The organism is Streptomyces sp. NPDC055013, from assembly GCF_053608645.1.
In genome coordinates, this window is the sequence record NZ_JBSGVW010000006.1 from 228552 (window position 1) to 284792 (window position 56241).

At 71.0% G+C, this 56241-nt stretch carries 50 protein-coding genes and 1 pseudogene (2 of these 51 running past the window's edge); 21 read left to right on the forward strand and 30 right to left on the reverse strand.

Features of this window, described 5'->3' with window-relative positions:
* From ACWGDB_RS10740 to ACWGDB_RS10750, 3 genes are all read right to left on the reverse strand, one after another.
* Positions 1–588 carry the 5' portion of a class I SAM-dependent methyltransferase gene (locus ACWGDB_RS10740; RefSeq protein WP_453822181.1) on the reverse strand. It extends 231 nt beyond the left edge of the window, so the window shows 588 of its 819 coding nt (coding positions 1–588); it begins with the start codon at positions 586–588; the stop codon falls past the left edge of the window.
* Between the two features lie 28 nt (positions 589–616).
* Positions 617–1825: a glycosyltransferase family 4 protein gene (locus ACWGDB_RS10745; RefSeq protein WP_453822109.1), complete on the reverse strand. Its 1209-nt coding sequence runs from the start codon at positions 1823–1825 to the stop codon at positions 617–619.
* Between the two features lie 217 nt (positions 1826–2042).
* Positions 2043–3029, reverse strand: a complete 987-nt coding sequence (locus ACWGDB_RS10750) for a DUF3068 domain-containing protein (RefSeq protein ID WP_453822110.1) — start codon at positions 3027–3029, stop codon at positions 2043–2045.
* A 201-nt stretch (positions 3030–3230) separates the two neighbouring features.
* On the opposite strand from ACWGDB_RS10750, the gene ACWGDB_RS10755 reads away from it, so the two are divergent.
* Entirely contained in the window at positions 3231–3383 is a 153-nt protein-coding gene (locus tag ACWGDB_RS10755) for a hypothetical protein (RefSeq protein WP_167348315.1), read from the forward strand.
* A gap of 11 nt (positions 3384–3394) precedes the next feature.
* Positions 3395–4669, forward strand: coding sequence for a PucR family transcriptional regulator (locus ACWGDB_RS10760; protein WP_453822182.1), 1275 nt, complete (start codon positions 3395–3397; stop codon positions 4667–4669).
* 27 nt (positions 4670–4696) lie between these two features.
* On the opposite strand, the gene ACWGDB_RS10765 is transcribed toward ACWGDB_RS10760, so the two are convergent.
* Complete coding sequence (locus tag ACWGDB_RS10765) at positions 4697–5257, reverse strand: DUF2269 domain-containing protein (RefSeq protein ID WP_453822111.1); 561 nt, start codon at positions 5255–5257, stop codon at positions 4697–4699.
* A 201-nt stretch (positions 5258–5458) separates the two neighbouring features.
* On the opposite strand from ACWGDB_RS10765, the gene ACWGDB_RS10770 reads away from it, so the two are divergent.
* A complete protein-coding gene (locus ACWGDB_RS10770; RefSeq protein ID WP_453822112.1) occupies positions 5459–5935 on the forward strand; it encodes a hypothetical protein in 477 nt (158 codons plus the stop codon).
* 48 nt (positions 5936–5983) lie between these two features.
* Here the strand turns inward: ACWGDB_RS10770 and ACWGDB_RS10775 are convergent, their stop codons facing one another.
* Positions 5984–8086, reverse strand: a complete 2103-nt coding sequence (locus tag ACWGDB_RS10775; protein ID WP_453822183.1) for a TerD family protein — start codon at positions 8084–8086, stop codon at positions 5984–5986.
* Between the two features lie 258 nt (positions 8087–8344).
* Between ACWGDB_RS10775 and ACWGDB_RS10780 the strand changes: the two genes are divergently transcribed.
* On the forward strand, positions 8345–9118 hold the full coding sequence (locus ACWGDB_RS10780) for an IclR family transcriptional regulator (RefSeq protein WP_383595618.1): 774 nt from the start codon (positions 8345–8347) through the stop codon (positions 9116–9118).
* On the forward strand, positions 9115–9963 hold the full coding sequence (locus tag ACWGDB_RS10785) for an SMP-30/gluconolactonase/LRE family protein (protein ID WP_453822113.1): 849 nt from the start codon (positions 9115–9117) through the stop codon (positions 9961–9963). Before ACWGDB_RS10780 ends, ACWGDB_RS10785 begins: the two co-directional genes overlap by 4 nt.
* 194 nt (positions 9964–10157) lie before the next feature.
* On the opposite strand, the gene ACWGDB_RS10790 is transcribed toward ACWGDB_RS10785, so the two are convergent.
* Genes ACWGDB_RS10790 through ACWGDB_RS10800 form a run of 3 tightly spaced genes read right to left on the reverse strand, consistent with a single transcriptional unit; the run spans position 10158 to position 13410 of the window.
* Positions 10158–11564, reverse strand: coding sequence for an NAD(P)/FAD-dependent oxidoreductase (locus ACWGDB_RS10790; RefSeq protein ID WP_453822114.1), 1407 nt, complete (start codon positions 11562–11564; stop codon positions 10158–10160).
* Positions 11561–12784, reverse strand: coding sequence for an MAB_1171c family putative transporter (locus ACWGDB_RS10795; protein ID WP_453822184.1), 1224 nt, complete (start codon positions 12782–12784; stop codon positions 11561–11563). Before ACWGDB_RS10795 ends, ACWGDB_RS10790 begins: the two co-directional genes overlap by 4 nt.
* A gap of 2 nt (positions 12785–12786) precedes the next feature.
* The gene (locus ACWGDB_RS10800) at positions 12787–13410 is read right to left on the reverse strand and encodes a toxin-antitoxin system, toxin component family protein (protein WP_453822115.1); all 624 of its coding nucleotides are present in this window, start codon (positions 13408–13410) and stop codon (positions 12787–12789) included.
* A gap of 991 nt (positions 13411–14401) precedes the next feature.
* On the opposite strand from ACWGDB_RS10800, the gene arfA reads away from it, so the two are divergent.
* The 3 genes from arfA to ACWGDB_RS10815 all read left to right on the forward strand — a co-directional run bounded on the left by arfA (position 14402) and on the right by ACWGDB_RS10815 (position 17736).
* Positions 14402–15910 carry an arabinosylfuranosidase ArfA gene (arfA, locus tag ACWGDB_RS10805; RefSeq protein ID WP_453822116.1) on the forward strand — a complete coding sequence of 503 codons (1509 nt, stop codon included), beginning with the start codon at positions 14402–14404 and terminating at the stop codon, positions 15908–15910.
* Between the two features lie 86 nt (positions 15911–15996).
* Positions 15997–16881, forward strand: a complete 885-nt coding sequence (locus ACWGDB_RS10810; protein ID WP_453822117.1) for a sulfite exporter TauE/SafE family protein — start codon at positions 15997–15999, stop codon at positions 16879–16881.
* Between the two features lie 195 nt (positions 16882–17076).
* Positions 17077–17736, forward strand: a complete 660-nt coding sequence (locus ACWGDB_RS10815) for a DUF4360 domain-containing protein (RefSeq protein WP_453822118.1) — start codon at positions 17077–17079, stop codon at positions 17734–17736.
* Between the two features lie 75 nt (positions 17737–17811).
* Here the strand turns inward: ACWGDB_RS10815 and ACWGDB_RS10820 are convergent.
* From ACWGDB_RS10820 to ACWGDB_RS10830, 3 genes and pseudogenes are all read right to left on the reverse strand, one after another.
* Positions 17812–18574 (reverse strand): annotated as a pseudogene (locus ACWGDB_RS10820) (intradiol ring-cleavage dioxygenase).
* Positions 18575–18728: 154 nt separating this feature from the next.
* Positions 18729–19403: an HAD family hydrolase gene (locus tag ACWGDB_RS10825; protein ID WP_453822119.1), complete on the reverse strand. Its 675-nt coding sequence runs from the start codon at positions 19401–19403 to the stop codon at positions 18729–18731.
* Positions 19404–19486: 83 nt separating this feature from the next.
* Entirely contained in the window at positions 19487–20146 is a 660-nt protein-coding gene (locus ACWGDB_RS10830) for a LysE family translocator (RefSeq protein WP_453822120.1), read from the reverse strand.
* Between the two features lie 182 nt (positions 20147–20328).
* On the opposite strand from ACWGDB_RS10830, the gene ACWGDB_RS10835 reads away from it, so the two are divergent.
* Together ACWGDB_RS10835 and ACWGDB_RS10840 are read left to right on the forward strand one after the other, a co-directional pair.
* The gene (locus ACWGDB_RS10835; RefSeq protein WP_453822121.1) at positions 20329–20706 is read left to right on the forward strand and encodes a peptidase inhibitor family I36 protein; all 378 of its coding nucleotides are present in this window, start codon (positions 20329–20331) and stop codon (positions 20704–20706) included.
* A 143-nt stretch (positions 20707–20849) separates the two neighbouring features.
* Positions 20850–21827: a winged helix-turn-helix domain-containing protein gene (locus tag ACWGDB_RS10840; protein WP_453822122.1), complete on the forward strand. Its 978-nt coding sequence runs from the start codon at positions 20850–20852 to the stop codon at positions 21825–21827.
* On the opposite strand, the gene ACWGDB_RS10845 is transcribed toward ACWGDB_RS10840, so the two are convergent.
* Both ACWGDB_RS10845 and ACWGDB_RS10850 read right to left on the reverse strand, forming a co-directional pair.
* A complete protein-coding gene (locus ACWGDB_RS10845; protein WP_453822123.1) occupies positions 21784–21987 on the reverse strand; it encodes a DUF397 domain-containing protein in 204 nt (67 codons plus the stop codon). The two genes, ACWGDB_RS10840 and ACWGDB_RS10845, sit on opposite strands and share 44 nt — an antisense overlap.
* Positions 21984–22820, reverse strand: coding sequence for a helix-turn-helix domain-containing protein (locus ACWGDB_RS10850; RefSeq protein ID WP_453822124.1), 837 nt, complete (start codon positions 22818–22820; stop codon positions 21984–21986). The genes ACWGDB_RS10845 and ACWGDB_RS10850 overlap by 4 nt, the downstream gene beginning before the upstream one ends.
* A 130-nt stretch (positions 22821–22950) precedes the next feature.
* On the opposite strand from ACWGDB_RS10850, the gene ACWGDB_RS10855 reads away from it, so the two are divergent.
* On the forward strand, positions 22951–23451 hold the full coding sequence (locus ACWGDB_RS10855; RefSeq protein ID WP_453822125.1) for an ATP-binding protein: 501 nt from the start codon (positions 22951–22953) through the stop codon (positions 23449–23451).
* 101 nt (positions 23452–23552) lie between these two features.
* Here ACWGDB_RS10855 and ACWGDB_RS10860 read toward each other — a convergent pair whose 3' ends face one another.
* From ACWGDB_RS10860 to ACWGDB_RS10895, 8 genes are all read right to left on the reverse strand, one after another.
* Positions 23553–25226, reverse strand: a complete 1674-nt coding sequence (locus tag ACWGDB_RS10860) for a pyridoxal phosphate-dependent aminotransferase (RefSeq protein ID WP_453822126.1) — start codon at positions 25224–25226, stop codon at positions 23553–23555.
* A 195-nt stretch (positions 25227–25421) separates the two neighbouring features.
* The gene (locus ACWGDB_RS10865; RefSeq protein WP_453822127.1) at positions 25422–26567 is read right to left on the reverse strand and encodes an aldose epimerase family protein; all 1146 of its coding nucleotides are present in this window, start codon (positions 26565–26567) and stop codon (positions 25422–25424) included.
* A gap of 69 nt (positions 26568–26636) precedes the next feature.
* Complete coding sequence (gene mmsB / locus ACWGDB_RS10870; protein ID WP_427841241.1) at positions 26637–27881, reverse strand: multiple monosaccharide ABC transporter permease; 1245 nt, start codon at positions 27879–27881, stop codon at positions 26637–26639.
* Positions 27878–29428, reverse strand: coding sequence for a multiple monosaccharide ABC transporter ATP-binding protein (gene mmsA / locus ACWGDB_RS10875; protein ID WP_453822128.1), 1551 nt, complete (start codon positions 29426–29428; stop codon positions 27878–27880). Before mmsA ends, mmsB begins: the two co-directional genes overlap by 4 nt.
* Positions 29429–29460: 32 nt before the next feature.
* On the reverse strand, positions 29461–30573 hold the full coding sequence (gene chvE / locus ACWGDB_RS10880; RefSeq protein ID WP_383595680.1) for a multiple monosaccharide ABC transporter substrate-binding protein: 1113 nt from the start codon (positions 30571–30573) through the stop codon (positions 29461–29463).
* Positions 30574–30712: 139 nt separating this feature from the next.
* Positions 30713–31675 carry a glycosyltransferase family protein gene (locus ACWGDB_RS10885; RefSeq protein WP_383595683.1) on the reverse strand — a complete coding sequence of 321 codons (963 nt, stop codon included), beginning with the start codon at positions 31673–31675 and terminating at the stop codon, positions 30713–30715.
* A gap of 121 nt (positions 31676–31796) precedes the next feature.
* Positions 31797–32801 carry a zinc-dependent alcohol dehydrogenase gene (locus tag ACWGDB_RS10890; RefSeq protein WP_453822129.1) on the reverse strand — a complete coding sequence of 335 codons (1005 nt, stop codon included), beginning with the start codon at positions 32799–32801 and terminating at the stop codon, positions 31797–31799.
* Positions 32798–33961: a mandelate racemase/muconate lactonizing enzyme family protein gene (locus tag ACWGDB_RS10895; protein WP_389443512.1), complete on the reverse strand. Its 1164-nt coding sequence runs from the start codon at positions 33959–33961 to the stop codon at positions 32798–32800. Before ACWGDB_RS10895 ends, ACWGDB_RS10890 begins: the two co-directional genes overlap by 4 nt.
* A gap of 313 nt (positions 33962–34274) precedes the next feature.
* Here ACWGDB_RS10895 and ACWGDB_RS10900 point away from each other — a divergent pair, with 313 nt between their 5' ends.
* Positions 34275–35315, forward strand: coding sequence for an SCO2400 family protein (locus ACWGDB_RS10900; RefSeq protein ID WP_453822130.1), 1041 nt, complete (start codon positions 34275–34277; stop codon positions 35313–35315).
* A gap of 26 nt (positions 35316–35341) precedes the next feature.
* On the opposite strand, the gene ACWGDB_RS10905 is transcribed toward ACWGDB_RS10900, so the two are convergent.
* Entirely contained in the window at positions 35342–36724 is a 1383-nt protein-coding gene (locus ACWGDB_RS10905) for a diacylglycerol/lipid kinase family protein (protein WP_453822131.1), read from the reverse strand.
* A 145-nt stretch (positions 36725–36869) separates the two neighbouring features.
* Here ACWGDB_RS10905 and ACWGDB_RS10910 point away from each other — a divergent pair, with 145 nt between their 5' ends.
* The 4 genes from ACWGDB_RS10910 to ACWGDB_RS10925 all read left to right on the forward strand — a co-directional run bounded on the left by ACWGDB_RS10910 (position 36870) and on the right by ACWGDB_RS10925 (position 40788).
* Positions 36870–38306: a DUF2252 domain-containing protein gene (locus ACWGDB_RS10910; RefSeq protein WP_453822132.1), complete on the forward strand. Its 1437-nt coding sequence runs from the start codon at positions 36870–36872 to the stop codon at positions 38304–38306.
* A 176-nt stretch (positions 38307–38482) separates the two neighbouring features.
* Complete coding sequence (locus tag ACWGDB_RS10915; RefSeq protein WP_362377780.1) at positions 38483–38899, forward strand: DUF7144 family membrane protein; 417 nt, start codon at positions 38483–38485, stop codon at positions 38897–38899.
* Between the two features lie 102 nt (positions 38900–39001).
* Positions 39002–40264 (forward strand): hypothetical protein, encoded by a 1263-nt coding sequence (locus ACWGDB_RS10920; protein ID WP_453822133.1) that lies wholly within the window; start codon positions 39002–39004, stop codon positions 40262–40264.
* A gap of 122 nt (positions 40265–40386) precedes the next feature.
* Positions 40387–40788 carry an SHOCT domain-containing protein gene (locus ACWGDB_RS10925; RefSeq protein WP_453822134.1) on the forward strand — a complete coding sequence of 134 codons (402 nt, stop codon included), beginning with the start codon at positions 40387–40389 and terminating at the stop codon, positions 40786–40788.
* Here ACWGDB_RS10925 and ACWGDB_RS10930 read toward each other — a convergent pair.
* On the reverse strand, positions 40778–42172 hold the full coding sequence (locus ACWGDB_RS10930; protein ID WP_453822135.1) for an MFS transporter: 1395 nt from the start codon (positions 42170–42172) through the stop codon (positions 40778–40780). The two genes, ACWGDB_RS10925 and ACWGDB_RS10930, sit on opposite strands and share 11 nt — an antisense overlap.
* Positions 42165–44087 carry a glycoside hydrolase family 15 protein gene (locus ACWGDB_RS10935; RefSeq protein WP_453822136.1) on the reverse strand — a complete coding sequence of 641 codons (1923 nt, stop codon included), beginning with the start codon at positions 44085–44087 and terminating at the stop codon, positions 42165–42167. Before ACWGDB_RS10935 ends, ACWGDB_RS10930 begins: the two co-directional genes overlap by 8 nt.
* Before the next feature lie 318 nt (positions 44088–44405).
* On the opposite strand from ACWGDB_RS10935, the gene ACWGDB_RS10940 reads away from it, so the two are divergent.
* Positions 44406–44819, forward strand: a complete 414-nt coding sequence (locus ACWGDB_RS10940; protein WP_453822185.1) for an SHOCT domain-containing protein — start codon at positions 44406–44408, stop codon at positions 44817–44819.
* A gap of 9 nt (positions 44820–44828) precedes the next feature.
* Here the strand turns inward: ACWGDB_RS10940 and ACWGDB_RS10945 are convergent, their stop codons facing one another.
* The 3 genes from ACWGDB_RS10945 to ACWGDB_RS10955 form a co-directional block, all read right to left on the reverse strand.
* Complete coding sequence (locus ACWGDB_RS10945; protein WP_328881926.1) at positions 44829–45026, reverse strand: hypothetical protein; 198 nt, start codon at positions 45024–45026, stop codon at positions 44829–44831.
* 56 nt (positions 45027–45082) lie between these two features.
* Entirely contained in the window at positions 45083–47725 is a 2643-nt protein-coding gene (locus ACWGDB_RS10950; RefSeq protein ID WP_453822137.1) for a LuxR C-terminal-related transcriptional regulator, read from the reverse strand.
* A gap of 299 nt (positions 47726–48024) precedes the next feature.
* On the reverse strand, positions 48025–48465 hold the full coding sequence (locus ACWGDB_RS10955; protein WP_453822138.1) for a MarR family winged helix-turn-helix transcriptional regulator: 441 nt from the start codon (positions 48463–48465) through the stop codon (positions 48025–48027).
* A 102-nt stretch (positions 48466–48567) separates the two neighbouring features.
* Between ACWGDB_RS10955 and ACWGDB_RS10960 the strand changes: the two genes are divergently transcribed.
* The gene (locus ACWGDB_RS10960) at positions 48568–49566 is read left to right on the forward strand and encodes an NADP-dependent oxidoreductase (RefSeq protein ID WP_453822139.1); all 999 of its coding nucleotides are present in this window, start codon (positions 48568–48570) and stop codon (positions 49564–49566) included.
* 106 nt (positions 49567–49672) lie between these two features.
* Positions 49673–50092: an organic hydroperoxide resistance protein gene (locus ACWGDB_RS10965; protein ID WP_383595717.1), complete on the forward strand. Its 420-nt coding sequence runs from the start codon at positions 49673–49675 to the stop codon at positions 50090–50092.
* 70 nt (positions 50093–50162) lie between these two features.
* Here ACWGDB_RS10965 and ACWGDB_RS10970 read toward each other — a convergent pair whose 3' ends face one another.
* Positions 50163–51314 carry a serine hydrolase domain-containing protein gene (locus tag ACWGDB_RS10970; RefSeq protein WP_453822140.1) on the reverse strand — a complete coding sequence of 384 codons (1152 nt, stop codon included), beginning with the start codon at positions 51312–51314 and terminating at the stop codon, positions 50163–50165.
* 9 nt (positions 51315–51323) lie between these two features.
* A complete protein-coding gene (locus ACWGDB_RS10975; protein WP_453822141.1) occupies positions 51324–53930 on the reverse strand; it encodes a M14 family zinc carboxypeptidase in 2607 nt (868 codons plus the stop codon).
* 168 nt (positions 53931–54098) lie between these two features.
* Here ACWGDB_RS10975 and ACWGDB_RS10980 point away from each other — a divergent pair, with 168 nt between their 5' ends.
* A complete protein-coding gene (locus ACWGDB_RS10980; RefSeq protein WP_451167058.1) occupies positions 54099–54962 on the forward strand; it encodes a hypothetical protein in 864 nt (287 codons plus the stop codon).
* Between the two features lie 93 nt (positions 54963–55055).
* The gene (locus ACWGDB_RS10985) at positions 55056–55865 is read left to right on the forward strand and encodes an EI24 domain-containing protein (protein WP_453822142.1); all 810 of its coding nucleotides are present in this window, start codon (positions 55056–55058) and stop codon (positions 55863–55865) included.
* 78 nt (positions 55866–55943) lie between these two features.
* Here ACWGDB_RS10985 and ACWGDB_RS10990 read toward each other — a convergent pair whose 3' ends face one another.
* Positions 55944–56241: the final stretch of a pyroglutamyl peptidase gene (locus tag ACWGDB_RS10990; RefSeq protein ID WP_453822143.1), read on the reverse strand. It continues 971 nt past the right edge of the window; only the last 298 of its 1269 coding nucleotides appear in the window; its start codon lies off the right edge, out of view; the stop codon is at positions 55944–55946.

The window sequence follows — 56241 nt, forward strand, 5'->3', positions numbered from 1 at the left end:
GGCGCGGGCCCGCTCGGCACCGAGGTAGTGCCAGGGGGCCCACTCATGACCGCCCCACGGGGACAGCCAGTTCGTGAACGACACGTAGATCAGCCCACCGGGCCGGGTCACCCGGGCCAGCTCACTGAGGAACGTCTGCGGATCGGCCACATGCTCCAGCACATTGGAGGAGAAGGTGACGTCGGCGACGCCGTCGCGCAGGGGGAGCAAGTACCCGTCGGCGACGACGGCCCCTTCCGGCGGCTTCGCACCGAGTTCCGCCACGTCCGGCTCGAAGAGATAGGCGTACGCACCTCGCCGCCGGAACTCGTCGGTGAAGTACCCGCCACCACCACCGACGTCCACGACGGTACGCCCGGCGACGGGTCCGTCGTAGGCCTCGACCTGGTCGACGGCGTCACGGGCGAGCAGCGAATAGCAGGCTTCCGGGTCGTCCTGTTCATGGAGGAACGCCCGGAAGAGAGCAAGGGACCGCCGAAAGGAGGGGTCCTTCGCAACCGGGGGTGGTGAAGCGCCCCGATAGGGGCGCGGGGCTGTGACATTTGCGGCTCCGCCGCGCGGGCGCGACCAGCCACGACGCACCGTCACCCGCGAGACGGCCTCACCGAATCGGCGTCTAGGCGTCACGACACCCCGCCCCGTCGCCCCGCCGCACGGCCTCCGAGGCAACCGCCAGGAACTGCCGCACAGTCCGGTCCCAGCGATACCGCGCGGCGCGATCCCGCGCGGCCTTGCCCATCAACTCCCGCCGATGCCCGGACAACGCGAGCGTGCACCAGGCGGCGGCGAAGGACGATTCCCCGGCGGCCAGCACACCCGTCTCCCCGTCCACGACGGAATCCCGCAGCCCAGGCACATCAAAGGCAATGGTCGGCGTCTCCCGGGTCGCGGCCTCGGTGACGACGAGCCCCCACCCCTCCACGGCCGAGGGATGAAGCAGCAGCCACGCCGCACACAGCAGCCGGTGCTTCTCCGCCTCCGACACATGACCGACGAACTCGACACCGGGCCCGGCGAGTTGCTCGAGCGACGCTCGCTCCGGACCGTCCCCGACGATGACGAGCCGCCCCCCGGTCACGGGCCGCACCCGCTCCCACAACCGCAGCAGCAGATCGATCCGCTTGTACTCGACGAGTCGTCCGACGGCCACGAACAGCGGCTCCGGCGAGCGGTCACCCAGGGGGCCGGGCTCCTCCACCCCGTTGTGCACGACACGGATACGTTCCCGGTCGACGCCGATCCCGCGGAGCGCCTGCGCGGTCGACGGAGACACGGCAACCATCAGACTCCGCTGCTGCGCACCGGTCAGCGCCCAGTGCTCCAGTCTTCGCCCGAGGCGCGCGGCAGGCGCCAGCGCCCCGCCGAACCGCATCTTCCAAAGATCGGTGTGGACATGGTTGACCAGGCACACCGTCGGCCCGCGATGCCAGAGGGGGGCGAAGTACGGCATCCCGTTGCAGACCTCGACCAGCAGGTCGCAGTCACCGACCTGACGGGCGAAGGCGGACCGGGCACGCAGGTAGTGGCCGTAGGAACCGCCGGCGGACACGACCCGGTAGTCGCGGTAGGCCGCGGGGCCCCCGCACAGGAGGGTGACCTGGTGGCCGAGGTGGGTCAGGCCGTCGGCGAGGCGGTCGACCAGCAGCTCGGAGCCGCCGGCGGACCGGTTGCCCAGGTCACGGTGGGCGAGAAAAACGATTCGGCGCGGATGTGGGGGAAGCGCCGGAGGGTGCTGCTGCGACGCCCAGGGGAGAGTGGCGCGATGGGGGTCCCCCCGCTCGAGCGAATTCGAGAACGGGGGAGGGGAGGGCACGTGCTGGGGCATGCGTGCTCCAACTCGTCTCAGGGTGCGGAACTCAGCGTGGGGGAGGGAGGGTTTGGGTTCCTGTGGGGAGTATCAAAGGTCCTGGACTGCTTACGGTCGTTGTGCGTGGGGTGTGGACAGGCTGTGTCCGGGTGGGGTTGGACAGTTTTCGCCCAGCAGTTCGCCACGGCTACTCACCGACGTGACAATTTCCGGCTTTGTTAGAGCTGACGTCACGTCACATTGTGAGCGACGGCTGGGGCATCTCGGCCGTACCGGGGGATTCAGGGCGCTTCCTGCCTCGTACCACCAAAACGCCACCCACCACCGCAAGTGCGAATCCCGCCCCAGCAGTCCCGATCGGCAGCGTCTCGCCCACCGTGCGCAGCAGACCGCTGTCCCGCTTCGCCTGCCGTACGGCCTCCTTCTGCGTGGCCGTGGTGAACGCGATCTTCTCGCTGTCCAGCAGCACCGCCGCGTCCTTCTCGCCGCCGGGCGCCCGCAGGGTGCGGCGCGGGCCGGTCTGCGCGTAGATCACACGGCCGGTGGCCTGATCCACGACCAGCCTGAACCCGTGGTTGGAGTACCACTCCTCGGCCAGCACCTGCGGCCGGTCCGGCTCGTCGACGAGGGTGCCGGGGACGAGCCGGGTGCCGACCTTGCGGGGTGCGACCGTCCCGGTGAACCGGTATCCCGTGTAGCCCTGGATCTTCTCGGTGCCGTCGTAGCGCAGGGTGATCGTGGTCCCGCCGGTGTTGTCCCACCACTGGTAGGAGCGTTTCTCCACGTCGAACGGGAACTTCAGATACGCCTCGCCCTCGATGTACGGCGTCTCCTCGCAGCAGTGCACCGGTTTCGTCGTCGTGCGGTCCGTCACCCAGCGGTGCGGGGTGAAGTCCAGTGCGTCGTGCGGGTCGTCGGCCGGCAGCGACTTGTCGGTGTCGACGGTGGTGATCACGTCCCAGACGGCGTTGCCGCTGCGCTCACTTTCCGCCACATTGCCGCGCACGCGCTGGGTGACGGTGATGTTCTGGTCCGGCACGGTCTCGACCTTGTCGGTGTCGAAGACGCTGCCGGTGCCTTTGTAGACGGCGGTGGTGTCGATGTCGATGGGGTTCACGGCGGCACGCGGGGCCACGTACCAGGCGAGCATGGGCGCCAGTACCAGCAGAAACGTGCCGAGGCCCAGCAGGATCAACGAGAGAGGTGAGGCTGTACGGCGCATCCGGCACTCCTGTGGGGTTGACGCGGGGTCGATGCCTGGCCGTTCTTGGGCCGGGAACCGTAGGGGTTACCTTGACGAAGTGTCAATGTCTTGACGGGATGTCCCGGCTTGTCGAGACTGAAGCCGACAGGCAGGGGTCGGGTACAGGCTGGCACCACCGGGGTGGGGACGACCTCCGGATGCAGAGAGGCTGACCCTGCTATGTCCAGACTGCTCGCCGCCGCACTGACCGTCGCGCTCGCCGCCGTACTCGCGGTGGGTGCCGCGCTCGGTGTCGTCGCCCTGCTGGAAGCGACACCCGACCAGCCGAACACACCCTTGATCACGTACGAGCAAGCGGGCCAGGGGAGTTGACCGTGGCCGCGATCCGCACCCCGGCAGCCACGGCATCCTCTGCCACCCCGGCTTCCCCCGACACTCCGGCGGCCCCCACCCGCTCGGCCTGGCGTGACGTACCCCGCTTCCAGGTCCGCCGGTTCGCGGAGCTGGTCATGGCGGACGCCCCGGCCCTCGCCGAGCAGATCCTGCGCGAGATCCAGCGCGAGTACCCCCAACTGCCCGTCGTTCTCGATGAGTCGGGCGAGCCGATGGCCCTGGTCGGCATCCGCCGCGCCATAGAGGTTTTCGTCGAGCACCTGGAGAAGTCGGAGGGCCGCCCGACCGTACCGCCGGGCGTCTTCCAGGACTTCGGCCGCGGCGAGGGCTACAACGGCCGCTCCCTGGACTCGCTCCAGGCGATCTACCGGTTGGGCGTACGGCTGGCCTGGCGCCGTTTCGCCGAGATCGGCCAGATCGTCGACATTCCGCCGCCCGCGATGTACGAGCTGGTGGACGCGGGTTACGAGTACCTGGACGGCCTGGTCGACCAGTCGGTGCGCGGCTACGCCGAGGCGGCGGCACGGCAGGCGGGCGAGCGGCTGCGTCTGCAACGCCGCCTGATGGAGCTGCTGTTGGCCGAGCACCACCGGGGCGATCCGGCGGACGCCCTGACGGAGCGGGCGGCCCGGATCGGCTGGCCGCTGCCCGAGAAGGTCGCCGTGGGGGTGTTACTGCGCCCGGCACGGGAGGCCGTGGCGCCGGCCGTGGGGCAGGGGGTGCTGCTCGACATGGAGTACGAGCAGCCGCGCATGGTCGTCCCCGAGCCGGACGCCGGCGGCCGCCCCGAACTGCTGCACCGGGCCCTGACCGGCTGGGCGGGCGCGATCGGCCCCCCGGTGCCCCTCGCCGACGCGGCGAAGTCGCTGCGCTGGGCCGAGGCGGCCGTACGCCTGATGGAACGGGGGCTGCTGCCGGCCGGCGACGTCCTGTACTGCACCGAGCACACGGAAGCTCTCGTGCTGTTGCAGCCCGAGGAGCTGATCGACGACCTCGCGGTGCGGTGCCTGGCACCGCTGCAGCACTGCGGGCCCACGCACGGGCGGCGGCTGGCGGAGACGTTACTGGCGTGGCTGGAAACCAGGGGCGGGGCGCCGGAGGTGGCGGCCCGTCTGGGGGTCCACCCCCAGACGGTTCGGTACCGCCTCCGTCAGATCCGGGAGCTGTGGGGCGACGAGATGGACGACCCGGATCGACGGTTCGAGCTGGAGTTGGTGTTGCGGGCCCAGCGGTTGAGGGGGGTGCTGGGGGAGGCGCCGAGGTAGCAGGTGCGGGGTGCTCGGTACCTGCTGTCACGTGGTCTGGCGGGCGGGCTCCGTGCGGCGGGACGGGGTGCGGGCGGACGCGGCGCGCAGGCGTCGGCCTCGGCGCGTGAGCCCCCAGGGCTTGAGGATCGAGATCACCGTCATGAAGACGTACGCCGACAGCGACACGATCGGCCCGAACAGCACGTCCCCGGCGTCGGGCAGCGGCCCGCCCGCGGCGACGGCCTCGACGGCGGAGGTCACGCCGGGGCGCAGGGCGAAGACGGTGGCGGTGGTCGTGCCGAGGGTCACCCAGAACTTGACGTGGACCCATCGGTGCCGCGCCAGCCCCCAGTGCGTGCCCAGCGACAGCATGAGCCCGCTGACCAGGGTGAGAAGGGCGACCGGCAGCAGGAGCCAGTCGGCGAACAGCTTCATGGCCCGCACGGACGCCTCCACGGTCACCGCGGACCCGGTGGTGGCCGCGGTGATCCCGAGCGCGAGCAGCCCGAGCGTGAGCCCGAGCCAGCCGGCGGAGGCGATGACATGGACGACGAGGGCGGCCCGGCGGGCGGGCCGGCTCAGTTTCCCGGACGACGTGGAAGACATGGACACCACCGTGCCGGGCCAGGTCGCCGAGGACGTCTGACGGCGGGAGTAACCCCGCGTACTGACGTCGGCGTACCCGGCGCCGCCCGCCCTGCTCCGTTCGCCACGCGGTGCCGATGATTCCGGCCGCCGGGCCATGTCATCACCGGAGCAGCGGGGATACGAGGAGAAGCGCCCCGCTTCCGAGCAGAGGAGACCCTGATGCGCCAACCGTCACCCCACCCCGCCCTGCGTCAGCTCGACGCCTTCGTGGGCGAGTGGGACCTGTGGGCCCTCGGCCGCAGTGTCGGCCCGCTCAGGACGGAGTTCGCCTGGCTGGAGGGCGGCGCCTTCCTGGTCCAGCGTTCGGACGTCGTCCCGGAGACCTCTCTCCCGGGCGAGTGGGGCCCGAACGCCCCGTTCCCCACCGTCTCCCTGATCGGCTACGACGACACGGCCGACGAGTTCACCGCCCTCTACGCCGACGGCCGCGCCGTCGCCCGCACCTACCGAGCCACCATGACCGCCCGCACCTGGCACCAGTGGCGCTCGGCCCCCGACTTCCACCAACGCCTCACCGCCACCATCAGCCCCGACGGCGACATGATCGAGGGCCGGTGGGAGCAGTCCCCTGACGGTGAGCGGTGGACGACGGACTTCGACGTGACGTACACCCGCGCCGGGAAGCCTCGTGGCTGATGGACGGACCTGGCGAGGGGGGCCGTACCAGGACGCCCCCGCCCGCTGCTACGTACGCGCCGGCTCCTTCGGCGCGGCTCGTCGCGGCGCGGGCTGGTCCAGGTGGACCACGACCGTCGTGTAGAAGCGGTGCACCGCTTCGTCCACGCTGCGGATGAACCCCGACTCGGTGTTGCCTCGGCTGCTCCCCATGCCCTTGAAGAGGGACAGCCGGAAGCCACTGATCGGGGTTGCCGTGTTCTTGGGAAGCAGGTCCGCCGGTTCGGGGCGAAGGCGTTCCAGGGTGCCGCGCGGGCCGCCCGTCTCGCCCTCCAGCAGGGTCTCGACGTGCAGGTCCGCCGGTGCCTCGGCGAGACGGCGGATCAGACGCTTGGCCCAGGTCAGCGGATAGCCCTGCTCGGGAGCGGGGATCTCGACGGACGTACGCAGCTTGCCGGTGCGCAGATCGGCGCCGATCGTGAGCACGCCCGGGGCCTGCTCGACACGGAGCTCCGCCTGGAGCCGCCCCTCCAGACACAGGTGGTCGGCCAGCTGAATCCGGCGGGTTCCGTGATCGGTGCCACGCCTGGCGCGCTGGACGGGCAGCACCTTCTGCCCGAGTTCGCCGCCGAGCCTGAGACACACCTGGCGGATCAGCCGTTCCCAGCTCTCGATCACTTCCAGGGAGCGTGGGTCACCCTGGCACAGGGTCTCGTCGTTGATGCCGTTGCGTACCGGCACCCAGGCCGAGCCCATGTTCTGGAAACCGTGGCAGCCGGAGTTCTCGTGCTGGAGGTACTGCAGCAACTCCTCGAGCAGCCAGGTGCGCGCCGCGTTGCCGACTCCTTCGTGCCGGATCAGCAGCTGTGCCTGGTAGGCCACTTCGGCCCACGACAGGTGCCAGAGCGCCACCTTGTGCTTGCGCCGTCGGTCGATCTTGACGTCGACCAGCGGACTGCCCTCCAGCGCGACGTCGTTCGACACCGTGATCACGGCCTCGTAGCCGCGCCGGGCGGCGATGTCCATGTAGGCCTGCACCTGGTCGGCCTTGAGGGGGTTGCCGTTGGTCTTGGTCTCGACGAGGGCCGTCCACAGCTTGCCGGCCCGCTCGATGCGGATCACTCCGTCCGGGCGCCGGGGCGTGTCGCCGTGCGGCAGGGACACCTCGGTGAACGTCTCCATCCGGCCCGAGGGCGCCCCGAACGCGGCGGTGAGGCGCCTGCCGAACCGTGGCACCTGCGCCATCACCGACAACAGCACCGAGGTGGCACGCGTCTCCCGTTCCCGGTCGTTCTTGAGCGCCGACACGGGAAAGAGCCTGGCAGGCCTCCAGGAGTCGTTCTCCGCCAGCGACGTCCTGGTCACCTTGGGCAGGGCCACCTTCTTCTTCGCCGTACGCGGCCGCGAGGCCCGCACTGCGGGCTGCCTCGTCGGCCCGGTCTCGGCGGTGTCCGGGCGGCGGGGCGCCGGGACCGCCTCCAGCGTGGCCGGTACGGCGGCCGGGACCGTGGGATCCGGCCGGCCGCTGCTGCTCGCCCCGGCCGGCGCCTCCGCCGTGGACCTCGCCTCCTGCTCGCCCGGAGACCCGAACTCGGACCCGAACTCGGACTCGGGCTCGGGTTCCGGCTCGGCCGCGTCGTCGTCGATGTCGACCCCGAAGTCCGTCGCCAGGCCGGCCAGACCGGTGTCGTAGCCCTGGCCCACGGCCCGGAACTTCCACTCCTCCCCGCGCCGGTACACCTCGCCGAAGATGATCGCGCTCACCTCGCCGGCGTCGTCGATGGCGAAGCGGAGGAGGCTCTCACCGGCCGCGTCTGCCAGCCTCACCTGCAGGGCGTCCAATTCCCCGAAGCGGGCTTCGCCGTACCGGCTCGCGGCCACGACGATCCGGTCGACTTCCGGCGGGACCGCTGTCAGATCGAAGGAGATCCGGTCCTCGTTGCCGTCCTCCGTCGGCGTCTTCCCCAGGAGCTGCACGCTGCCGTCGGCAGCCACCGGGTTGTTGTAGAAGTAGAAGTCGGCGTCGCTGCGGACCTTTCCGTTCGTGTCCAGCAGGAGGACGGACACATCGGCGTCGCCCTCACCGGTCGGGCTGACCCAGCCCAGGCTCACGATCACCGAGCCGACGTCTTCACTCAGGGCAGTCAGGGCCACGTTCGAGCCCTTGGTCATTTCGCGCACACAAACCCCCCATATCGCTCGCCTGGGGGCATGCGTATGCGGCCACCCCCGGCGCCTCCCCATGCGGCACAGTGTGACGTGCCGCACACGGGCAACGGTACTGGCCGTACATCGCGTCTGCGGAGCTTTCCAGCCGGTCCGCGCAAGGCCATTGCCCGCGGAAACGCACTTTGAGTAGCCTGTGTTCGTTATTCCGATCGGCTGTTGAAATCTCGAACGCAGCCTCGCATGCAAGGGAGGGGGCCGCACGTGGGACGCCTCGTACCAGCCGTGACCCGGGCTCTCGACATTCTCGAGCTCTTCCTCGACGGGGACGGGACGCTCTCCGCCCCCGACATCGTGCGCAAGCTCCAGTTGCCGAGGACCACCGTGCACGAGCTGGTGACCACTCTGGCGGCTCGGTCGTACATCGTCCAGGTCCCGGGGCAGCCGGGACGGTACCGCCTGGGTGTACGGCCGTACCAGCTCGGCAGTCGTTATGCGGAGCAGCTCGACCTCGCGGCCGAGGGGCAGCAGGTCGCCCGGTCCGTCGCGGAGACGTGCGACGAGACCGTGCACGTGGCGATCCTCGAGGGCACGGACGTCATCTACATCGCGAAGGTCGACTCGACGCACGCGGTACGGATGGTGTCCGCGGCGGGGCGTCGGCTGCCCGCCCACTGCACGTCCGTCGGCAAGATGCTGCTGGCCTCCCTTCCCGACTCGGAGCTGTCGTCCCGTATCCCCGACGGGGCCGAGCTCGTCGCCATGACGCCCAACAGCATCACCGACCCCGGCGCGCTGCGCGAGGCCCTCGCCGAGATCCGGCAGCGGGGGATCGCCGTCGAGAGCCGGGAGTCCAACCCGGACGTGTCGTGCGTGGCCGCGCCCGTGCGGGACCGGACCGGGCAGGTCGTCGCCGCGCTCTCCATCTCCGTGCCGATGATCCGCTGGAGCGACGAGCGGCGTGCCGAGCTGGAGCAGCTCTCCGCCAAGGGGGCCGCCGAACTGTCGGAGCGCCTGGGGTACCGGAGCGTTGCGTGACGGCGCCGTACGAGGTGGCCGTGCGCGCGCAGGCGCAGCTCGGTGAGGGGCCGACCTGGGATCCGGGGAGTGGTCGGCTGGTCTGGATCGACATCCTCGGTGCGCGGATACACACCTACGACCCCGTCTCCGGGCGTCGCACGGTCCGTACGACCCACCAGCACATCGGCGCCGTCAAGCCGCGCGTCGGCGGCGGGCTCGTCCTCAACCTCCGGGACGGCGTGGCGCTCCTCGACCCGGACCACCGCTTCCGCTGGCTGCATCACGAACCCGTCCCCGGCCGCCGCGCCAACGACGCCGCCGTCGCGCCCGACGGGTCCCTGTGGGCGGGCACCATGCGCTACGACGAGGCGCCGGGCGGCGGCACCCTGTCCCGGATCACCGGTGAGGCCTCGGTCGAGGTGGTCCTCGACGACGTGGCCGTGAGCAACGGCACGGGCTGGAGTCCGGACGGGCAGCTCATGTACTACGTCGACTCCCCGACGCGCCGTGTCGACGTCTTCGACTTCGCCGACGGGCGGCCCCTGAACCGGCGCCCGCTGGTCCAGATCGAGGACGGCGCCGGCTTCCCGGACGGGCTCACCGTCGACGCCGAGGGCTGCGTGTGGGTGGCCCTGTGGGACGGTGCGGCGGTACGGCGCTACACGCCGGCCGGCGAGCTGGACCGCGTGATCCCACTCCCCGTCCCCCGAGTGACGGCCTGCACCTTCGCCGGCCCCGACCTGACGGACCTGTACATCACCACGGCCCGCGTCGGCCTCGCCTCACCGCCCGCGCTGGCGGGATCCGTGTTCGTGGTGCCGGGCGCGGGGAAAGGGCTGGCACAGCCGGCGTTCAGGGGCTGAGGCGGGCCGGGGGTGGGGTCCGAGGGCTCGGTTGCCCGTTGCCACCCCCGCGCCGACGGGCACCGCGCTACGGCGTTCGCCCGCCCAACGAGGTTTGCGGGGACCGGTGTTGCGGGCCCCTGCCCGTCGGCACATGGCGGCCCGCGTAACGGCACTGCAGCGGCTCGGCCCACCCCGCCCACGCAGCCACCCTTCTACGCCAACCCCGCAGCCTTCCGCTCCTCCGCAGTCAACGGCGGTCCGTTAAGTGCCGGCTTGAGTGGGCCGATTGCCGCGGCCAGGAGGACGGACGGGAACAGCAGTACCTCGGCGGTGCGCTCCAGGGAGGTCACGTCCGTGACTCGGCGGGCGATGCGGCCGTTGCCCGTGGCGGTGTGCATGAGGCGGTCCACGTAGGCGGCGACGAGCCGTTCGCGGAGGGTGGGGCCCGCTTCGGTTGCGCCCGGGTAGAAGACGTCCTGCCCGATGGCGAGGTCCCAGGCCGCGCCGACCGGGCGGGCCACCGCCTTCTGGACGCGGCGTGACAGACCCGGTGCTGCCCAGCCCTGACGGCGTATCACGTCCCGCAGGATCAGGGTGCTTTGGGCGGCGACCGCCAGGCCGTGTCCGTAGACCGGGTTGAACGCGGCGAGGGCGTCGCCGAGGACGACGAAGTTCTCCGGCCACACCGGCATCCGCTCGTAGAAGTAGCGGCGGTTGACGGTGGCACGGGTGACCGACACGTCGGACAGCGGCTCGGCGTTCTCGAGCAGTTCGCCGATCAGCGGGTGCCGCAGCTTCTCGCGGGCCCACGGGACGAAGTCCTCGGCCACGTCGGTGGGTTCGCCGCCCCGGGTACCGGACAGGGTGACGATCCACCGGCCGTTCTCGATCGGCAGCAGGAAGCCCGCCCGGCCCGGCCCTCCAGCGCGCGGGTCGGGCTGCACGTTGACGACCGGGAAGCCGTCCCTGGCGTCCTCGGGGGCGAGATAGAGCCGACTGGAGTACGCCAGCCCGGGGTCGACCTCGCGCCGCTGAGGTGCGGGAATACCGAGGGCCCCGAGCCACCGGGGCGCCCCGGAGCCGCGGCCGGTGGCGTCGACGACCAGGCCTGCCCGGAGAATGCGCTCGGCGCCGTCGTGCGCCCGGATCCGTACGCCCGTCACGGCGGCGTCCGTACCGGCCAGCCCCACCGCCTCCGTGCGCTCGACCAGCTCGATCCGCTCGTCGGCGAGGACCTGCGCCCGGATCGTCGCGTCCAGCAGATCCCGGCCGGCCAGGATCACATGGTGGGACTCGGGCCAGCGCCGGAACCAGCCCCGCGCCGACATGGCGACCACGTCCGTCGTGACCGGCAGCCGGCGAGCCCCGGCGTCCCCGAGCACCTCGGTGACCCCCGGCAGCAGCTCCTCCATGGCCCGGACCCCGCCCGACCACAGCATGTGCGCGTGCCGCGCCTGCGGCAGCCCCTTGCGGGGGCCCGGGTCGCCGGGCAGGGTGTCGCGGTCCACGACGAGCACACGGTCGACGAATCCGGCGAGCGCGCGGGCCGCGAGCATGCCGGTGTGGGATCCCCCCAGGACGACGGCGGTTCTGACGTCTGGGGCGGGGCGTTCATTCATGCGGGGGCACTCTCTGCCGGGGCGGTCGCTCGGGCGCGTACCGCCTCGATGTCGTTGGGATGGCGGAGGGCTCGGGACACGGCCTGGATCTCCCGCAGCAGATACGCGGTGTCCGGGCCGGACGGGGAGGCGTCGGCGTCTGCCTTCGGGGACCGCTGCCTGACGTCGACGGCGTCCAGGATCGTCACGGCCGCGGCGAGGGCCTCCGCCCGGGTGGCCTCGAAGCCGAGGGCGCGGGCCGCGTCGTACGACCGTCCGCGCAGGTCCTCGTCGAGGTGCCGGGACACCTGCAGCAGCCCGTCGCGGACGAATGTCTCACGGCGGATCAGGCGCAGTTCCGGGGTGCCGCGCAGGGTGAAGGGCTCGCGGGCGCCGTTGACGGACCGCATCAGCACGGAGAGGGGACGCAGGTGCCGGTGGCGGCGCCGGATGCGCCAGCGCTCGTGCAGGTACTGGCCGGCGTGCGGGATGATGAAGCCCACCGCGACCAGGGAGGCGGAGACGCAGGCGGCCGACGGCGCCAGGTCGGTGCTCAGCCAGTCCAGGTCGTGGCCCGTCCACCGGGCGACGACGGCGGTGAGCTTGGACGCGTCGAAGAGCAGGTTCGTCGCGTAGCCGACGCCCAGGAACCGCAGGCCCCAGCGCAGCCAGGCGTCGAGGCCCTCGGTGCGGATCCAGTTCCAGATCAGCCTTGCCGTGATCGTGCAGGCCACGGTGTGCGCGAGCAGATAGAGCAGGATCTGCTCGCGCATGAAGGGCGTTGTGGCGTAGTACGTGTCCAGGTCCCGCAGCCGCTCCACGGGGGCGTCCGCGAGCGCGAAGAGCGCCCACAGGGTGATGACCACGCCGGCGTAGACGGAGACGACCCAGCGGGTCGCCCGGCGGGTGGCGGCCGAGCGGTTGGACAGGCCGTTGCGCCAGGCGATGATCATCAGCAGCCAGGACGCGCACAGCGCGGTGATCAGCGAATACACCCACGGGGCCGAGATGTTCGGTACCCCGGTGACGCGGTTGGTCCAGGCGATGGTGCCCGGCGCGGCGAAGACGAACACCGCGCAGGCGAACAGCAGCAGACCGCCGACGGCGCGCAGCAGGGGGTCCCGCCACATCCTGAGGATGCTGGGCAGCTTGATCGCCAGTGCGGCGGCCAGGGCTACGGTGGGGATCCAGAAGGAGATGTGGACATCGCCGAAGAGCCTTGAGGAGGTCGAGGCCAGCACGGTCACCGCGCCGTCCTCCCGCTCCCGCTCCCGCTCCCGCGGTAGCCCATCGAACGCTGCACCGGCCCGAGCGCCACATCCTCTCCCCGCCCCGACAACAGCGGCCGGAACGCGGCCGCCAGCCGGTGCCCGAAGTCGTCCGCCTCGGCCTCGTCCCGCTCGCGGGAGCCGTTGCGGGCGGCGACCGCGAGGGCGATGCCCTTCCAGCCGGGGGTGCCGGCGAGCGCGTGCGCGGCCGCCGTACCGTCGGTGTGGTGATGGCCGTGACCGGCGTGCATGTGCCACAACTCATGGCCGAGGATGACCAGTTGCTGCATCGCCTCGGCCCGCTCCTCGACGATGACCAGGTCGAAGTCCTGGAACTCCACCCACAGCCCGGTCACTTCGATCTCGTCGGGAAACCGCTCGAACCGCAGCTCGACGGGCCGTCCGCCGCGCCGCGCGCTCATCTCCGCGCACAGGGCGTGGCACAACTCGCGTACGTCGGCCGGGGGGTGGGGTCCGGCCCGCAGGGCGGCACTCAGATCGGAGGCCAGGTCACGCATCCCGGAACCGGAACGGGAGCGCCGCGGCCGCAGCACCGCAGCGACCCGGGCCGCCCTCGTGCGCGCGCCCGCGATGTCCATCGCACCCCCAGTTCCTCCGCCCGTCTGCGGGCTGTTCGAGCCTACGCGTCCGGAAGTGTCCCCGTCATGTGGTCCGGCGACCGTAGTTCAACGGGGAACGACCGGTTCCGCCCGAAACGGGAGCGCTGCCGCGGGCTCACGGCCGGACAGCACCCGGCCCCGCCGGTCACGTGCCCGGACACCCGCTCCGGCCCGCTCGCCACCTGTTCGGCCGCCCCGTTGTGGTTCTGCGCCCTTTCCCGTGGGCGCGGATCTGTCACGCCAGGGCCCAGTTGGCATCCAGCGCGGCGCCACTGGGCTTCCACCGACGCCCGCCCGGCCCCGCTCCACTCCCGCTCGGCCACCTAGGGCCGGCTCCGCCCCCTCCACCTCCTCGTCCCGCGCCGATTCCTCATCCCGCCCCGGCTGTTGGTCCGCTCCGGCCCTTCGGTCCGCCTGGCTCGCCCGGCCCCCGGGTCCCTCGGCTGCCCTGCCACCTTCGGCCTCCGGGCGCGGGCGCCGTTTCGGCGACCCTGGTCACCGCGAGCGCCCTCCAGAGCCAGGGCCATGGCTCCCTGGTGGCCCTCTCTTCAGTCGCCGGCGAACGGGCCCGGCTCCGCTGCCCACGCCCGCCCGCCTCCTCCACCCGGTCACCCCTCCACCCCCCAACCCACCCACCTCCAATTTCATGCACAAGCCATTGACTGGCAAGCGCTTGCAGCCTACGGTCCCGTTCGAAGTTGCGGGCAGGAGCCGATATGTCGAACACCTCGAGCGTCTCGAAACGTGCCGTCCACGCACTCGACCAGTAAGGGCAGGGAAGGGGACGACCTGGCCTCAATCGCAGGCAACTTCTGGCCACCGCAGGCGGATTGGCGGTGGCCCACACGGGCCTGGCAGGCCAGTGGACGCCCCGATCGGCAACGCCCCCGAGGGGCGCGGGGACTGCGCGACCAGCCCCCAAATCCCGCAGCCGCGAACGGAACAGCACCGCCCACCCCGAAAGGCGCCCATGCACACCGCCCGCTTCACCCTCGACCCCGCCTTCAAGGTCGGTGACGTCAACCCCCGTCTCTTCGGATCCTTCGTCGAACACCTCGGCCGCTGCGTCTACACCGGCATCTTCGAACCGGACCACCCCACAGCCGACGAAACGGGCCTGCGCCAGGACGTCCTGGACCTCGTCCGCGAACTCGGCGTCACCACCATCCGCTACCCCGGCGGCAACTTCGTCTCCGGCTACAAGTGGGAGGACTCGGTCGGCCCCGCCGAGGACCGCCCCCGCCGTCTCGACCTCGCCTGGCACTCCACGGAGACCAACCGCTTCGGCCTGTCCGAGTACATCGACTTCCTCCGCAAGATCGGTCCCCGGGCCGAGCCCATGATGGCCCTCAACCTCGGTACCCGCGGCGTCGCGGAAGCCCTGGAGCTCCAGGAGTACGCCAACCACCCGGCCGGCACCGCCCTGTCCGACCTCCGTGTCACGCACGGCGACAAGGGCCCCTTCGGCATCAGGCTGTGGTGCCTCGGCAACGAGATGGACGGCCCCTGGCAGACGGGCCACAAGACGGCCGAGGAGTACGGCCGTGTCGCCGCTGAGACCGCCCGCGCCATGCGCCAGGTCGACCCGGACGTCGAACTCGTCGTCTGCGGCTCCTCCAGCCAGTCCATGCCGACCTTCGCCGAATGGGAGGCGACGGTCCTCAAGGAGACGTACGACCTCGTCGACCACATCTCGCTGCACGCCTACTACTGGCCCGAGAACGGTGACATCGACTCCTTCCTGGCGTCCGCCGTCGACATGGAGTCCTTCATCGAGAATGTCGTCGCGACCGCCGACCACGTGGGCGCGCGGCTCAAGTCGAAGAAGCGGATCAACCTCTCCTTCGACGAGTGGAACGTCTGGTACCTGCCCGAGTGGGAGGAACACGCCAAGACGCTGACGGACTGGCCACAGGCCCCTCGCCTTCTGGAGGACAACTACAGCGTCATGGACGCGGTCGTCTTCGGCTCGCTCCTCATCGCGCTGCTGCGGCACGCCGACCGCGTCACCGTCGCCTGCCTCGCCCAGCTGGTCAACGTCATCGCGCCGATCATGACCGAGCCGGGCGGCCCGGCGTGGCGGCAGACGACGTTCTTCCCGTTCGCGCAGGCCGCCAAGTACGGCCGCGGCCAGGTGCTCGACGTCCGGGTGGACTCCCCGACGTACGAGACGAAGAAGTACGGCGAGGCCGACCTGCTGCATGCCACCGCCGTGCGCGCCGAGGACAGCACCGTCACCGTCTTCGCGGTCAACCGCAGCCGCACCGACGCCCTGCCCCTCGACGTCGCCCTGAACGGCCTCGACCTGACGGCGGTCGTGGAGCACAGCGCCCTCGCGGACGCCGACCCGGACGCCCGCAACACCCTCGACGAGCCGGAGCGGGTCACCCCGCACGCCGTCGAGGGCACGGTACTCAAGGACGGCCGCCTCACCGCCGTACTGGAACCGCTGTCCTGGAACGTGATCCGCCTGAGCTGACCGGACGCACGATCTTCACAGGGCCCCAAGACCGCGCTCAGCTTCCCTAAGGGTTTGCTCAGCTTGGGGCCCTACCGTCGCCGCCCATGCGCACGTTGATCCTGCTCGCCCTCGCGGGCCTCGGGGCCCAGCTCGTGGACGGCAGCCTCGGCATGGCCTACGGGGTCACCTCGACCACGCTGCTGCTCGCCCTGGGCACCAACCCCGCCGCCGCCTCCGCGACCGTCCATCTCGCCGAGATCGGTACGACGCTGATGTCGGGGGCGGCGCACTGGCGTTTCGGGAACGTCGACTGGCGGGTGGTCGCGCGGATCGGCGTGCCGGGCGCGGTGGGGGCGTTCCTCGGGGCGACGGTGCTGTCGCGGCTGTCGACCGAGGTCGCGAAGCCGGTGATGTCCGCGATCCTGCTGGGGCTGGGTGGGTACGTCCTGGTCCGGTTCACCTTCCGAGGGCTGCCGAAGGGCCGGCTGGGCAGGCCGCTACGGCGCCGGTTCCTGGCCCCGCTGGGACTGGTCGCCGGCTTCCTCGACGCCACCGGGGGAGGGGGCTGGGGTCCGGTCGGTACGCCCGCCCTGCTCGCCTCCGGGCGGATGGAGCCGCGCAGGGTCATCGGCTCCATCGACACCAGCGAGTTCCTCGTCGCCGTGGCCGCCAGCCTCGGCTTCCTGTCCTCCCTGGGCTCCCAGGGCATCGACGCCATGTGGGTCGCCGCCTTCCTGCTGGGCGGTCTGGTCGCCGCGCCCCTCGCCGCCTGGCTGGTGCGGCTGCTGCCGCCGAGGGTGCTGGGGTCGGCGGTCGGCGGAGTGATCGTCGTGACCAACGCCCGCACCCTGCTGCCCGGTGGCGTGCTCCACGTCGCCCCGTACGCCCTGTGGGCCGCCGCCCTGGCGTACTCGATACGCGCCCACCGCAAGGAGCGGAACGCGGCCGCGGCCGAGCCAGCCGAGGAGCGTCAGCCGGTCGGCACCTGACCGACCGGACGGACGTACCGGCATCGCTCAACTCGCCTGTGAATGGCTGGAGTTCGTCGTGGCCATGCCATGCGCGGCCCCCTACGATGCGAACGCCTTCGACCTTCACAGAAAAGTCATTGTTTCTTCAAAGATTCAACCGGCTTGAAAACGGGGTCGGAGGCGCAGCCACCCCCCATCCCCAAGGAGAGCTCCATGGCACGTGGACTCCTGCGGCTCCTGCTGAGCGGCGGCGCGCTGGCCGCTCTGCTCACGGCGACGCTGCCCGCTCAGGCCGCCCCGGCGTTCGAAGACCCGCCGCCGGACAAGATCGTCATCAAGGTCGCCACGGTGAACGGCTCCGGCTGCCCCCAGGGCACCACCGCCGTCGCCGTCTCCGAGGACAACACCGCGTTCACGGTGACGTACAGCGACTACCTCGCCCAGGTCGGCGGCAACTCCGACCCCACGGCGTTCCGTAAGAACTGCCAGCTCAGCCTGGTCGTGCACGTCCCCGGTGGCTTCACCTACGCCATCGCCAGCGCCGACTACCGCGGCTTCGCCTCTCTCCAGTCCGGCGCGAACGCCATGCAGAGAGCCTCGTACTACTTCCAGGGCTCACCGAACACGCAGTTCCGCAGCCACCCGTTCAGCGGCCCCCTCAACGACAACTGGCAGGCCACCGACGAGACCGACTGGGCCCAGCTGGTCTGGGCGCCCTGTGGAAAGCAGCGCAACTTCAACATCAACACCGAGCTGCGCGTCAACGCCGGCTCGTCGTCCCCGAGCAAGGTCAGCTTCATGACCATGGACTCGACCGACGGTGACATCAGCACGATCTACCACCTGGCGTGGAAGGAGTGCCCCGGCAAGTAGCAGCGCCCCTGCGCAGGCCGAGCCGCGCCCGGTGATGGCAACCGGGCGCGGCTTGGCGTCGGCGTGGGTGTCGGGTCAGCTCTCCACGCCCGGGGTCAGCGTTCCCGCATAGCCGGCGGAGGGTGAACTGCCCAGTGCGGTCAGGGTGAGCAGCCCAGGCGCGGCGCCTCCGTCGTCGTAGATGCCGTCCTGGGCGAGGGTGGTGCGCGGGACGGTGTTGGCGGCGTAGACGGCGAGCGCGGCGAGGCGGGTCGTGATCGTCTCGTCGAAGAAGAGCTGGCCGGTGTGGAGTTCCTGGCCGCCGGTGAACGAGCCGTCGGTGAGCGTGACGTCGGTGTGCACCTTGACGTGGATGTGGACGCACCTGCCGCGGTACCAGCCGGGGTACACGGACTTGATGCGCGCGACTCCGTCCGACCCGGTGAGCACGCCGCCCCGCAGGAACGTGCCGTTGTCGGGCTCGTCGTGGCCGTTGTTGCCGACGAAGCCTGAGTACTCACCGAGGGCGTCGCAGTGCCAGATCTCCACCAGGGCGCTGTTAAGCGGCGCGCAGGTGCTGTCGTCGACGACGGTGAGCGTGAGCTCCAGCGGGCCCGGTCCTGTCCTCGCTGATGTCGGCGCGGAGGAGCTGTCCGTCCAGGTAGTAGGGGCCTTCGGTCATTTCCTTCGTGAGTGTGCAGACGGCCGCGGCGGCGGCGGGGGCCGGGTCGGCCGCCTCGGCTGTGGGGGCTTCAGGCGCGGTGGCGACGACGGCCGGCGATGCGGCTGTGGCGCCGGTGGCGATGAGCACGGTGCGGCGCTCGATCACGGTGGGGGTTGTCCCTGAAGTGTCTGTCATGAGCGCGGCACCGTAGGGAGGCAATCTGTTGATGGGCTGTCAGTTGAGTAAAGTGAGCATCCGTCAAGTTTCTTGTCGGACACGTCACTTGAGGTCACCCAGAGAAAGGCGGTGGCGGGGCCTCGGCGGCAAGGCAGGCGCAGGTCGGGCCGGCTCAGCGGACCGTGCCTGCTCTCAGTTGCCTGGCCCAGTCCAGCAGTTCATGGTCGGCCAGCGTGGTGCCCAGCCAGTCGTGGTCGAGGTCGGCTCCTGGAAGGGAGGGTACGACCGCGACGTAGAGTCCGGCAGCGCGCGCAGCGGCAGTGCCCGTGGCCGAGTCCTCGAACGCGACGGAGTGCTCGGGGGGCGTGCCGAGTGCCTCGCATGCTGTGAGGTAGAGCTCTGGTGCGGGCTTGGGGGAGCGCACTTCGTCGGCGGCGAACGAGTGCGTGAAGCAGTCGGCGAGACCGGCCGACCACAGTGCCGTGTCCAGCAATTCCCGGGGGCTGTTGCTGGCTACGGCGATCGGCACGGCTGCCCGGCAGGCGCGCACCAGTTCCGCCGCCCCGGGGAGGGCTGCGGCGCCCCGAGCCAGCTCCTTGCGGACCCCTTCGAGGAGTTCGGCGGCGATCTCGGCGCCGGCGCCGGGGCGCCCTAGGTGCTCGGCCATGGCTTCTCCAGCGGCGTCCACGGTGCGGCCGATGACCAGGGCTTTCTGTTCGGGGCCGAAGGGATGGCCATGCGCCGCGAAGATGGCCGTTTCCGCAACGGTCCAGCAGGCTTCGGTGTCGACCAACAGGCCGTCGCAGTCGAAGACCACAGCCTCGGCGCTGGTGGGGAGCGTGCCCATGTACCTGTCCTTTCACTTCGGTTGGTGTGCAGGGTGCCCGTTCGGTGGCTGTCGGGTCGTCTGCGGTTGCGTCGACCAGTGCCCTACGGTCCGAGTGCGAGCCGGATGCCGAACGCGGCTATGACCGTGCCCGCGATGCGGTCGAGGTGGCGGCGGGCCGAGGGGCGTTGCAGTCGGTCGCGGAGCGCGTGCGCGAAGGCGATCAGCGCGCAGGCCCAGATGACGGCCAGGAGGATGTGCACACCGGCCAGCAGTACCCCTGGAGCAAGGTGCGAGGCGCCGGAGGGGATGAACTGCGGGAGCACCGCGACGTAGAAGGCGCCCATCTTCGGGTTGAGGAGATTGGTCACGAATCCTTGTCGCCAGCCACCGAGCAGGGTGTCGCCGGCGCCCGTCCTGGTCCTGGTCCCGCCCCCGGTCCCCGCTGACCGCGGGCTCTCGATCGATGAGGGGCGCCAGGTGGCCCACAGCAGCCTGCCGCCCATCCACATCAGGTACGCGGCCCCGGCCCAACGAAGAGCCTCGTACGCGAGGTGAGACGCGGTCAGCAGTGTGGTCACACCGAGCGAGGTGAGCACGCCCCAGACCAGTGTGCCGCTCTGGATGCCGAGGACCACGCCCCACGCGCGACGGCGGTGCCTGAGCGCCGCGGTGCGCAGGATGAGTGCGGAATCCAGTCCCGGAGTGAGCGTGAGGAGTCCCACTATCAGGGCGAAAGTCCCTATCGCGTCTAGGGTGATCATGAGCGATCACCTTAGGCCGGGGGGTACGGAACGTCCACATATCTGCCCGATATCGGGCAGGAACTGGAGTGTTCGCCTCGATTCGACGGAGATCGAAGGCGCGTGCGGGGGTGTGGCACACGGGCCCAGGCTGGTCGGCGTACGAGAAGACAACGGGGAACAACGGGGAAGGGAAGTACCTCATGTCCATCCGCAAGAGCCGACTCGCCCTCGGCGTCGCCGCCTTCGTCGGCACCGCCGCCATGCTCGCCGTGCCCACCTCCGCCCAGGCGGCCGGAGACCCCGCGACCTGGCCCTGCGACCCGTCGGAGTTCTGCATCTACCACGACGGGCAGGGCGGCGGCGCGCGCTACTCGCTGTCGGACGGCGCGTCCGACCTGGGCCGGCTGGCGGGCGGTCTCAACGACCACGTGTGGTCGGTGAAGAACATCTCCGGCAGCTCGTGGTGCCTGTACCGGGACGCGAACTACGAGAACGAGATCCAGGTGATCCTGGACGGGCAGGCGCTCGACCTGGCGTCGCCCGTCCGGGACCAGGTCAGCTCCGTCGAGGAGTGCTGAGCGGCCCTGCCGGGACCTGACGGACGACGAGCGCCCCGTCGCACCCTTGCGGTGCGGCGGGGCGCCCCATGACTTCTGAGGGTGTCATTAGGCGACGAACCCCGGAGCATGTGAGTGCACGACGTGCCGAACGGGGGGCTCACGTGGCCGTACGCATTCACTTCGCCGACGACGATCTCGCCCAGATCAGGCTGGCGCAGGCTCCCGACCCCATGTGGGAGGCGCTGCTCAGCATGCACATGCTTCAGACGGACACCGGTTCCGCCGTCTTCGGCGGCTGGCGACGCCGGGTGCGACGCGAACTGATCGCCCCCGTACGTCCGTTGCTCCGCATGGCCCCGCCCGTCGGCTACTCGGCCGACTTCCTCACCCCGGCCGCCGGCGCGGGCGGTCTGGACGCGGGGATCGGTGCCCTGCTGTCCACGCCACGGCGACGGCTGCGCGGCGACCTGGTGGAACTGTCCCGCTCGGGCCGCCGGCTGCCGCCCTGGGCGCGGTCCCTCGCCGACGGTGACACGGAGGCCGTCGGCCACCTCGCGCGCGTCTTCCGGACGTACTTCACGACCGCGCTGGCCCCCTGGTGGGGTCGCGTCCGCACTCGCTTCGGCGCCGAACGTGCCGCCCACAGACGGTATTTGGCCGACGGCGACCTCGGCGCGCTGCTCGGCGCCCTCCACCCCTGCCTCGTCTGGCAGCGGCCCGTACTGGAGGTGACGGGGCTGGGCGCCGACCGTGACGTCCGCCTCGACGGACGCGGGCTCCTCGTCCTCCCGTCGTACTTCTGCTGGCGCAAGCCGACGCTGCTGAAGGATCCGGCGCTGCCGTGCGTCGTCGTCTACCCGATGACCCACGAGACCGCCCTGAACGGCGGCACGCCAGGGCTCCGCTCCTTGAACGCCCTCCTCGGACGCACCCGCGCCGGGATCCTCGAATCGGTCGCCGACCACGGCGTGACGACGACCGAACTCGCCCACGACGCGGGCATCTCACCGGCCACGGCCAGCCATCACGTGGGCATCCTGCGCAAGGCCGGGTTACTGAGCACGTGCAGGGCGGGGAAGGCGGCGCTGCATTCCGTCACGCCGCTGGGGCTTGCCCTGCTGGACGGACGTGCGCGATGAACTCCGTCCAGGTGGTGGGGGAGAGGGTGAGGTGGGGGCCCGCCTGGTTCTTGGAGTCGCGGACGTGGATGGCGTGGGGGAGGGGGGCGACCTCTACGCAGTCGCCGGAACCGCCGCTGCTGTAGCTGGACTTGAACCAGGTGAGTTCGGACATGCTCATAGGTCTCCTCGCATCCGCTGCAACAGGCTCATGGAGTCCTTGAGAGTGAGAGCCTGTGAGCGCATCCTGGCATACCTCATCTGGAGCATGCTGACCACCTTTGAGTCGACGATGAACTGGCCGCTTTCCTGCCCCTCGCAGTAGGCGAACCACTTGTTCTCGGGCGTCTCCAGCAGTTGCATCGGACCGTCCAGCCCTGCGTGCGTCTCCTGTTCCGTCGGCATGATCTGGATCTCTACGTTCCGCAGTTCTGCGATCTCCAGCGCATGGCCGATGAGCTGTCGTGTGACGTCAACTCCGCCCGTGTGTCGCCGGAAGAGGTGCTCCTCCAGGATGAAGGCGAACGCTGTGTTAGGCCGTTCCCGCAGCAGACACTGCCGTGCCGCCCGCGCAGTCCACATAGCCTCGATCTGTTCGTCGCTCAGCGGCGGGAGCTGGTTCGTGAACAGGTTCCGCGCGTACGCCTCCGTCTGCAACAACCCCGGAATCAAACGGCACTCGTACGTGTACAGCGTGATCGCCGTGGCCTCCAACCGCGCCCACCGCCGAAACCACGCCGCCAACCCCGGCTGCCGACTCAAGCACGGCGCCGACTTCCGTAGCGCCCCCGTGTTGCCCAGAACCCCCTCCGCCCGGTCCGGGAACGTCGGATCCGGCATCCGCCGCCCCAACTCCAGTGAGGCCACGGTGTGTTTGGACAGCCCCACCAGGTCCCCGAACTCCTCCCGGCTCAACCCGGCATGCTCCCGCAGCGCCTGGACCACCGCGCCGAACGTCCGCAGACTGTCCGACGACTCCGGCTCGCCACCCGTACCCACCACGCCATCGACCACGGTCGGTCACCTCCCGCCCCCATGGTCACGGCCAGTGATGAGTACTGTCCAGTCCGTAACCGCGTACGCTGCCGCAGCGTACGCGCCTCCCACCTGGTGAACTCCCCTCCCCGCCCGCCAGATTGATTGCATGGCCGCACCTCACACCCCCCAACCCCCGGTTACCGTACGTGTGTTCACCCAGCGCCTCAGTGCCACCCCGCGCGGCGCCCGCCTCGCCCGGCACCTGGTCGTGAACCAGCTCCACACCTGGGGTATCCCGCACGGCAGCGACGCCTCCGACGCCGTGGCGTCGATCGTGGCCGAGCTGGCCGCGAACGCGGTGACCCACGGCCGTGTCCCCGGACGGGACTTCGAGCTGCGGCTGTCGTTGCCCACGGGCAGCATCCGCGTCGAGGTCAGCGACACCCGTACCGAATCGCAGCCCCCGAAACCCGGCGACGTACGACGTCCGGACCCCCTCGACGAACACGGCCGCGGCCTCGTCCTCGTCGAGGCGCTGGCCGACCGGTGGGAGGTGGTGGAACGGGACGAGTCGCCCGGCAAGACCGTCTGCGCCGAGGTCGACCTGCCGGGCTGGCTGGCGCTGATCCGGATGCGGGCGGAACCGCCGCCGCGAATCGCTCGCTGACCCCCGAGGCGCAACGCCGCAAGGGGCGCGGGGAACTGCGCGACCAGCCACAACGGACTCGCAGTCGCCGAACTGCCCGCACCCCCTACGGCGAGAAGGCGCTACCCGACCTGGCCCATCCCCGCCGCATTCGGCCAACTCTGACTGCTGGGCCATCCGGTGGCCGGCGCCGGAGTGAGCCCCGGCCCGGTGGTCCCCCGCACCTGCGCGGCAGTGAGCCCACCCCGAGCCGGCACTCCGGGCGGCGTGGGCCCGGGCATCGCAGCCGCGGCGGGCGCCATGGGTGCCACGGGCGCCATCGGCGACGGGAACGGTGTCGGCGCGGGCGCCGGAGCAGGAGCAGGGGCGGGCGCAGCCGCCGGCACAGGCACAGCCACAGGCGCGGGCGTGGGCATCGGTGTGGGCATCGGCGCCGGTGCCGGAGCCACCGGAACCGGCGCAGGCATCGGCATCCCCGTGCCCTGCGGAGGCACCGTCGCGGCGGCCGGCGCCACCACCTGCGGCTGCGGCGGAGCAGGCGCAGGCATGGGTGACCCCATGGCCTGCGCGGCAAGCCCCGGCATCCCCGCACCGCTCGTGGAGCTGACCAACCGGTCCACGGCCGCCGTACCCGAGCTGTAGTTGGTCCCTGTACCCAGCTCAGGTACGGCGGCTCCCCTCCTGGACCCGTAGAGCACCTGCTCCAGGCCGGACACCAGGCGACGCACGTCCACCTGGGGGCGCACCACGAGTCGCAGGAAGCGGCTGGACGAACCGATCTTGTTGCCGCACTCGCGGACCAGGATCCGGTGCTCGGTGAGCAGTCGATCCCGGACCACGGTGCCCTCGGCGCCCACGGGGAGGCGCACGAAGAGGAAGTTGCCCTGCGACGGGTAGACCGTCAGGCCGGGGAGCGAGGACAGCTGGCTGGCCATGTCGAGGCGGTCCCGGCGCACCTGGTGCAGGCTCTGCGCGTACTCGGCGCCGTGGTTCTTGAGCATGAACACCACATGCTCGGCGAAGGCGTTGAGGTTCCACTTCGGCAGCATCGAGCGGACCATGCCGGCGAGCGCCGGGTTGGCGACGAGGTAGCCGAAGCGGATGCCGTGCAGGCCGAAGTTCTTGCCGAGGCTGCGCAGGACGATGACGTTCGGCCGCAGCATCGCCTCCTGGACGACCGAGGGTTCCTGCTCGGCGTCGGCGAACTCCAGGAAGCTCTCGTCGATGATGACGAGGTCCAGGTCGGCCATGGCGTCCATGAACTGCACGAGCGCGTGCTTGTGGAGGTAGCCGCCGTCGGGGTTGTTCGGGTTGCAGATGACCGCCACGCGCGTTCCCCGGGCGCGGATGAACTCGGCGTACTGCGCGAGGTCGAGGGCGAAGCCGCTGGACTCCTGGAGCGGGAACATGTCGACCCGCTTGCCGGTCTCCATGGGCTGGTCGGTCCAGCGGCCGAAGGTGGGGACGGGGATGGCGAGGGACTCCCGGACCATCAGATGGTCGATCCAGGTGATCAGCTCCGTGGAGCCGTTGCCCATCGCCACGCACTGCGGCGGGAGTTGGAGCAGACTGCACAGCTCGGCCGTGATCGTGTCCGCGCTGCTCGGGTAGTACGTGATGATGTCCCGCAGCCGTGCCCCCATGTCCTGGAACATCTCCGGCGTGGGGAAGTACGGGTTGCAGGGGATGCAGAAGTCGACCGGACCGGCCCCGTCGCCGCCCTCACGCGTCAGCGCCGCCATCGACGGGCTGTGTGCCGCGGTGCTGCGGAACAGCGAGGTGACGTTGTCGGCCATGGAACCTCCGTATGGGGCGGGCCCGGCGGGGACGACCGGGCCCGTCGTCTTAGGGTGGCCCGCGCGGGGGAGCACGGGCCGCCCTTACATACGGAGGCTGGGGTGGCGCTGTTCAACCACTGAGAAACCGGTGAGAACTTGTGTGCCACCTGTGAAGAACCGTCAGAAGGGACGGTCGATCAGGATCGGCAGCCGTCAGCAGCTGAACGAGTGGACCGTCGTCGAACGGTACGTCTGCCCAGGTCGCAGCACCGTCGAGGGGAACGACGGCTTGTTCGGCGAGTCCGGGAAGTGCTGCGTCTCCAGGCACAACGCGTCGCCCTGCCGGTAGGTGCGGCCGCTGGTGCCGACGAGGGTGCCGTCGAGGAAGTTGCCGGAGTAGAACTGCAGGCCGGGCTCGGTGGTCGCCATCCGCAGGGTGCGGCCGGAGGACGGGTCCTTCAGGGTCGCGATCCACTCGGGGCGCGGCGAGATGCCCTTGTCGAGGACCCAGTTGTGGTCGATGCCCTTGCCGTACAGCAGCTGCTGGTGGGGCTCGCGGAGGTCCTCGCCGATCGCCTTGGCGCGGCGGAAGTCGAAGGGGGTGCCCGTGACGGGGGCCAGCTGCCCGGTCGGGATGAGGCCTGAGTCGACGGGGGTGTAGCGGGAGGCGTCGATCTTCAGCTGGTGGTTCTCGATCGTGCCGCTGCCCTCGCCGGCGAGGTTCCAGTAGACGTGGCTGGTGAGGTTGACGACCGTGGCCTTGTCGGTGGTGGCCGCGTAGTCGATGCGCCAGTCGCCGTGCTTGGTGAGGGTGTAGGTCACCTTCACCTTCAGCGTGCCCGGGTAGCCCATCTCGCCGTCGACGGACGTGTAGTACAGGTGCAGGCCGACGTCGGAGCCCTTGGTGAACGGCTCGACGTCCCACACGCGCTTGTCGAAGCCCTGCGCGCCGCCGTGCAGGCTGTTCTCACCGTCGTTGACGTTGACCTGGTAGGCCTTGCCGTCGAGTGTGAACCTGCCCTTGCCGATGCGGTTGCCGTACCGGCCGATCAGGGCGCCGAAGTACGGGCTCTTCGCGGCGTAGTCCTCGATGTTGTCGAAGCCCAGGGAGACGTTGGCGAGCCGGCCGCGGCGGTCCGGGATCTCCAGGGACTGCACGACGCCGCCGTAGGAGAGGACCTTCATGCGGGTGCCGCCGTTCGCCAGCGACCAGCTGTGGACCTTGGTGCCGTCGGCGAGCTTGCCGAAGAGCGCCTTCACCGGCGTCCTGCCTCCCGTGGCGTGTGCGCTGCCGATGGTCGCGGCGGTGATCCCCGCCGCCGCGGCTCCGGCTATGACCGTACGTCTGCTCATGTCCATGTGCGGCTCCTGCTCAGGAAGTTGAACCGAGAGTGGAAGGGCCCCGCCTTCCGGCGGGGCCCCTTGGACTTACGAACCGACCTTGCGCTTGTTCCACACGTCGAAGCCGACCGCGGCCAGCAGTACCAGGCCCTTGATGACCTGCTGCCAGTCGGTGCCGATGCCGACGAGGTTCATGCCGTTGTTCAGCACGCCCAGGACCAGGCCGCCGATGATCGCGCCGAGAACCGTGCCGACGCCGCCGCTCATCGACGCGCCGCCGATGAAAGAGGCCGCGATCGCCTCCAGCTCGAAGTTGAGGCCGGCCTTGGGAGAGGCCGCGTTGAAGCGGGCGGCGAAGACCAGACCCGCCAGGGCCGCGAGCATGCCCATGTTCAGGAAGACCAGGAAGGTGACCTTCTTGTCCTTCACACCCGACAGCTTGGCCGCGGGCAGGTTGCCGCCGATGGCGTAGATGTGGCGGCCGATGATCGCGTTGCGCATGACGTACCCGAAGCCGACGAGCAGCACGCCCAGGATGAGCAGCACGATCGGGGCGCCCTTGTAGCTGGCGAGCAGCAGCGTCAGCGTGAGGATGGCGGCGCCGAGCGCGACCAGCTTCAGCAGGAACAGGTTGAAGGGCGGGACTTCGAGGGAGAACTCCTGCTGCCTGCGGCGGTCACGGAACTCCTGGAAGACCACGAACGCGATCATCGCGAAGCCGAGCAGAAGTGTCAGGTTGTGGTAGTTCGTGGTGGGTCCGACCTCGGGCAGGAAGCCGTTGGCGACCTTCTGCAGGCCCTCCGGGAACGGGCCGAGGGTCTGACCCTCCAGGAAGATCTCCGTCAGACCACGGAAGATCAGCATGCCCGCGAGGGTCACGATGAACGAGGGTATGCCGCCGTACGCGATGAAGAACCCTTGTGCCGCACCCGCGAGGGCGCCCATCGCCAGGCAGAGGATCACCGCCACCGGCCATGGCAGGTCGTTCCTCACCATGAACACCGCGGCCATCGACCCGATGAACGCCGTCAGCGATCCGACCGACAGGTCGATATGGCCCGCGATGATGACGAGCATCATGCCGATCGCGAGGATCAGGATGTAGCTGTTCTGCAGCACCAGGTTGGAGACGTTGCGCGGCAGCAGCAGGTCGCCCTCGGTCCACACGGCGAACAGCACCACGATCAGGCCGAGCGCGATCAGCATGCCGTACTGCCGCATGTTGCGGCGCATACCGTCCATCACCAGCTGGAGCAGGCCGGCGCCCGCGGCCCCCGAGCTCTTGCCCGGCGGCGCGGGGGCCGGGCTCTTGGCGGTCACATCCGTGCTCATCGGGATACCTCTTTGTCCTTTGTCATCTGACGCATCAGCGATTCCTGCGAGGCCTCGTCCCGCGAGAACTCGCCGGTCAGCCGCCCCGCGGCCATCGTGTAGATGCGGTCACACATGCCGAGCAGCTCCGGCAGCTCGGAGGAGATGAAGACGACCGCCTTGCCCTGGGCGGCCAGCTGGTCGATGACCGTGTAGATCTCGTACTTGGCGCCGACGTCGATGCCTCGCGTCGGCTCGTCCAGGATCAGCACATCGGGACCCGCGAAGATCCACTTACTGAGGACGACCTTCTGCTGGTTGCCGCCGGACAGCTTGCCCACCGGCTCGAAGACGGTCGGCGCCTTGATGTTCATGGACTTGCGGAAGCCCTCGGCGACCTGCCGCTCCCCGTGCTCGTCGACCACGCCCCGCTTGGCGACCTTGCCCAGCGCGCTGAGCGAGATGTTGCGGTTGATGGTGTCGATGAGGTTCAGGCCGTAGTGCTTGCGGTCCTCGGTGACGTACGCGATGCCGTTCTTGACGGCCTCGGGGACGGTCTTGGTCCGGATCTCCTTGCCGTCCTTGAGGACCGTGCCGCCGTGGTAGCGGCCGTACGTCCGCCCGAAGACACTCATCGCGAGCTCGGTGCGGCCGGCGCCCATCAGGCCCGCGATGCCGACGATCTCCCCGCGCCGCACGGACAGCGACACATCGTCGACCACCTTGCGCTGCTGGTCGATCGGGTGGTGCACGGTCCAGTTGCGGATCTCCAGGGCGGCGGCCGTGCCCTTCTCCGGCTCGTGCGGGGTGCGTTCGGGGAAGCGGTGCTCCAGGTCCCGGCCGACCATCCCGCTGATGATCCGGTCCTCGGTGGTCTCCGGGGCCTTCACATCGAGGGTCTCGATGGTCTGCCCGTCGCGCAGGATCGTCACCGAGTCGGCGACCTTGCGGATCTCGTTGAGCTTGTGGGAGATGATGATCGAGGTGATGCCCTGCTTCTTCAACTCCAGGATCAGATCCAGGAGTTTGCCGCTGTCCTCGTCGTTCAGGGCCGCGGTCGGCTCGTCGAGGATGAGCAGCTTCACCTTCTTCGACAGCGCCTTCGCGATCTCCACCAGCTGCTGCTTGCCCACGCCGATGTCGGCGACGCGGGTGTCCGGGTGATCGGAGAGACCGACCCGGCGCAGCAGCTCGGTGGCGTGCCGCAGGGTCTCCCGCCAGTCGATGAAGCCGCCCTTGGCGTGCTCGTTGCCGAGGAAGATGTTCTCCGCGAGGGAGAGGAACGGCGACAGCGCCAGCTCCTGGTGGATGATGACGATGCCGCGGTGCTCGCTCGCCCTGATGTCCTTGAACTCGCAGACATCCCCCTCGAAGAGGATGTCCCCCTCGTAGGTGCCGTGCGGGTGGACGCCGGAGAGGACCTTCATCAGGGTCGACTTGCCGGCGCCGTTCTCCCCGCAGATGGCGTGGACCTCGCCCTGCCGGACGGTCAGCGTGACGTCCGACAGCGCCTTGACGCCGGGAAAGGTCTTGACGATCGAGCGCATTTCCAGGACGGGTCCCGCCATGGTCGTGCCTTCCAATCAGAGTGGGCCGGCGGTTACTTGAGGTCGCTCTCCTTGATGTAGCCGGAGTCGACGACCTCCTTCTGGTAGTTGGTCTTGTCGACCGCGACCGGCTCCAGCAGGTACGCCGGGACGACCTTCGATCCGTTGTCGTAGGTCTTGGTGTCGTTGACCTCGGGCTTCTTGTCGTTGAGCAGGGCGTCGACCATGCCCGAGGCGACCTTGGCGAGCTCGCGGGTGTCCTTGTAGACGGTCATCGACTGCTCGTCGGCGATGATCGACTTCACCGAGGCGACCTCGGCGTCCTGACCGGTGACGACCGGCAGCGGCTTGCTCTTGGAGCCGTAGTCGTCCGACTTCAGCGCCGACAGGATGCCGATGGAGATGCCGTCGTACGGCGAGAGGACCGCGTCGACGCGCTCGCTCTTGTACGCCGAGGTCAGGATGTCGTCCATGCGCTTCTGGGCGGTGCCGCCGTCCCAGCGCAGGGTGGTGACCTGGGTCAGCTTGGTCTGGCCGGAGCGGACGACGAGCTGCTTCTTGTCGATGTAGGGCTGCAGGACCTTCATCGCCCCGCCGAAGAAGTAGCGGGTGTTGTTGTCGTCGTTGGAGCCGGCGAACAGCTCGACGTTGAACGGGCCCTTCTTGGAGCCGTCCTTCAGGCCGAGCTTCTCGACGATGTAGTTGGCCTGGAGCTCGCCGACCTTCTCGTTGTCGAACGACGCGTAGTAGTCGACGTTCTCCGTGCCGAGGATCAGGCGGTCGTAGGAGATCACCGGGATGTTCGCGTCCTTGGCCTGCTGGAGCACGTTGTTCATCGACTTGTTGTCGATGGCCGCGACGATCAGCGCCTTGACGCCCTGCGTGATCAGGTTCTCGATCTGCGAGACCTGCTGGTCCGGGTCGTCCTCGCCGTAGACCAGCCGGGTCTTGTAGCCCTTGGACTTCAGGTCCGCGACGACGTTGTTGCCGTCGGCGATCCAGCGCTCGGAGGACTTGGTCGGCATCGCGATGCCGATGGTGGCTCCCTCGGAGCTGCCCGAGTCCTCCTTGGAGCCGCCCTCGCCGCTCTGGCCGCAGGCGGTCAGGGTCAGCGCGAGGGACGCGGCGGAGGCTATGGCGGCGAGTGCGGCTCTGCGAGTACGCATGATCATCATCCTTGATGTGTGTGAGCAGGGCTCGGTCGGGCGGTGCGAAGACGCTTCGAGGACTGAACGGAGTAGAACAAGGGTGTGTGGGATTGTGTTCGACTGCGTCTTCTTCTGTGAAGGGGGTTTGTCCGGAACGTTATGCGGGAGTTTCGAATCGCTTCAGAGTTCCGGGCAGCCGTGAACCGAGGGGCGCCATGTCGCCGTCAGCTCCGTGCCGTGCGAGCAGGTCCAGGGCCAGCCGTCCGCGCCGTACGCGTTCCCGGGCGGTGGCCAGGGTCAGGTCCCGCATGTGGTGGCCGTAGGGATAGATGCCGGGGGCCTTGGAGAGCCCGAACTTCAGATAGAGCGGTGCGCCGCGCCGGATCAGCTCGGCGACCTCGTACATCCGCACATAGCCGCCGAGGTCGTCGGGGGCCTCGATGTACATGTCCATGGGGGCGGCGGAGACCCGCCGTATCTCGGTGAGGTGATCGAGCGTCAGGTCGCTGGGCACGTTGACCGAGTCGGCGCCGAGGTTCTCGTACACCGCGTACGCGGCCGGGTTGACGGGCCCGATCAGCGCGCTCACCTTGAGTGTCGTGTCGGCCGGGATGATCCCGGCGGCTCTCGCCCGGTGCAGCGTCCACAGCACGCCCTCGTCGGCGACCAGGAGGCACTTCACGCCCAACTCCGTGGCCCGCACGGCGTCTTCGACGCAGCCGGCGACGGCGTCGTGGCCCCGGGCGCGCAGTCCGGCCCCCCGCGAGTCGGTGCGCGTGGAGCCGCCGATGTCCCAGGTGCCGCGCGGGCCGGTGAACAGGCAGAGCTCGATGTCGCGTTCGGCCGTGGCCTCGACCATCTCGGTGATCTCGGTGTCGGTCAGCATCCACACGCCACTGCCCTGGCTGATCCGGTGGACCGGCACGTCGAGCAGCGAGGCTTCCTTCAGGACGACGGCCAGCGCTTCGGGACCCTCGCACGAGGGGATCTCGGTGCGCCAGCGGCCGCCGCCCGGGAACGTGTGGGGCGAGGCGTCGGCGGGGGAGAGGTCGGGCGCGGCCAGGCCGAGGGCGGCGAGCACCTGCTCACCGGGTCGGCGGGCTGCGGAAGCGTCGGTCACAAGCTGTCCTTCGTGTTCGATATATCGGACGAGGTTCGCGGCTCAGGGTGTGCGGGGCTTGGTGTACGCCGGTACGGGGGCCGTCAGGTTGCCCCCGTACCGGCGTACGGCTGAGGGGCACTCAGGGGCGAAGGAGGACCTTGCCCACCTTCGGATCGCCGGACCCGACGAGCTCGATCGCCTGCGGGAACTCCTGAAGCGGCAACTCGTGCGTGACCAGCGGGAGTGGATCGAGCAGCCCGGCCGCGAACACCCGCACCGTGTGCGCCCAGGCATCCGGCGGCGCCCCGAACACGGTGTGCACCTCCAGCTGCCGTACGACGAGATCGGTCGGGTCGAGTCCATGGGCGCCCGCCGCCGGGATCCCCGTGAGGACGAGGCGCCCGCCGCGCCTGAGCAGGGCGGCGGAGGTGCGCGCGGCGTCCGCGGACCCGGCGGTCTCGATGACGACGTCGAAGTCGTCCGGGAGCAGCTGGTCCTTCGTACGGAAGTCGGTCGCCCCGTACTGCCGCGACAGTGCCTCCCGGTCGCCCCGCGTGCCCACCACGAGCAGCTCGGCCGGCGAGCCCGCCTTCAGGAACTGAACGGCGAACATGCCCAGCGTCCCGGTCCCCACGACCGCCACGCGCTCGCCCGGCAGCGCGTTGGCCTTGATCGCCGCGGCGGCGATACAGGCGGCCGGCTCCAGCAGGGCGGCCGCGGTGAGGTCCGCGTCGTCGGGCAGGACGTGCAGGAGCCGGGCCGGGAGGGTGAGCGTGGCGGCCATGGCGCCGGGCTGGGTGAAGCCGGTCTCCTCGTACCCCGCGCTGCACAGCGTGGTCTCACCGGCGTGACAGCGGTCGCAGACCTGGCAGTTGCGGAAGCCCTCGCCGACGACCTTGCGGCCGACCAGCGAGTCCGGCACCCCGGCGCCGACCGCCGCGACGGTCCCGGACCACTCGTGGCCCGGCGTGAGCGGGTAACGGACGTATCCCTCGGGCCGGTTGCCCCGGTACACCTCGCGGTCGCTGCCGCAGATGCCGACCGCGTGGACCCGGACCAGCGCCTCACCGGCCTCCGGCTCGCGCGGCGTGTGCTCGGCGAGCCGGTGCTCGCCGGGCGCCTCGACGACGACTGCGGTGCTCACTGCGTGCCCTTGGGCTTGCGCTGCTCCCAGCCCTCGGCCCACAGGTCGAACCGGGCCTGCTGCTGCGGGAACTCGGCGGCGGCGTCGGCGTCGAACTCGACACCGAGGCCGGGGGCGTCGGAGAGGTGGAAGCAGCCGTCCTCCGGGTTCACCTGCGGGGCGCCCTTCACGACCTTCTTGATCTCCGCGTCGGCGAAGTCGTTGAAGTGCTCCAGGATCTTGAAGTTCGGGGAGGTGAACCCGACCTGGAGCGAGGCGGCGGTCAGGACGGAGCCGCCGACGTTGTGGGGCGCGACGAGAACGTAGTGGGTCTCGGCCGTCGCGGCGAGCTTGCGCGTCTCCCAGATGCCGCCGATGTGGCCGACGTCGGGCTGGATGATGTCGACGGCCTGGCTCTCGAAGAGCTCACGGAACTCGATGCGATCGTGAATCCGCTCGCCGGTCGCGACCGGCATGTCGACCTTCGCGGCGACCTTCTCCAGCGCCTTCAGGTTCTCCGGCGGGCAGGGCTCCTCCAGCCAGGCCGGCTTGAACGGCGCGAGCTCGCGCGCGAGCCGTACGGCGGTGGCGGGGGAGAAGCGGCCGTGCATCTCCAGCATCAGTTCGGCCTCGGGGCCGATGGCGTCCCGCACGGCCTCGATCAGGGAGACGGCGTACAGGGTCTGCTCGTGGTCGAGCTCGAAGTGGCCGGTGCCGAAGGGGTCGATCTTGAGCGCCTTGTATCCGCGCTCCATCACGCCCTGGGCCGCCTTGTGGTACGCCTCCGGCGTCCGCTCGGTGGTGTACCAGCCGTTGGCGTACGCCTTGACCTTGTCGGTGACCTTGCCGCCGAGCAGCTGCCACACGGGCACGCCGAGGGCCTTGCCCTTGATGTCCCAGCAGGCCATCTCCACCACGGCGATCCCGGACATCACGATCTCGCCGGCCCGCCCGTAGTCGCCGTACTTCATACGGCGGACGAGGTCCTCGACAGCGAACGGGTCGGAACCCAGAATGTGGTTGGCCTCGGCCTCCCGCAGGTAGCCGATCAGCGCGTCGGTGTGGCCCAGCATCCGGGTCTCGCCGACTCCGGTGATGCCCTCGTCGGTGTGCACCAGGACGTAGGTCAGGTTGCGCCACGGCGTCCCGACCACGTGTGTGCTGATTCCGGTGATGCGCACGGCAGTTGCCCCTTGCTGCGTCGTCGGCTCATATGGTGTCGCACCCCGTCGTGTTCGAAATTTCGTCACACGTTCGAAATGCTGACGTGACAGTAGGGAGGCGGCGCCGGGAGTGTCAATGGGTCGAACGCATAACGGTTTCGACACCGCTTTCGATACGGATTTCGGGCAGTCGGTCGCGGAGTGTGGGGGGCGTGTATGGCGAGTCCCGGCATATCCGTCAACTCGCCATGCCGGAACGGAAAGTTCCATACACAACTTTCACAGCTGTGACTATCAACGGTGCCTGTGCGGAACCTAGTCTTCCCGCGTCATGGACTACTGCCACCCGTGCCGACGGCACCTGAATGGCGCCCTCGCCTGCCCGGGGTGCGGCGCCGCGATCGAAGAGCTGCGCGTGTACGCGGGCGCCCCGAACGAGGTGTACCCGCAGATGGCCGAGCGGGGTGTGCAGGGCCGGGGGGCGTACGAGGGGTACGAGGGCCAGTACGGCGGCGGCACGGGCCGGTACGGCCATGGCGCGGGGCAGTACGGGGACGGCTCGGGGCAGTACGGGAGCGGCGCCGGGCAGTACGGCGGCGGCGAGTACGGCGCGAGTGGCCACGACGACCGCTACGACGAAGGGCGCCCGGCGCAGGCCGCGGAGGCTGCGGACGCCGGTGAGGTGTCCTCGGAGGCGGCGCCGGTCGCGCCGGCCGGTGGACGGGCCGCGCGGCGGGCGGCACAGCGGCGTGGCAGGGGGCGTGGCCGTGACGAGTACGCCGAGTACGACGACGCGCATGACGACTACGACGAGGAAGTGGACGGCGACGAGGGCGACGACCCGGACGACGGGTCCTCGTCGGCCGGTGCCAGCCGTCGCGATCGCAAGGCCGCCGCGCACCGGCGCCGCCGTCGCCGGGTCCTGCTCGTCACCGCGGGCTTCGTCCTGGCCGCCGGGGGTCTGAGCCTCGCGGAACTCGGCATGGACGCCCCGGGCACGAGCCCCAAACCCGCGGCCGCCGGGGACGAGTCGGCGGAGGGCGCGGCGTCGGAAGAGGTGACCGCGTCCCCGGAGGCGACGGACGGGACGCCCCGCACGGACGGGGACTCGCCGTCGGCGGATCCCTCGGCGTCTCCCTCGTCCTCCAAGTCGCCCAAGGACGAGGACAAGAAGAAGGACGAGGACAAGACCCCCGACAAGGACGGCCAGTCGGCGCCGGCGGGCGGCGGCTCCGGCAACACCACGTCGGCCCCCACCACTCCGTCCAACCCTGATCCCACGACCCCGACCGAGGAACCGACCACGTCGGACCCGACCCCGGACCCGACGCCCACGGAGACGTGCAATCGGTTCCTGTGGTGGTGCACGTGAACCGCCCGTAGGCCGGCAAGGGTCGTTCACCTTCGCGAATACGGGAGCTCGTTACCGCGCGGGTCACGAGTGCGGGGCAACGCCAGCCGGCCCAGCGTCCGCCAGTCCATCCGCGGCTTCGCGCCGGGCACTCCCGGACGGTCGCGCGGCACGCGGACCCGCAGGGCGCCGGGCGTGATGCGGCAGATGACGGGCGTGGGCAGCAGGAGGGCCTCGCCGTCCACACCGACCGGGACGTCGGGGGCGTCGGCCTCGACCACCACCTCGTGCACGGTCAGCACGGTGAGCCCGCGCGACTGATGGCCGCGCAGCAGCCCGGCCGCCTGCGCGGCGTTGTCGACCTTCACACCGAGGACGCCGAGGGCACCGGAGTCCAGCCGCGCCCGCCGGCCGAGGCCGGCCGCGTCGCCCCACTGGTAGGGGTTGTTGCTGATCAGGACTCCTTGGGGAGCGTCGAGGACCATGTCCCGCGCGCGGACGGTCAGACGGGGCCCGACCTGATGGGTCAGCAGGTCCGGGAGCTCCCGGAGGATGGTCGGCACCTTGTCGTCGCGGTAGGCGGGGCTCTGCACGACCGCCGCGTACACGCCGAAGGACGCGTTGTTGACGAAGACGCGCTCGCCGATGAGCCCGAGGTCGATCCGCACTTCGACACCGTCGGTGAGGGCGTCGAGGCAGGTCGACGGGTCGGTCCGGTCGAGGCCGAGGTCCATGGCGAAGTGGTTGCGGGTGCCCGCGCAGATGACGACGAACGGCAGATCGTGCCGGGCCGCCACACCCGCCACCAGCGCCTGCGTGCCGTCCCCTCCGGCGACCCCCAGCAGGTCCGCTCCCCGCGCCACGGCCCGCTCGGCGAGCTCCGCGACGTCCTGCGGGTGAGCCGGGTCGAGGACGGCGACCTCGGCGCCCAGGGCCCGGGCCTTGGCCACGAGGTCGTATCTGCCGACCTTTCCGCCGCCGGAGCGCGGGTTCATGATGAGGAACGGTGCTCGCGGTGGTGGGGTCGGGTGTTCCCGGGGGCCGGTCCGGCCGGCGTCCGTGGCGAGGGCGGCCCGCCCGATCAGGAGCGCCGCGATCCACAGCGCCACGGCGGCCAGAGCGGCCCAGAGCAGGCCCACCGCGGCATAGTTCAGCAGCACGGCGATCGGCAGCAGGGCGGCGAGTGCGGCGGCCAGCAGCCGGGCCGGGCCGCGCCGGGAGAGCGCCCACCACAGGGCCGCGGCTGTCGCGGCGAGGCCCGCGAAGCCGACGGCCAGCAGTGCGAGGCTCTTGATACCGGCGGCCGACAGCAGCACGGCGATCGCGGCGGCCGCGACGAGCAGGGCCAGGCGTGCCGCCCACCGTTGAGCCGCCGCACGGGGACGATCGGCCGTGCCGGACGTCCCAGCGGACTTTCGCGTACCGCCCACAGCGGCATCCCACCTCCCGCCGCCGGGCCCCGCATCACCTGCTTCGGGTGATCCCACCGGAGCGCGGGCTGTGAGCATGCTGGTCAGGGGGCCGGTCGACCATGCGGGCAGGGCCGGTCGACCCTGCGGGCAAGGAGGTCCGACCATGGCCAGCACGCACCGCGGTCCGCTCACGGTGATGCACGACCGTTCGCTCACCCCGGCCGAGCGCGCGGCACTCGGCAAGGAGGCGCGTGCCCGGGTGCCGCGCTCCGAGCATGCCGTCTTCGCGCCCGACGAGAAGCGGCCCGATCCGATCGACATCATCGAGCGGCAGTCCGCCGACCGGGTTCCCGAGCTGGTGCCCGTCCGGTACGGGCGGATGCTCGAATCGCCGTTCCGCTTCTACCGGGGAGCCGCGGCGATCATGGCGTCCGATCTCGGCGCCGGTGCGCACACCGGGCTGTACGCCCAGCTGTGCGGGGACGCGCATCTGCTGAACTTCCGGCTCCTCGGCTCCGCGGAACGCCACCTCGTCTTCGACATCAACGACTTCGACGAGACCCTGCCGGGCCCGTTCGAGTGGGACGTCAAGCGGCTGGCTGCGAGTCTGGTGATCGCCGGGCGGGCCAACGGGTTCTCGGCGAAGGAGTGCGACGCCGTCGTCCGGGCCGGCGTGGGGTCCTACCGGGAGCGCATGCGGGACTTCGCCGGGCAGCGCACCCTCGACGTCTGGTACGCGCGGGACGACTTCGACCAGATCGAGGTGCTGCTGCCCGAGCGGCCGGGCAAGGAGGCCAGGCAGCGGGCCGTACGGGCGGCGGAGAAGGCCCGTGCCCGGACCAGTCTGCAGGCGGCCGCGAAACTGACCCGGGTGGTGGACGGCGTACCGCGGATCATCTCGGATCCCCCCTTGATCACACCGCTCTCGGAGCTGCTGCCGGGGACGGAGGGCGAGGATGTGGCGCGGACCCTGCGAGGACTGGTCAACGACTATCAGACCACCCTGTCGTCGGAGCGGCGCCATCTGCTGAGCCGGTTCCGCCTGGTCGACGTGGCGCGCAAGGTCGTCGGGGTCGGCAGCGTCGGCACCCGCTGCTGGATCCTCCTGCTGCTCGGCCGTGACGACGAGGACCCGCTCCTGCTGCAGGCCAAGGAGGCCGGCGACTCGGTCCTCGCCCCCCACTGCGGCGCCAGCACGTACGAGAACCAGGGCGAGCGGGTGGTCGCCGGGCAGCGGCTCATGCAGGCCGCCGGTGACATCTTCCTCGGCTGGGAACACGTCACCGGCCTCGACGGCCGCCAGCGCGACTTCTACGTACGGCAGTTGCGGGACTGGAAGGGCATCGCCCGCCCCGAGACGATGGACGCCCGGACCCTGGGCCTGTTCGCCCGGCTGTGCGGTGCCTCCCTGGCCCGCGCCCACGCCCGCTCGGGCGACCCGATCGCCATCGCCGCCTACCTCGGCCGCGGCGACACCTTCGACCGCGCCCTGGCCCACTTCGCCCACGCCTACGCCGACCAGAACGAACGCGACCACCAGGCCCTGACCGACGCGGTCACCACGGGCCGCGTCACAGCCCGGAGCGACCTGGCGGCGTGACGGGGGCACGGATGCCGGGGACGCGGGAGCGTCCTCCCTTGCCGGGGCTCGTCGGTGACGGGCGGCCCGGCGGCCCGTGCTCACCCTCCGTGGGTGACGACGGGTGTGCCCCCAAGGGATCAGGCTCGGTGGTGGACGGCTGCGCGCAGCAGCCCGGTGTGGAAAGGAGGCCGGACATGGCCACCACCGCTACCCGCCACGGTGCGGGGAAGCAGACAGCCGCCACCGGCCTGACACTGTTCGCCGGAGTGATGCTCTTCATCTCCGGAATCCTCGACGTCTTCCGCGGCATCATGGCGATCGCCGACGACGACGTGTACGTCTCCACCCCCAACTACGTCTTCAAGTTCGACCTGACGAGCTGGGGCTGGATCCACCTGGTGTTCGGGGCGCTCGCCGTGATCGTGAGCATCGGCCTGTTCGGGGCGAAGACCTGGGCGAGGGTCGTCGGCGTAGGCGTCGCGGGACTGCTGCTGATCGCCAACTTCCTGTCCATCCCGTACTACCCGGTCTGGTCGCTCACGCTGATCGCGCTGTACGCGTTCATCATCTGGGCTCTGTGCGTGGTGAAGCGGGACCCATTCGCCGATTAGGGGCCATTCCGGCGCCCGTATGGGCCAGTTCGGTATGCCGTTTTCGTGGTGCGCGGACGCAATTGAAGGGAGGGCGGGGACCCCGGAAGACCTGGAGTCCGCATGAGCGCCGCGCACAAGCCCTCCGCGCCGGGGCGCATCGCCCGAGCGACGGCGTCCGCGGTGCTGATCGTGGTCACCTGCGTCCTCGTACCCGTCGCCCTGATCACGGTGTGGATCCACGACATCGCGCTCGACACCGACCGCTACGTGAAGACCGTCGCCCCGCTCGCGACCGAGCCGGCCATCCAGGACGCGGCCGTCGACCGGATCTCCAAGGCGGTGGATGTCCGCATCGACGGGGACCGGGCCGCCGCGCAGCTCGCCGACTGGCTGCGGTCCCAGGGACTGCCGCCCCAGGCAGCCTCCGCCATCCAGGGGCTCGGGCCACAGATCGACTCGGCCGTGGACGGCGCGGTGAAGAAGATCGTCACGCGGATCGTGCACAGCGGCGCCTTCGACACCGTGTGGCGCAACGCCAACAAACAGGCCCACAACGCCGTCGTGCACGCCCTCACCGGAGAGGGCCGCGGCGCCGTCGGGGTCGAGGGCGGCACGGTCACGCTCGACGTCGGCACACTCGTCGAACAGGTGAAGACGGAACTCGTCAACGCCGGACTGTCGCCCGCGAAGGCGATCCCCGAGGTCGACAAGCAGCTGGTGCTGTTCCAGTCCGAGGAACTGGAGAAGGTCCGCAAGGGCGCCCGTCTGCTGGACACCGTCGGCTACTGGCTGCCCGTTCTCACCGTCGTCATCGGCGCGGCCGGAGTGCTGGTGGCCCGCCGCCGGCGGCGCGCGCTCGCCTGGACGGCGCTGGGCGCCGCATTCACCTGCCTGCTGGTGGTCATCGCCCTGGTCGTCGTACGCCGCTACTACCTGGACCACCTCCCGGCCGCCGTGCAGTCGGACGCGGCCGCCGCGGCCGTCTTCGACACGCTGCTGCGCTTCCTGAAGGCCGCCCTGCGCACCACGATCGTGCTCGGCGTCGTGGTCGCGCTCGGCGCCTACCTGATCGGCCCCGGCCGCCTCCCGGTCGCGATCCGCCGCGGCTGCGACCGCACCGCGGACTCGCTCGCCACCTGGGCCTACGGGCACCAGATCCGGGCCGGCCGGGTCGGCGCGTGGGCACAGACCCACCGCCGGTCGATCGCCCTGTCCGCGCTGGCGGTCCTGGCCTTCATCTTCGCCATCTGGAACCGCCCCACCCCGCTCACGATCCTGGCCTTCGTGCTCGTCCTGCTGGGCACCCTGACGGTCCTGGCACTGCTCGCGGCCGGCGGCCGGGCCGAGGCCTCGCCACCCACCCGCGACGAGGCGCACCCGTGACCGAGGCCCACCCGTGAGGGGTGATGCCGGACGGACCGGCCCGGCGCATCGTGAAGGCCACGGGACCACCGGGGCCCCGTCAGCCGCGCGCTCGTCGCGGCGGCCGGCAAGCGGAGGCGACCATGGACTACCCCCTGCTCGACGTCTTCCTCACCATGCTCTGGTTCTTCCTCTGGATCATGTGGATCATGCTGCTGGTCCGCGTGGTCATGGACATCTTCCGCGACGACGCACTCAGCGGCTGGGCGAAGGCGGGCTGGACGCTGATGGTGTGCGTGCTTCCGTTCCTCGGCGTCTTCGTCTACCTGATCGCCCGCGGACGCGGCATGGGCGAGCGCGAACTGCGCACGGCCCAGGACCGCGAGCGGGCGTTCCGCTCGTACATCCAGGAGGCCGCCGCACCCCGGCCCAAGGCACCGGGCGCCAAGGCCGACGAACTCGGCAAGCTGGCCGCGCTGCACGACAAGGGCGACATCACCGACGCCGAGTACGAGCAGGCCAAGTCGAAGGTCCTCACGGCCTGACACGCGTGCTCGGGTCCCGTTCCCGGGGCAGCAGTGCCGCGGCCACCAGGCCGGCGATGCCGACGGCGCCCAGCACGGTCAGTGCGGCGGCGTAGGCGCCGCGGGTGAGTCCGGAGACCAGGATCGTGCCCGCGATCGCCGTCCCGAAGGAGGAGCCGAGGTTGGAGACGCTGCGCGACAGGCCGGAGATCTCGCCCTGCTGTTCCTCGGGGAAGCTCGACTGGACGACGTTCACGGACGGGGTGAGCATCACACCCAGGCCGAGCCCGATCAGGAGGAGCCCGGGGGCGTAGACCCACGGGTTGACCGATGCGGACGCCAGGGTGACCAGGACCGCGATGCCGACGACGGACAGGACGAAGCCGGTCATGATGAGCGTGCGCTGCGACCGGCGTTTCGAGAGGCTCTCGGCGGCCAGGGACGAGGCGAGCAGCCCGAGCGTGGCGGCCGTGAAGATGACACCGGTCTCGATGGCGTCGTAGCCGCGTACGACCTGGAGGTAGGCCGCCACGGTGAACGACGTGCCCATGAGCAGCAGCCACTGGACGTTCTGCGTGACGAGTCCGAGGTTGGACGTGCGGTCGCGGAACAGGCCGAGGGACAGCAGCGGCTCCCGGCCGGCCGCCTCTTCCGCACGCACCCGGCGGAAGAACCACCACAGCACGAGGGCGCCGGCGGCGAGCAGGCCGGCCATCAGCCAGATGTTGTTGTCCGCGGCCAGGATGCCCGTCACGATCAGGACCAGACCGACGGCGGACAGGACCGCCCCGGGGGTGTCGAAGGGACGGGTCGGATTCGGCGGCAACGGGTCCTTCATCCCGCGGCTGAGCAGGACGATCAGGGCGATGACCAGGGCCTGGAAGACGAAAGCCGCCCGCCAGCTGATCCACGTGGTGATGAGTCCGCCGATCAGCGGCCCCGCGGCGGCCCCGATGCCGCCCAGCGCCATGATCACTCCGAAGGCGCGGGCCCGGGAGGTCATGTCCGGGTGAAGGAGGGTGGCGAGGATGTAGACCGGAGGGATGAGCAGGGCGGTGCCGATGCCTTCGAGGATCGAGTTGCCGAGAATCAGCACGCCGAGACCCGGGGAGACGGCGCACAGCACGGCGCCGACGGCGTAGACGACGAGACCCGTCAGGAAGCAGCGCTTGCGCCCGTAGCGGTCGGTGAGCTTGCCGCCGGGGATCATCAGCGCGGCCATGACCAGCAGGAAGATCGTGATCGCCACCTGCACGCCCTGCACGGTGGTGTCCAGGTCCGCGCTGATGTCGTTGATCATCACGTTCATGTTGGAGCCGGCGAAGCTGCAGATGAACTGGGCCAGTGCGAGGGCGGCGAGCACGCTGCGCCGCCCCGGCTGCGGCTGCCGCTCCGGATCAGCCACCGTCGTCGCCCCCGCCGGCCGGTGGGACGGGCGGCGTGTAGCCGTGGGGCGACACGTACTGGGGGTCGCCCCGGGTCGGGCTCGCCTCGGCCCGGCCGAGTTGCTCGTCCAGGGACGTGGCCGCGGTGATCAGGGCGAGGTGGGTGAACGCCTGGGGGAAGTTGCCGAGCTGTTCGCCCGAGGGGCCGATCTCCTCCGCGAAGAGGCCGACGGGGTTGGCGTAGGTGAGCATCTTGTCGAAGGCGTACCGGGCCTGCCCGAGCCGGCCGCTGCGGGCCAGGGCCTCGACGTAGTAGAAGCTGCAGAGGTTGAAGGTGCCCTCGGAGCCGCGCAGCCCGTCGGGGGAGGCCTGGGGGTCGTAGCGGTAGACGAGGCTGTCGCTGACCAGCTCCTCGTCCATGGCGTCGAGGGTGGTGAGCCAGTCCGGGTCGTGCGGCGAGATGAAGCCGACCCGGGGCATCAGCAGCAGCGAGGCGTCCAGCACGTCCGTGTCGTAGTGCTGGACGAAGGCCCGGCGCCCGGGGTGCCAGCCGCGTTCGATGATCTGCCGGAAGATCGCGTCGCGTGTGTCGGTCCAGCGGCCGATCCGGCCCGGGCGGGCGTGCGCCATGGACCCGCGGATACCGCGGTCGAAGGCGACCCAGGCCATCAGCCGGCTGTAGGTGAAGTTCTGCCGGCCGCCGCGGGTCTCCCAGATCCCCTCGTCGGGCTGGTCCCAGTGTTCCGAGAGCCAGTCCAGCACGTCACGCATGGCGTCCCAGCCGCGGATCGCCCCCATGTCGCCGCGCACCGCCAGCGCGTCGGCCGCCTCGCCGTAGATGTCGAGCTGCAGCTGGCCGGCGGCCGCGTTGCCGGCGCGGACGGGTCGTGAGCCCTGGTAGCCCTCCAGATGGTCGAGGGTCTCCTCGGTCAGACGGGGGTCGCCGTCCACCCGGTACATGATCTGCAGGGGATCGCCCGTGGCGCTGCCGCCGGCCTCGACGCGCTCGCGCAGCCAGCGGCGGTACATGTACGCCTCCGCCTCGAAGCCCAGGTCGATCAGGGCGCGCACGGAGAGCGAGGCGTCGCGGATCCACGTGTAGCGGTAGTCCCAGTTGCGCTCGCCGCCGATCTGCTCGGGCAGTCCCATGGTGGCGGCGGCGACGGGTGCGCCCGTGGGGGCGTAGGTGAGCAGCTTGAGCGTGATCGCGGAGCGGTTCACCACGTCCTGCCAGCGCCCTCGGTAGGAACAGGAGCGCAGCCAGGACAGCCAGAAGGTGCGGCACGACGCCATGTCGTCGACCAGGCTGCGCAGGGTCGGCTCGGGTCCGGCGGCGCCGCCCCTCGCCGTGGAGGTCAGCACCACGGCCGCCGCCTCCCCGGCGGAGAGGGTGAAGCGGCTGGTGACGTCGTCGCCGTCCGCATGCAGGGCGACCCCGGGGGTGCACTGGAGGTGCAGGTCGGCTTCCGGCCCGTGGAAGACCGCCGAGCGGTCGTCGTCCGGCGGGAGCGTGAGGGTGTGCGGGGCGCGGGCGTAGTCGAAGCGGGGGCGGCAGGCCATCGTGAAGGGCAGGCTGCCCCGGACGACGCGGGCGATCCGGATGAGCCGATGCCGGTCCGTGGGCGTGCGGGAGTCGATGGGAGGCATGAAGTCGGCGACCTCGCCGACGCCGCCGGGCGCCATGTACCGCGTGATCAGGATCGCCGTGTCGGACAGGTACAGCTGCCGTACCGTCACCCCTTCGCCCTCCGGGAGGTCCACGGCGAACCGGCAGTGGCCTCCGCGCTCGCTGTCCAGCAGCGAGGCGAAGACGCTGGGCGAGTCGAAGCGCGGCGTGCACCACCAGTCGACGGTCCCGGCGGACGAGACCAGCGCCGCGGTCTGCAGGTCGCCGACCATTCCGTGCTCGGCGATGGGCGGATAGCGGTCGACCATGCCTGCCTCCCTCCACCGGTACGCACGCGGTTGGCGAAGCACGCCTGACACGGCTCCACGTTCATCCTTCGAGAGCGCCCGGAGCGGGGCTTCACCCCTGACAGGTGAAACCCGGCGGCAGCGGGCGCGCGGCCCGCCCGGGCGGGGACCGCCGCGCTGCCGCGGTCGGCGGCCGCACCCCACCCGCTCCGGGTGATGCCGTACCGGGGCGACAGGCGCAGCGTGGACCACATCAGGCTTGGAGTGCCGCCGTGGCCGCACGACGGCCGGCAGGTGGAGGCGACCGTGGACTATCCGCTGCTCAACGCATTCCTGACGATGCTCTGGTTCTTCCTGTGGGTGCTGTGGTTCGTGATGCTGTTCCGGGTCTTCGGAGACATCTTCCGGGACGACAGCATGAGCGGCTGGGGCAAGGCGGGCTGGGCGGTCTTCGTCTGTGTGCTGCCGTTCCTCGGCGTGTTCATCTATCTGGTCGCCCGCGGGCGCGGCATGGGTGAGCGCGACGCGCGCCAGCAGCGGCGGCAGGAGGAGGCGTTCCGCTCCTACGTCCAGGAGGTGGCCGCCGACGCCCCGGCGACCGGGACCACCGCGACGACCGGAACGACCGCGGACACCGGGCCCACCGGGCCGACCCACGCGGACCAGCTGACCAAGCTCGCCGGGCTGCACGACCACGGCGACATCAGCGACGCCGAGTACGAGCGGGCGAAGGCGAAGGTGCTCGCGGGCTGAGCCGTGCGTTCACTCCGGAAGCCGGCGGAACTCCGCCACACGCAGCCCCAGTGACTGGAAACGGATCAACAGGCCGTACAGGTGCGCCTCGTCGTCGACCTGGCCGTACAGCACCGTCTGGTTGGGGACGACGAAGCTGTCGAACTCGGGGAACGCCGTGGTCAACTCATCCGACATCTGCCCGTCGACGCGGATCTCGTAGCGCATGACCTCATGCTCGGCGACCCGGGGCACGGGTGGCATCACCCGGGCGAGGTGACACGTCAGAGCAGCCCGAACTCACGGGCCCGGCGGACCGCCTCGCCGCGCCGGGTGGCCGCGAGCTTGCGGTAGATGCTTTTGAGGTGCGTCTTCACCGTGTTCACCGACAGATGCAGGTCGGCGGCGATCTCCTCGGTGGACATGAGTTGCGCCAACCGCTCCAGGACGTCCTGCTCCCGCGCGCTGAGCGTTTCCGGACGCGGGCCCACGGCCTCCTCCCGCCCGGGCGCGAGCGTGCCGGTCAGCCAGGCGTGCTCCCGGGCCGGCGCGGGCCGGTGGAGCAGCAGCCGCCTGACCCAGGCCCCGGCGTCCAGGAACGGCCGCCTCAGGTGATGCGGGCGCGCGGCGGCCAGGGCCCGCATCAGCAGGCTCTCGGCGGCGGCGGAGTCGCCGAGCGCGTCGGCGGCCTGCGCACGGGTCAGCAGAACCCATACGTCGATGACGGGCCCGGGGGCGCGGTGCTCGGGCAGTTCGAGTTCGTCGAGGATGCGCAGGGCGTGTTCGCCCTCGCCGGCGGCGACCCGCGCCCGGGCCTCGGCGACCAGGCTCTCCGGGCCGTGGGCCGGGCGGTCCTCGAAGACCTTCACCGCGGCCTTCGGATCGCCGTCGGCCAGATGCGCCGCGGCCATGGCCATCGCGATGCGGTCGCTCACCCACGGGGAGGGCTCGGCGGAGACCAGCGGCTGCTTCGTCATGTCGTCGAGAGCCAGCAGCGCCGAGCGGGGGTCCCCCTTCGCGAACAGCATCCGGGAACGCAGGATCGCCAGCTCCACGGCCACGACGGGATCGCGGGAGGCGGCGGACGAGGCGGCGGCCCGGTCGAGGTGGCCCTGGGCGTCCGCCAGGTCGTCGCGGTCGATGGCCACGGCGGCCAGCACGAGCTGGGCCATCCCGGTCCGGTCGGACACCGGCAGCCCCGAGTGCTCCGCCTCGGCGACCGCGCCCCTGGCATGCGACTCGGCGTGGCCGGGTCGGCCCTGCAGGAAGTCGATCAGCGCCAGCCTGCTGAGCGCCTCGTGCCGGGCGAAGGCCGTCGAGGGCTCCTGGGGGGAGCGGACGGCGTCGGACAGCGTCGAGCGCGCGGCATCGAAGCGGCCCGCCCACAGCTGCGCCGATCCGAGGTCGGTGAGCATGAGGGCCGTCAGCTCCGGACACTGTTCCAGCCGGTCGGCGGGCAGGGCCCGCTCCGCCTCCGCGGCGGCCTTGGCCGCCAGCTCGGCCAGGTCCGCCGAGCCCGCCACCCGGGCGGCCAGCACCCGCAGCACCGCACAGCTCAGCCGCACCGCGGCCGCGTCGGCGGAGTCGCCGTCGGGCAGGTTCTCCTCCGCCCGCCCCAGGTAGGTGATGCCCCGCTCGATGTCGTGATGGGCCAACTCGCGCGCCGCGCGCACCAGATCGGGGGCCGGCCCGGACGCCTCCGGCGCCATCCTGGCGAACAGGCGGTCCAGCCGCTGGGCGGACAGCCCCGTCAGCAGCCGGCCGATCGCCAGCCGGCCGATGAACTCGTCCGCGGCCAGCTCCCAGTCACCCGCGTCCGCCGCATGCGACAGTGCCTCGTCGAGCAGTCCCGCCCGGCTCAGCCAGTGGGCGGCCGTGCGATGCAGCTCGGGCGCCAGGCCGGGATGGCGGACGCCCAGATGGACTCGCAGGATCTCGGCGAACAGTGGGTGCAGCCGGTACCAGGAGTGCCCGATGGGCTCGACGAACGCGTTCGCCCGTTGCAGGCCCTCCAGAATCGGCTCCGCGTCGGCCCGGCCGGTGAGGGCGTTGGCCAGATCGGGGTGGATCTTCTCCAGGATGCTCGCGCGCAGGAGCAGATCCTGGGTCTCGGGCGGGTGGGCGCGGAGCACTTCGCCGAGCAGGAAGTCGGCCACCGTACTGCGCCCCGGCTCGAACTCCGCCAGGAAGCCCTCCGGGTCGTCGGCGCGCTGGGCGGCCAGGGTGCTCAGCCGCAGTCCCGCCGCCCAGCCTCCGGTGCGCGCGGTCAGCAGGCGCGCGGCGGCGCGCGACAGCGCCAGCCCGTGCCGGTCGGCGAGGGCAGCCGTCTCCTCGGCGCGGAACGCCAGATCGGCGCCCCGGATGTCGACGAGCTCACCGGCGGCCCGATAGCGGTACAGCGGCAGCAGCGGCTCCGTACGGCTGACGACGATCAGGCGCAGGCCGTCGCCCGCGTGGCGGAGCACGAACTGCAGTCCGTCGGCCACCTCGGCGCACCCGGCCACCCGGTCGAACTCGTCCAGGACGAGGGTCACCGGCCCGTCCCGTCCGTCCAGCCAGGCCGCGACCCGCGCGAGCAGCGAGTGGTCCACCTCGCCGGGGCGGGCGGGGCTGCCGATGTCCTCGGGCAGGGCGATTCCGTGATGCCGAAAGGCATGCAGGACGTAGGTCCAGAACACGCCGGGGGCGCTGTCCTCCGGCTCCACCGTCAGCCAGGCGACGTCCCCCGGCTCGCGGGTCGTGATCCAGTCGGCGACCAGCAGGGTCTTGCCGGCTCCAGCGGGCCCGTTGACCAGCGTCAGCGGAGTGCGCAGGCTCTCGGCCAGCTGATCGAGGAGCCGGGCCCTGCGCACGAACGTCCGGGGGACCGTCGGCACGGCGAACCGTGCGGCGAGAACCGGGTCACCGCCCGGGGTCACCGCCCTCATGGCGGCATCGCCGTGGCTCCCGTCGGCAGAGCGTGACTGCGTACCCATCACACGCCTCGTGGATGCCCGAGCGATACGACATCCTCAACACCCACCCTCCGATCGTCACCCCGGACGGGCCCGCCCGCAAGCGATCATCCGGGCGGGCAGGAGCCCGGGGAACCTCCAGGCGTCCGGCATCCGGCGCGCCAGTCCCGCAGGGCCGGTCGTTCCGGCTCCCGAGTTCCCGTCTCGGCCGGCTCACGCGCCGGTCCGCCGGGTCCGGCCGGCGTTCCACCGGCCCGCGGGACTCCAGCCGGTCAGGCGTCCAGCATCCGCCGCAGCAGGTCGCGCAGGGCCAGCCGTTCCTGGTCCGACAGCCCCGCCAGGGGTTCCCGGGCGAACCGCAGGGAGTCGCGCAGGCTGCGCGCCACCCGGCGGCCCTCGTCGGTCGCCGCGGCCAGCTTCACGCGCCGGTCCGCCGGGTCCGGCCGGCGTTCCACCAGCCCGCGGGACTCCAGCCGGTCCACGATGCCGGTCACGTTCGACGGCTCGCAGCGCAGCCGCTGGGCCAGCTTCCGCATCGGCAGCGGCTCCAGCGACAGCAGGCTCAGCAGCCGCGCCTGCGCGCCGGTCAGGGCGTGCTCGGCGGCGGCCTCCTCGTACTCCTCGTGATAGCGGGCCACGACCGAGCCGATGAGGTCGACGACGTCCAGGGTGATTTCATCGGGACGGTGGGTCTTCTGCGGAGTGGTGGCCATGCTCTCAGGGTACCTCCATTACTTGACATCCTGAAATATTCAGGAGCATGGTTGTTTCAGGTACTGAAGTAAAAACGCACGGACCGGAAAGGCGCACCCCCCATGATCAACCGCGAATGGCACCTCCTCTCCCGCCCCGTCGGCTGGCCCAAGCCCGAGGACTTCGCCTTGGTCGAGGCCGAGATGCCGACCCTTGGCGAGGGCCAGGTGCTCGTACGGAACAAGTACCTCTCCGTCGACCCGTACATGCGCGGACGCATGTCGGCGGCCAAGTCCTACGTGGCCCCCTTCGAGCTCGGCAAGGTCATGCAGGGCGGCGCCGTCGGTGAGGTCGTCGAGTCCAACGCCGAGGGCATCGCCGTCGGCGACCACGTCCTGCACTTCTTCGGATGGCGCGAGTACGCCGCGGTGGACGCCAAGAACGCCGTCAAGGTCGACCCGGACGCCGCGCCCCTGTCCACGTACCTCGGCGTCCTCGGCATGACCGGCCTCACCGCCTACGCCGGCCTGCTGCGCACCGCCGTCTTCAAGGAGGGCGACTCCGTCTTCGTGTCCGGTGCCGCCGGTGCCGTCGGCAGCCAGGTCGGGCAGATCGCCAAGCTCAAGGGCGCCTCCCGGGTCATCGGCTCCGCGGGGTCCGACGAGAAGGTCAAGCTCCTCGTGGAGGAGTACGGCTTCGACGCCGCCTTCAACTACAAGAACGGCTCGGTCGCCGAGCAGCTGCGCGAGGCCGCCCCCGACGGCATCGACGTCTACTTCGACAATGTCGGCGGCGACCACCTGGAAGCCGCCATCGGGCAGATCAACCTCCATGGCCGGATCGCCGTCTGCGGCATGATCTCGGTCTACAACAACACCGAGCCCGCCCCGGGCCCCAAGAACCTCGCCCGCCTCATCGCGACCCGCGCCCGTATCGAGGGCCTGCTCGTCGGCGACCACTACGACCTGCAGCCGCAGTTCGTCCAGGAGGTCGGCCCCTGGGTCGCCTCGGGTCAGTTGAAGTACCGCGAGACGTTCGTCGAGGGCATCGAGAACAACCTGGAGGCGTTCCTCGGGGTGCTGCGCGGTGACAACACCGGGAAGATGATCGTCAAGCTGTAGGGATGGGCCTGGCCCTGTGCTGGCTTTCCGACATGCGGTAACTTCTTTCCGAAATCCGTCGCGATCGTGGGCGCGAGTCGCGGCGGACCGAGGAGGAAGACACCGCATGTCCATCCAGCAGTCCGAGGTCCTGTACACCGCCGTCGCCACCGCCGAGAACGGCCGCGACGGCCGGGTCGCCACCGACGACGGCAAGCTCGACGTCGTCGTGAACCCGCCCAAGGAGATGGGCGGCAGCGGCGCCGGCACCAACCCGGAGCAGCTCTTCGCGGCCGGCTACAGCGCCTGCTTCCAGGGCGCCCTGGGCGTCGTCGCCCGCCAGGAGCAGGCCGACATCACCGGCTCGACCGTCACCGCGAAGGTCGGCATCGGCAAGAACGACGACGGCTTCGGGATCATCGTGGAGATCTCGGCGGCCATCCCGAACGTCGACACCGCGACGGCCCGCAACCTGCTCGAGAAGGCCCACCAGGTCTGCCCGTACTCGAAGGCGACCCGCGGCAACATCACGGTGACGCTGGTCTGAGCGGTTCGTTCCGTAAGGCAGGAGGCCGCACCCCTGGTTCACGGGGTGCGGCCTCTGTCGTGCACGCTGCTCAAATCGTCAGCGCCGCCGAATGAACCGCCCGCACCAACCGCTGGTTCTCCGGTGCCGCCCCGCCCGGGAAGGCGCAGCGGCGGCGGGTGTAGCCGTAGGTCAGACCGCTGCGGGGGTCGGCGAAGGCCTGGGAGCCGCCGGCGCCGCTGTGGCCGAAGGTGCCGGCGCCCAGGAACGGGTACCAGGTGTCGGCCGTCGCCTGGAAGCCGAGGGCGTACGACTTGTGGGCGCGGGCCACCAGGTCGTACCCGGTCGAGTGGATCTGGCCGACCTCGGCGATGGTGTCCGGCTTGAGCAGGGGCGGCCGTTCGTCCAGCTCGCTGATCGCCGCCGCGTACATGCCGGCGAGCCCGCGCGCGGAGGCGACGCCGCCCGCCGACGCGGGACCGCCTGCGCGCACGGTACGGGAGTTGGGGTAGTCCGCGAGGCCCCCCGGCTCCGGCACCTGCGTGTTGAAGGCGATGGACGACAGCGTGTGCGGCCCCTGCGGCACCGAGTCCAGCACCGCCTGCTGCTCCGGCGTCGGGGCCATCGGCTGCGCGGAGCGGTAGCGGTGATCCAACTCCGCGGGCAGTCCGAGGTGGAAGCCCAGGCCGTACGGCGCCCGGACCCGCTCCTCGTACACCTCCTGCAGCGTACGGCCCGTGGCACGGCGGACGACCTCGCCGGTGAGCGCGCCGATGACGAGCGCGTGATAGCCGAAGGCCGTGCCGGGGCGCCAGAACGGCCGCTGGTCGGCGAGGCGTTCGGCGATGGCGCGGTCGTCGGCCAGCTCCTCGTCGGTGAACCCGGCGTCGAGCCCGACCAGCCCCGCCCGGTGGGCGAGCAGATCGCGCAGGGTCAGCGAGCCCTTGCCCTCGGCGCCGAACTCCGGCCAGTAGTACGTCACTTTGCGGTCCGGTTCGAGCGTGCCCTCCTGGATCAGGAGCGCGACCACGAGGTGAGCGGCGCCCTTGCTGGACGAGAACACGCCGTAGAGGGAGTCGGCCTCGCAGCCGTCACCGGCCCACAGGTCGACGACCTTCCGGCCGTGCACGTAGGCGCACAACTGGCCCTCGTAATCGGGGAGTTCACCCGAAACGAACGCGGCGAACTCCTCACGTACCCGCTCGAAGCCGTCCACTACGGTGCCGTGGATCACTGGTGTCATCCGCTCTCCTCAACTGGTGCCACTGGCCTGCGCCATGCTGAACAATGCCCTGCCGACCTGGGCGAATTCTCCCTTGGGGTGGTCCCGGAAGAGCGGCTCCGTGCCGAACAGCACGGCTCCCGGCCCGCTCACCACCGAAGCCTGCCCCGCCGCGTCCGCCGGCCCGCCGGAGCCGTCCGCCGCCCGCCAGTGCCCGGAGACGAGCGGGTTCCCGGTCGCGTACGTCTGCTCGACCCGCACGCCCGGACCGAGGCCGGTGAACCACACGGGCGCGTAGACGAAGCCGTGGCCCGGCGCGCCGGACATCAGCGAGCTGCCCGAATTCACTACGCGTACTACACCGTTGGCGTCCCCGTTGCCCTCGACCGGCTTCGCCGCCAGCAGCCCCGTCGCCGTGTTGAGCGCGGCACCGGTGGCACCCCGGCCGACCAGCCCGTGACCGTCGAGGAAGGCGTCCAGGGCCGTGCGGGCGGGGGCGGTGAGGTCGCCGTACTCCAACCCCGCCGACACGAACAGCACGTCCACGGACGACCAGTCGAACCCGGCGTTCAGCACGGCCGTCGAGACCGGCGTGACCTCGAAGTTCATCTCCCGCAACGCGAACAGCTCGCCCGCGGTGACGGCGGCGGCGACACGGGTGCGGTGCAGCGGGGCGGTGCCGGTGAGCTTCGTCGTGTGGAAGGCGACGTCGTGCGCGCGGGCGGCCGCCAGGGCCTGCCGCCGCGCCGAGCCCGGCACGATCGCGCTGCCGTCGGCGGCCCGGCGCACCTCGACACCCTGCCGCAGCAGGGCGTTGAGGGCGGCGACCTCGTTCGGGTCGTCGAGCCTCAGCCGGAGGTCACCGCGCGGGGCGACGTACGCGACGGGGGCCGCCGCGCGGACGGGGCGCAGGGCAGTGCCGTACGGCATCCGCGGCAGGGTCTCGACCGCCGCGCCCCACAGGCGGCCCAGGCTCCAGCCCGAGATGTCGTACATCGCCGAGACCTTGTCGCTGATGTCCCGCCCGTCCGCGAGGAGCACGTTCGCCAGGCCGCGCTTGGGCTGGCGCATGTCGACGACGTACGAGCCCCTGGCGTACGTGCGTCCGCCCAGCCGGAAGGAGTGGGCCGCGCGGCTCACCCGTACGTCGTTGGCCAGGAGGTGGTCGACGAGGCGGGCGGCGGCAGGGGCCGAGCGCTGGGCGCCGGTGCCGGCCGGGATGACGTAGGCCCGGGGGAAGGTGGTCGTGTAGACGTCCTCGGGGCCGATGCCGGGGACGCCCGGGACGGTCTCCTCGGACACCGGCACCTGCGCGGCGCCCGCCGCTCCCCGCCGGAAGACCTCGATCTGGTCGGCGACGAGTGACGTACGCCTTTCCCGGACGAAGTCGAGGGTGGCGCGCAGGGCGGCCCCGGCGACGTCGACGTTGATCGCGGAGCGGCGCCGCAGCTCGGCCTGCGGCAGCGTGTTGTAGGCGTTGTTGTTCACCTGCATCGGAATCTCCACCGTGTGCGCGGCGACCGTGCCGTGGAAGGCCGCGTACTGCGGGGTGAAGATCGGCGGCCAGTCGTCCCAGCCCTCCTCCTGGTCCCGGAAGGGGATCTGCGCCGGTTGGACCCCGTCCTTCTGCGGCGTGTAGCCGAGGCCGTTGACGGCGGACTCCATGCGCAGGGCGTTGGCGTAGGTGTTCTTCAGAAACAGGTCGTACTCGTAGTTCTCGCCGTGCGGGGGAGTGGTGGGCTCGATGAGGGTGCCGTTGACGTAGCCGTGCAGGTCGAGCAGGACGGCCGGCTGCTTGTCGACCATGATCTGCCGCATCGCCCGCGTCTCCGGCTGCGCGGCGGTGGCGAAGTCCCGGTTCATGTCGAAGCCGCCCGCGTTGGCGCGGGTCCCGGCGATACGGCCGTCCGGGTTGGCGGTGATGTTGAAGTACAGGCGGCTGTGGGACAGGAGGTCGCGCGTCCTGGCGTCCGTGGCGGTGGCGAGCCGCTCGATGAGCTTCAGACTGGCGTCGGTGCCCTCCCACTCGTTGCCGTGGATGTTGTTGTTGAAGAAGACGGGGGCCTTGTAACTCTTCCTGACCTCCGGAGACTTGGCGGCCAGGGCGGGCGCGTTCTCGATGAGCCCGCGCATCCGCGCCTGCGTGCGGGCCTGGCGGGTGGTCTCCGGGGCGGTGACGGTGACGAGGTAGAGCCGGTGCCCGCCCGCCGACCGGCCCGCGATCTCGACGCTCACGCGGTCGCCGAGGGCTTGCAGGGCGTTCAGCTTCGGCGCGATGGCGTGGTACGGGGTGAGGCCGAGCTTGATCGATTTGTCGGCCGGGTTCTCGGCGTCGGGGGTGAGGACCTGCCGGCGCGGGTAGCCGCGGCTGTCGTCGCCGATCGCCGCGGAGGGCGCTTCGGCGGTGCCCAGGGCCCGCTGGGTGGCGCTCGCCGGCGTGCGCGCCGCGTTCCGGTCGAGCGCGGCCTCGCGGTGGACCGGGGGGTGGCCCGGGGGCTGGGGATCCGCGACGGCGGTGTGCGGGGTGAGGAGCAGGGAGCCCGCCGTGGTGAGGGCGAGGGCGGTGAGCAGAACAGGCCGGGCGGGAACGGGCCCGGCAGGAACGGGTCTCGCGGGAACGGTTCTCGTCGTGCGCACGCGTACCTCCTCGGAACGTCCTGAGATCGGTACGGCGAGGTGTACCTGTTCGACTCAACCGCAACAAGAGGGAGTTGGTGTCACGGATGCCCCGGATGGCCCATGCGGGGGCCGCCGGACGGGGCATGCTGAGAGCGCACCGGCGGCGGCAGGAGGCGAGCAGAGCCCATGGCAACGATCCCTTCGATCCCCAGCAGGGACGACGTACTCCGCATGGCACGCAGCACGACCGACATCACCGGCCAACTCCTCGACACGGCCGGGAACCTCACCCGTATCGCGATCAACACCTTCGACCCGAGGGACGGATCGGGCGCCGAGGTCCTGCGGGTGCTGCGGCAGACCACCGCCGAACTGGCCGAGGCGAGCGCGTCGCCGCAGGCCCAGGAGGCCTTCTACCGCATCGTCGAGACCCTCACCCGCCTCGGCACGAGCGGGGCGCCCCTCGCGGTCCACCCCGTCAGCGAGCCGGCGCAGGCCCTGCTGGCGGCCCTGGGCGACAGCCTGCTGCCGGTGCTGGACGCGGTGGAGCCGGCGGTCGAGGAGTTCGCGACGGCGCTGGGCGAACTGGTCGAGGCGACGTCACCCCTGTTGCCGGCGACGGCGGGCCTGGCCGCGGGCGTGCTGCTCGCGCTGACCCCGCTGCTCCGTGCCGCGGCCGACGTCCTGCGCGAGTCGTCGCCCGAACTCCGCCGCATCGCCGACGCGTTGACGGCCGCGCTCGCGCCCCTGATGCCGCTCCAGGTGGCCCTGGCCGAACGGGCGGCCGCCGCCGGCGCGAACGTCGTCCGGGCGACGCTGCCACCCCTCGCCGACCTCACCGAGGCCGCGGCGGCGACGACGAAGGCGGCGCGTCCGGCGCTGATCGCCGGTGAGGAGTTCCTCGTCGCCGGGCTGGAACGGATACAGCCCCTGCTGCTGTCCGGGGCGTCGGGCGCGGGGCGGGTGGCACGGGCGGTGGCGGTACGGGTGTCGGCGGCGGTGAGCCCGGCGGCCGACCGGGGGGTCGTGGTGGCGGTGACGCCCGGGTGAGCGGCGTCCGGGGCTTCGCGGCCGGGGCGGCGGTGACCAGGCCCCGAAGGGACCGTGACTGCCATGTGACACGGCCCGACTAGAGTGCGAAGCATGCGCGATCTTGGGACCGGGTTCAGGTATCTCCTCAGGGGCCAGCGGTGGGTGGCCCGGCACGGCAAGCAGTACGGCTTCGGGCTGATCCCCGGACTGATCACCATGGTGCTCTACGTGGCCGCGCTGGTCGGGCTCGCGCTCTGGGGCGAGGACTTCGTGTCCTGGTCGACGCCGTTCGCCGACGACTGGTCGAGCCCATGGCAGGGCCTGTTCCGCGGCTTCCTCACCGCCGTCCTGTTCGCGCTCGGCCTGCTCCTCTCGGTCATCACCTTCACGGCTGTCACCCTGCTCATCGGCCAGCCCTTCTACGAGAACCTCTCCGAGAAGGTCGACCGGGACGTCTCCCCCGACGGCACGGCCCCCGAGTCCGGCCTGCCGCTCTGGCGCGAACTGTGGATCTCGGGCCGCGACAGCCTGCGGATCGTCCTGCGCGCCGCCCTCTGGGGCGTCCTGCTCTTCGCCCTCGGCTTCATCCCGGTCATCGGCCAGACGGCCGTCCCGGTGATCGGCGTCTTCGTCACCGGCTTCTTCCTCACCGAGGAACTCACGGCGGTGGCCCTCCAGCGCCGCCGCGTGGAACTCCGCGACCGCCTGGCGATGCTCCGCTCCCGCAAGCCCCTGATCTGGGGCTTCGGAGCCCCCCTCGCGGCAGCCTTCCTGGTCCCCTTCGTCGCGGTGTTCCTGATGCCGGGCGCGGTGGCGGGGGCGACGCTGATGGCTCGGGAGCTGATGGGGGAGGAGACGGAGCAAGTTGAGGGCGAGGTTCCCAGCGCCGGTTCAGGCAATCTAAGCCCGTCCGGCGTTTGAGGACGAGGCCCGTTCAGGGCCGAAGCGGGGGTCTGGGGGCCGCAGGCCCCCAGGGACGCCCGCCCCGGCGCCGGGTGCCTACGAACCCTCCGTCGCCTCCACCGCGGCCGTCAAAACTCCCCGCACCTGCGCGATGATGTCCAGCCGGTTCCGCACGAACTCCGGATCCGTCACCGCGCCGGTCGCCGGATCCGTGTTGCCCGCCCCGAACTGCAGCACCGGCGTGTGCACATGCCCGCCCGGCAGCGAGTCGTGCAGCCCCAGCCGGTCACGCAGCAGCGTCGCCCGGTACGCGATCTCGTTGGAGAGGTAGTCCCCGCCGCCCCCGGCCCGCGCGGTGGAGCCCGGCGTCGGCCCGTCCGGCCGTACGACCGCG

Excerpts from the sequence above, each read along its gene's own strand:
- ACWGDB_RS10765 (WP_453822111.1), bottom strand. The coding sequence starts at position 5,257 with ATGTCTTCCACGTCGTCCGGGAAACTGAGCCGGCCCGCCCGCCGGGCC.
- ACWGDB_RS10925 (WP_453822134.1), top strand. The coding sequence starts at position 40,387 with ATGGACTACCCCCTGCTCGACGTCTTCCTCACCATGCTCTGGTTCTTC.
- ACWGDB_RS10810 (WP_453822117.1), top strand. The coding sequence starts at position 15,997 with ATGCGCACGTTGATCCTGCTCGCCCTCGCGGGCCTCGGGGCCCAGCTC.
- chvE (WP_383595680.1), bottom strand. The coding sequence starts at position 30,573 with ATGCGTACTCGCAGAGCCGCACTCGCCGCCATAGCCTCCGCCGCGTCC.
- mmsA (WP_453822128.1), bottom strand. The coding sequence starts at position 29,428 with ATGGCGGGACCCGTCCTGGAAATGCGCTCGATCGTCAAGACCTTTCCC.
- arfA (WP_453822116.1), top strand. The coding sequence starts at position 14,402 with ATGCACACCGCCCGCTTCACCCTCGACCCCGCCTTCAAGGTCGGTGAC.
- ACWGDB_RS10750 (WP_453822110.1), bottom strand. The coding sequence starts at position 3,029 with ATGCGCCGTACAGCCTCACCTCTCTCGTTGATCCTGCTGGGCCTCGGC.
- ACWGDB_RS10920 (WP_453822133.1), top strand. The coding sequence starts at position 39,002 with ATGAGCGCCGCGCACAAGCCCTCCGCGCCGGGGCGCATCGCCCGAGCG.
- ACWGDB_RS10960 (WP_453822139.1), top strand. The coding sequence starts at position 48,568 with ATGATCAACCGCGAATGGCACCTCCTCTCCCGCCCCGTCGGCTGGCCC.
- ACWGDB_RS10965 (WP_383595717.1), top strand. The coding sequence starts at position 49,673 with ATGTCCATCCAGCAGTCCGAGGTCCTGTACACCGCCGTCGCCACCGCC.
- ACWGDB_RS10845 (WP_453822123.1), bottom strand. The coding sequence starts at position 21,987 with ATGAGCATGTCCGAACTCACCTGGTTCAAGTCCAGCTACAGCAGCGGC.
- ACWGDB_RS10900 (WP_453822130.1), top strand. The coding sequence starts at position 34,275 with ATGGACTACTGCCACCCGTGCCGACGGCACCTGAATGGCGCCCTCGCC.
- ACWGDB_RS10950 (WP_453822137.1), bottom strand. The coding sequence starts at position 47,725 with ATGAGGGCGGTGACCCCGGGCGGTGACCCGGTTCTCGCCGCACGGTTC.
- ACWGDB_RS10775 (WP_453822183.1), bottom strand. The coding sequence starts at position 8,086 with ATGACCAAGGGCTCGAACGTGGCCCTGACTGCCCTGAGTGAAGACGTC.
- ACWGDB_RS10745 (WP_453822109.1), bottom strand. The coding sequence starts at position 1,825 with ATGCCCCAGCACGTGCCCTCCCCTCCCCCGTTCTCGAATTCGCTCGAG.
- ACWGDB_RS10825 (WP_453822119.1), bottom strand. The coding sequence starts at position 19,403 with ATGGGCACGCTCCCCACCAGCGCCGAGGCTGTGGTCTTCGACTGCGAC.
- ACWGDB_RS10800 (WP_453822115.1), bottom strand. The coding sequence starts at position 13,410 with ATGGACATCGCGGGCGCGCGCACGAGGGCGGCCCGGGTCGCTGCGGTG.
- ACWGDB_RS10985 (WP_453822142.1), top strand. The coding sequence starts at position 55,056 with ATGCGCGATCTTGGGACCGGGTTCAGGTATCTCCTCAGGGGCCAGCGG.
- ACWGDB_RS10755 (WP_167348315.1), top strand. The coding sequence starts at position 3,231 with ATGTCCAGACTGCTCGCCGCCGCACTGACCGTCGCGCTCGCCGCCGTA.
- ACWGDB_RS10915 (WP_362377780.1), top strand. The coding sequence starts at position 38,483 with ATGGCCACCACCGCTACCCGCCACGGTGCGGGGAAGCAGACAGCCGCC.
- ACWGDB_RS10790 (WP_453822114.1), bottom strand. The coding sequence starts at position 11,564 with ATGAATGAACGCCCCGCCCCAGACGTCAGAACCGCCGTCGTCCTGGGG.
- ACWGDB_RS10770 (WP_453822112.1), top strand. The coding sequence starts at position 5,459 with ATGCGCCAACCGTCACCCCACCCCGCCCTGCGTCAGCTCGACGCCTTC.
- ACWGDB_RS10935 (WP_453822136.1), bottom strand. The coding sequence starts at position 44,087 with ATGGTCGACCGCTATCCGCCCATCGCCGAGCACGGAATGGTCGGCGAC.
- ACWGDB_RS10945 (WP_328881926.1), bottom strand. The coding sequence starts at position 45,026 with ATGCGCTACGAGATCCGCGTCGACGGGCAGATGTCGGATGAGTTGACC.
- ACWGDB_RS10955 (WP_453822138.1), bottom strand. The coding sequence starts at position 48,465 with ATGGCCACCACTCCGCAGAAGACCCACCGTCCCGATGAAATCACCCTG.
- ACWGDB_RS10855 (WP_453822125.1), top strand. The coding sequence starts at position 22,951 with ATGGCCGCACCTCACACCCCCCAACCCCCGGTTACCGTACGTGTGTTC.
- ACWGDB_RS10835 (WP_453822121.1), top strand. The coding sequence starts at position 20,329 with ATGTCCATCCGCAAGAGCCGACTCGCCCTCGGCGTCGCCGCCTTCGTC.
- ACWGDB_RS10830 (WP_453822120.1), bottom strand. The coding sequence starts at position 20,146 with ATGATCACCCTAGACGCGATAGGGACTTTCGCCCTGATAGTGGGACTC.
- ACWGDB_RS10815 (WP_453822118.1), top strand. The coding sequence starts at position 17,077 with ATGGCACGTGGACTCCTGCGGCTCCTGCTGAGCGGCGGCGCGCTGGCC.
- ACWGDB_RS10910 (WP_453822132.1), top strand. The coding sequence starts at position 36,870 with ATGGCCAGCACGCACCGCGGTCCGCTCACGGTGATGCACGACCGTTCG.
- ACWGDB_RS10980 (WP_451167058.1), top strand. The coding sequence starts at position 54,099 with ATGGCAACGATCCCTTCGATCCCCAGCAGGGACGACGTACTCCGCATG.
- ACWGDB_RS10860 (WP_453822126.1), bottom strand. The coding sequence starts at position 25,226 with ATGGCCGACAACGTCACCTCGCTGTTCCGCAGCACCGCGGCACACAGC.
- ACWGDB_RS10970 (WP_453822140.1), bottom strand. The coding sequence starts at position 51,314 with ATGACACCAGTGATCCACGGCACCGTAGTGGACGGCTTCGAGCGGGTA.
- mmsB (WP_427841241.1), bottom strand. The coding sequence starts at position 27,881 with ATGAGCACGGATGTGACCGCCAAGAGCCCGGCCCCCGCGCCGCCGGGC.
- ACWGDB_RS10940 (WP_453822185.1), top strand. The coding sequence starts at position 44,406 with ATGCTCTGGTTCTTCCTGTGGGTGCTGTGGTTCGTGATGCTGTTCCGG.
- ACWGDB_RS10865 (WP_453822127.1), bottom strand. The coding sequence starts at position 26,567 with ATGGACATGAGCAGACGTACGGTCATAGCCGGAGCCGCGGCGGCGGGG.